Origin of the sequence: Rhodococcus sp. NPDC058521, assembly GCF_042719695.1 — a bacterium.
Taxonomy (GTDB): domain Bacteria; phylum Actinomycetota; class Actinomycetes; order Mycobacteriales; family Mycobacteriaceae; genus Rhodococcus_F.
In genome coordinates, this window is sequence record NZ_JBHXNL010000018.1 from 1 (window position 1) to 56,044 (window position 56,044).

General features: G+C 64.8%; 54 protein-coding genes and 3 pseudogenes (1 of these 57 cut by a window edge). 30 read left to right on the forward strand and 27 right to left on the reverse strand.

Annotation, left to right across the window (positions count from 1 at the left end; genetic code table 11):
- Positions 1-119: 119 nt before the first annotated feature.
- Genes ACFWO3_RS20445 through ACFWO3_RS20455 form a run of 3 tightly spaced genes read right to left on the reverse strand, consistent with a single transcriptional unit; the run spans position 120 to position 1,990 of the window.
- Positions 120-725, reverse strand: coding sequence for an energy-coupling factor transporter transmembrane component T family protein (locus ACFWO3_RS20445; protein WP_378581162.1), 606 nt, complete (start codon positions 723-725; stop codon positions 120-122).
- A 9-nt stretch (positions 726-734) separates the two neighbouring features.
- Positions 735-1,415 carry an energy-coupling factor ABC transporter ATP-binding protein gene (locus ACFWO3_RS20450; protein ID WP_378581163.1) on the reverse strand — a complete coding sequence of 227 codons (681 nt, stop codon included), beginning with the start codon at positions 1,413-1,415 and terminating at the stop codon, positions 735-737.
- Positions 1,412-1,990 carry a biotin transporter BioY gene (locus tag ACFWO3_RS20455; protein ID WP_378581165.1) on the reverse strand — a complete coding sequence of 193 codons (579 nt, stop codon included), beginning with the start codon at positions 1,988-1,990 and terminating at the stop codon, positions 1,412-1,414. Before ACFWO3_RS20455 ends, ACFWO3_RS20450 begins: the two co-directional genes overlap by 4 nt.
- 198 nt (positions 1,991-2,188) lie before the next feature.
- Here ACFWO3_RS20455 and ACFWO3_RS20460 point away from each other — a divergent pair, with 198 nt between their 5' ends.
- From ACFWO3_RS20460 to ACFWO3_RS20480, 5 genes are all read left to right on the forward strand, one after another.
- On the forward strand, positions 2,189-2,365 hold the full coding sequence (locus ACFWO3_RS20460; protein WP_378581166.1) for a hypothetical protein: 177 nt from the start codon (positions 2,189-2,191) through the stop codon (positions 2,363-2,365).
- A 17-nt stretch (positions 2,366-2,382) separates the two neighbouring features.
- Positions 2,383-3,090, forward strand: coding sequence for a PIG-L deacetylase family protein (locus tag ACFWO3_RS20465; protein WP_378581325.1), 708 nt, complete (start codon positions 2,383-2,385; stop codon positions 3,088-3,090).
- A gap of 63 nt (positions 3,091-3,153) precedes the next feature.
- Entirely contained in the window at positions 3,154-3,744 is a 591-nt protein-coding gene (locus tag ACFWO3_RS20470) for a TetR/AcrR family transcriptional regulator (protein ID WP_378581168.1), read from the forward strand.
- Positions 3,741-5,270, forward strand: coding sequence for a glycerol-3-phosphate dehydrogenase/oxidase (locus ACFWO3_RS20475; protein WP_378581170.1), 1,530 nt, complete (start codon positions 3,741-3,743; stop codon positions 5,268-5,270). Before ACFWO3_RS20470 ends, ACFWO3_RS20475 begins: the two co-directional genes overlap by 4 nt.
- A gap of 47 nt (positions 5,271-5,317) precedes the next feature.
- Complete coding sequence (locus ACFWO3_RS20480; protein ID WP_378581172.1) at positions 5,318-6,466, forward strand: glycosyltransferase; 1,149 nt, start codon at positions 5,318-5,320, stop codon at positions 6,464-6,466.
- A 20-nt stretch (positions 6,467-6,486) separates the two neighbouring features.
- Here the strand turns inward: ACFWO3_RS20480 and ACFWO3_RS20485 are convergent, their stop codons facing one another.
- The gene (locus ACFWO3_RS20485) at positions 6,487-6,774 is read right to left on the reverse strand and encodes a hypothetical protein (protein ID WP_378581174.1); all 288 of its coding nucleotides are present in this window, start codon (positions 6,772-6,774) and stop codon (positions 6,487-6,489) included.
- Positions 6,771-7,145, reverse strand: coding sequence for a hypothetical protein (locus ACFWO3_RS20490; RefSeq protein WP_378581176.1), 375 nt, complete (start codon positions 7,143-7,145; stop codon positions 6,771-6,773). Before ACFWO3_RS20490 ends, ACFWO3_RS20485 begins: the two co-directional genes overlap by 4 nt.
- A gap of 104 nt (positions 7,146-7,249) precedes the next feature.
- Between ACFWO3_RS20490 and ACFWO3_RS20495 the strand changes: the two genes are divergently transcribed.
- The 3 genes from ACFWO3_RS20495 to recX all read left to right on the forward strand — a co-directional run bounded on the left by ACFWO3_RS20495 (position 7,250) and on the right by recX (position 9,138).
- A complete protein-coding gene (locus tag ACFWO3_RS20495; protein WP_378581178.1) occupies positions 7,250-7,444 on the forward strand; it encodes a DUF3046 domain-containing protein in 195 nt (64 codons plus the stop codon).
- A gap of 142 nt (positions 7,445-7,586) precedes the next feature.
- Positions 7,587-8,630, forward strand: a complete 1,044-nt coding sequence (gene recA / locus ACFWO3_RS20500; protein WP_378581179.1) for a recombinase RecA — start codon at positions 7,587-7,589, stop codon at positions 8,628-8,630.
- A gap of 4 nt (positions 8,631-8,634) precedes the next feature.
- A complete protein-coding gene (gene recX / locus ACFWO3_RS20505) occupies positions 8,635-9,138 on the forward strand; it encodes a recombination regulator RecX (RefSeq protein WP_378581181.1) in 504 nt (167 codons plus the stop codon).
- 1 nt (position 9,139) lies between these two features.
- Here the strand turns inward: recX and ACFWO3_RS20510 are convergent, their stop codons facing one another.
- The 4 genes from ACFWO3_RS20510 to ACFWO3_RS20525 all read right to left on the reverse strand — a co-directional run bounded on the left by ACFWO3_RS20510 (position 9,140) and on the right by ACFWO3_RS20525 (position 12,411).
- Positions 9,140-10,009 carry an amino acid ABC transporter permease gene (locus ACFWO3_RS20510; RefSeq protein ID WP_378581183.1) on the reverse strand — a complete coding sequence of 290 codons (870 nt, stop codon included), beginning with the start codon at positions 10,007-10,009 and terminating at the stop codon, positions 9,140-9,142.
- Positions 10,006-10,686 carry an amino acid ABC transporter permease gene (locus ACFWO3_RS20515; RefSeq protein WP_378581184.1) on the reverse strand — a complete coding sequence of 227 codons (681 nt, stop codon included), beginning with the start codon at positions 10,684-10,686 and terminating at the stop codon, positions 10,006-10,008. Before ACFWO3_RS20515 ends, ACFWO3_RS20510 begins: the two co-directional genes overlap by 4 nt.
- Positions 10,687-10,773: 87 nt before the next feature.
- Positions 10,774-11,607, reverse strand: a complete 834-nt coding sequence (locus ACFWO3_RS20520; protein WP_378581186.1) for a glutamate ABC transporter substrate-binding protein — start codon at positions 11,605-11,607, stop codon at positions 10,774-10,776.
- Between the two features lie 75 nt (positions 11,608-11,682).
- The gene (locus tag ACFWO3_RS20525; RefSeq protein WP_378581327.1) at positions 11,683-12,411 is read right to left on the reverse strand and encodes an amino acid ABC transporter ATP-binding protein; all 729 of its coding nucleotides are present in this window, start codon (positions 12,409-12,411) and stop codon (positions 11,683-11,685) included.
- Positions 12,412-12,608: 197 nt separating this feature from the next.
- Between ACFWO3_RS20525 and miaB the strand changes: the two genes are divergently transcribed.
- Together miaB and ACFWO3_RS20535 are read left to right on the forward strand one after the other, a co-directional pair.
- Complete coding sequence (gene miaB, locus ACFWO3_RS20530; RefSeq protein WP_378581188.1) at positions 12,609-14,126, forward strand: tRNA (N6-isopentenyl adenosine(37)-C2)-methylthiotransferase MiaB; 1,518 nt, start codon at positions 12,609-12,611, stop codon at positions 14,124-14,126.
- A complete protein-coding gene (locus ACFWO3_RS20535) occupies positions 14,123-14,698 on the forward strand; it encodes a hypothetical protein (protein WP_378581189.1) in 576 nt (191 codons plus the stop codon). The genes miaB and ACFWO3_RS20535 overlap by 4 nt, the downstream gene beginning before the upstream one ends.
- Before the next feature lie 12 nt (positions 14,699-14,710).
- Here the strand turns inward: ACFWO3_RS20535 and ACFWO3_RS20540 are convergent, their stop codons facing one another.
- The gene (locus ACFWO3_RS20540; protein ID WP_378581190.1) at positions 14,711-16,069 is read right to left on the reverse strand and encodes a DUF349 domain-containing protein; all 1,359 of its coding nucleotides are present in this window, start codon (positions 16,067-16,069) and stop codon (positions 14,711-14,713) included.
- 138 nt (positions 16,070-16,207) lie between these two features.
- Between ACFWO3_RS20540 and ACFWO3_RS20545 the strand changes: the two genes are divergently transcribed.
- The 6 genes from ACFWO3_RS20545 to ACFWO3_RS20570 are packed head-to-tail and all read left to right on the forward strand — an operon-like array spanning position 16,208 to position 22,157.
- Complete coding sequence (locus tag ACFWO3_RS20545) at positions 16,208-16,927, forward strand: hypothetical protein (RefSeq protein ID WP_378581192.1); 720 nt, start codon at positions 16,208-16,210, stop codon at positions 16,925-16,927.
- Positions 16,924-17,877, forward strand: a complete 954-nt coding sequence (gene miaA / locus ACFWO3_RS20550; RefSeq protein WP_378581193.1) for a tRNA (adenosine(37)-N6)-dimethylallyltransferase MiaA — start codon at positions 16,924-16,926, stop codon at positions 17,875-17,877. Before ACFWO3_RS20545 ends, miaA begins: the two co-directional genes overlap by 4 nt.
- The gene (locus tag ACFWO3_RS20555) at positions 17,874-18,767 is read left to right on the forward strand and encodes a TrmH family RNA methyltransferase (protein ID WP_378581195.1); all 894 of its coding nucleotides are present in this window, start codon (positions 17,874-17,876) and stop codon (positions 18,765-18,767) included. Before miaA ends, ACFWO3_RS20555 begins: the two co-directional genes overlap by 4 nt.
- 14 nt (positions 18,768-18,781) lie before the next feature.
- A complete protein-coding gene (gene dapF, locus ACFWO3_RS20560; protein WP_378581197.1) occupies positions 18,782-19,648 on the forward strand; it encodes a diaminopimelate epimerase in 867 nt (288 codons plus the stop codon).
- 58 nt (positions 19,649-19,706) lie between these two features.
- Entirely contained in the window at positions 19,707-21,119 is a 1,413-nt protein-coding gene (gene hflX, locus ACFWO3_RS20565; protein WP_378581199.1) for a GTPase HflX, read from the forward strand.
- 15 nt (positions 21,120-21,134) lie between these two features.
- Positions 21,135-22,157 (forward strand): hypothetical protein, encoded by a 1,023-nt coding sequence (locus ACFWO3_RS20570; RefSeq protein ID WP_378581201.1) that lies wholly within the window; start codon positions 21,135-21,137, stop codon positions 22,155-22,157.
- Position 22,158: 1 nt separating this feature from the next.
- Here ACFWO3_RS20570 and ACFWO3_RS20575 read toward each other — a convergent pair whose 3' ends face one another.
- Genes ACFWO3_RS20575 through ACFWO3_RS20590 form a run of 4 tightly spaced genes read right to left on the reverse strand, consistent with a single transcriptional unit; the run spans position 22,159 to position 26,281 of the window.
- Positions 22,159-22,416 carry an HPr family phosphocarrier protein gene (locus tag ACFWO3_RS20575; RefSeq protein ID WP_378581203.1) on the reverse strand — a complete coding sequence of 86 codons (258 nt, stop codon included), beginning with the start codon at positions 22,414-22,416 and terminating at the stop codon, positions 22,159-22,161.
- 19 nt (positions 22,417-22,435) lie between these two features.
- Positions 22,436-24,499, reverse strand: a complete 2,064-nt coding sequence (locus ACFWO3_RS20580) for a fructose-specific PTS transporter subunit EIIC (protein WP_378581205.1) — start codon at positions 24,497-24,499, stop codon at positions 22,436-22,438.
- 28 nt (positions 24,500-24,527) lie between these two features.
- Positions 24,528-25,517, reverse strand: coding sequence for a 1-phosphofructokinase family hexose kinase (locus tag ACFWO3_RS20585; protein WP_378581225.1), 990 nt, complete (start codon positions 25,515-25,517; stop codon positions 24,528-24,530).
- Entirely contained in the window at positions 25,514-26,281 is a 768-nt protein-coding gene (locus tag ACFWO3_RS20590) for a DeoR/GlpR family DNA-binding transcription regulator (protein ID WP_378581227.1), read from the reverse strand. The genes ACFWO3_RS20585 and ACFWO3_RS20590 overlap by 4 nt, the downstream gene beginning before the upstream one ends.
- Before the next feature lie 181 nt (positions 26,282-26,462).
- On the opposite strand from ACFWO3_RS20590, the gene ptsP reads away from it, so the two are divergent.
- The 3 genes from ptsP (at position 26,463) to ACFWO3_RS20605 (ending at position 30,735) form a co-directional block, all read left to right on the forward strand.
- Entirely contained in the window at positions 26,463-28,133 is a 1,671-nt protein-coding gene (gene ptsP / locus ACFWO3_RS20595) for a phosphoenolpyruvate--protein phosphotransferase (protein ID WP_378581229.1), read from the forward strand.
- A 68-nt stretch (positions 28,134-28,201) separates the two neighbouring features.
- On the forward strand, positions 28,202-29,491 hold the full coding sequence (locus ACFWO3_RS20600; protein WP_378581329.1) for a uracil-xanthine permease family protein: 1,290 nt from the start codon (positions 28,202-28,204) through the stop codon (positions 29,489-29,491).
- Between the two features lie 101 nt (positions 29,492-29,592).
- Positions 29,593-30,735 (forward strand): acyl-CoA dehydrogenase family protein, encoded by a 1,143-nt coding sequence (locus tag ACFWO3_RS20605; RefSeq protein WP_378581231.1) that lies wholly within the window; start codon positions 29,593-29,595, stop codon positions 30,733-30,735.
- Positions 30,736-30,794: 59 nt separating this feature from the next.
- Here the strand turns inward: ACFWO3_RS20605 and lexA are convergent, their stop codons facing one another.
- Complete coding sequence (gene lexA, locus ACFWO3_RS20610; RefSeq protein WP_378581233.1) at positions 30,795-31,559, reverse strand: transcriptional repressor LexA; 765 nt, start codon at positions 31,557-31,559, stop codon at positions 30,795-30,797.
- Between the two features lie 242 nt (positions 31,560-31,801).
- Here lexA and ACFWO3_RS20615 point away from each other — a divergent pair, with 242 nt between their 5' ends.
- Together ACFWO3_RS20615 and nrdR are read left to right on the forward strand one after the other, a co-directional pair.
- Positions 31,802-32,296: a LysM peptidoglycan-binding domain-containing protein gene (locus ACFWO3_RS20615; RefSeq protein WP_378581235.1), complete on the forward strand. Its 495-nt coding sequence runs from the start codon at positions 31,802-31,804 to the stop codon at positions 32,294-32,296.
- Between the two features lie 147 nt (positions 32,297-32,443).
- On the forward strand, positions 32,444-32,929 hold the full coding sequence (gene nrdR, locus ACFWO3_RS20620) for a transcriptional regulator NrdR (protein ID WP_378581237.1): 486 nt from the start codon (positions 32,444-32,446) through the stop codon (positions 32,927-32,929).
- A 27-nt stretch (positions 32,930-32,956) separates the two neighbouring features.
- On the opposite strand, the gene hrpA is transcribed toward nrdR, so the two are convergent.
- A complete protein-coding gene (gene hrpA / locus ACFWO3_RS20625) occupies positions 32,957-36,880 on the reverse strand; it encodes an ATP-dependent RNA helicase HrpA (RefSeq protein WP_378581239.1) in 3,924 nt (1,307 codons plus the stop codon).
- Between the two features lie 118 nt (positions 36,881-36,998).
- On the opposite strand from hrpA, the gene ACFWO3_RS20630 reads away from it, so the two are divergent.
- Positions 36,999-38,243 (forward strand): aspartate aminotransferase family protein, encoded by a 1,245-nt coding sequence (locus ACFWO3_RS20630; RefSeq protein ID WP_378581241.1) that lies wholly within the window; start codon positions 36,999-37,001, stop codon positions 38,241-38,243.
- Positions 38,240-38,824: a DinB family protein gene (locus tag ACFWO3_RS20635; RefSeq protein ID WP_378581243.1), complete on the forward strand. Its 585-nt coding sequence runs from the start codon at positions 38,240-38,242 to the stop codon at positions 38,822-38,824. The genes ACFWO3_RS20630 and ACFWO3_RS20635 overlap by 4 nt, the downstream gene beginning before the upstream one ends.
- Positions 38,825-38,877: 53 nt before the next feature.
- Here ACFWO3_RS20635 and ACFWO3_RS20640 read toward each other — a convergent pair whose 3' ends face one another.
- A complete protein-coding gene (locus ACFWO3_RS20640; RefSeq protein ID WP_378581252.1) occupies positions 38,878-39,102 on the reverse strand; it encodes a hypothetical protein in 225 nt (74 codons plus the stop codon).
- A gap of 41 nt (positions 39,103-39,143) precedes the next feature.
- On the opposite strand from ACFWO3_RS20640, the gene ACFWO3_RS20645 reads away from it, so the two are divergent.
- Positions 39,144-39,803 (forward strand): hypothetical protein, encoded by a 660-nt coding sequence (locus ACFWO3_RS20645; RefSeq protein WP_378581253.1) that lies wholly within the window; start codon positions 39,144-39,146, stop codon positions 39,801-39,803.
- 41 nt (positions 39,804-39,844) lie between these two features.
- Here ACFWO3_RS20645 and ACFWO3_RS20650 read toward each other — a convergent pair whose 3' ends face one another.
- Positions 39,845-40,324 (reverse strand): hypothetical protein, encoded by a 480-nt coding sequence (locus ACFWO3_RS20650; protein WP_378581255.1) that lies wholly within the window; start codon positions 40,322-40,324, stop codon positions 39,845-39,847.
- A gap of 179 nt (positions 40,325-40,503) precedes the next feature.
- Here ACFWO3_RS20650 and ACFWO3_RS20655 point away from each other — a divergent pair, with 179 nt between their 5' ends.
- Positions 40,504-41,067 (forward strand): hypothetical protein, encoded by a 564-nt coding sequence (locus ACFWO3_RS20655; RefSeq protein WP_378581257.1) that lies wholly within the window; start codon positions 40,504-40,506, stop codon positions 41,065-41,067.
- 6 nt (positions 41,068-41,073) lie between these two features.
- On the opposite strand, the gene ACFWO3_RS20660 is transcribed toward ACFWO3_RS20655, so the two are convergent.
- From ACFWO3_RS20660 to panB, 4 genes are read right to left on the reverse strand one after another with little or no spacing between them, the layout of a single operon-like run.
- Complete coding sequence (locus tag ACFWO3_RS20660; RefSeq protein WP_378581259.1) at positions 41,074-41,754, reverse strand: PhzF family phenazine biosynthesis protein; 681 nt, start codon at positions 41,752-41,754, stop codon at positions 41,074-41,076.
- A 49-nt stretch (positions 41,755-41,803) separates the two neighbouring features.
- The gene (gene pip / locus ACFWO3_RS20665) at positions 41,804-42,760 is read right to left on the reverse strand and encodes a prolyl aminopeptidase (RefSeq protein WP_378581331.1); all 957 of its coding nucleotides are present in this window, start codon (positions 42,758-42,760) and stop codon (positions 41,804-41,806) included.
- Between the two features lie 23 nt (positions 42,761-42,783).
- Positions 42,784-43,239 carry a hypothetical protein gene (locus ACFWO3_RS20670; protein ID WP_378581261.1) on the reverse strand — a complete coding sequence of 152 codons (456 nt, stop codon included), beginning with the start codon at positions 43,237-43,239 and terminating at the stop codon, positions 42,784-42,786.
- A gap of 37 nt (positions 43,240-43,276) precedes the next feature.
- Positions 43,277-44,137, reverse strand: a complete 861-nt coding sequence (gene panB / locus ACFWO3_RS20675; RefSeq protein ID WP_378581263.1) for a 3-methyl-2-oxobutanoate hydroxymethyltransferase — start codon at positions 44,135-44,137, stop codon at positions 43,277-43,279.
- Between the two features lie 150 nt (positions 44,138-44,287).
- Here panB and ACFWO3_RS20680 point away from each other — a divergent pair, with 150 nt between their 5' ends.
- From ACFWO3_RS20680 to ACFWO3_RS20695, 4 genes are all read left to right on the forward strand, one after another.
- Positions 44,288-45,850: an alpha/beta hydrolase gene (locus ACFWO3_RS20680; protein WP_378581264.1), complete on the forward strand. Its 1,563-nt coding sequence runs from the start codon at positions 44,288-44,290 to the stop codon at positions 45,848-45,850.
- A 127-nt stretch (positions 45,851-45,977) separates the two neighbouring features.
- Complete coding sequence (glnA, locus tag ACFWO3_RS20685) at positions 45,978-47,318, forward strand: type I glutamate--ammonia ligase (protein WP_378581266.1); 1,341 nt, start codon at positions 45,978-45,980, stop codon at positions 47,316-47,318.
- On the forward strand, positions 47,315-50,341 hold the full coding sequence (locus ACFWO3_RS20690; RefSeq protein WP_378581268.1) for a bifunctional [glutamine synthetase] adenylyltransferase/[glutamine synthetase]-adenylyl-L-tyrosine phosphorylase: 3,027 nt from the start codon (positions 47,315-47,317) through the stop codon (positions 50,339-50,341). Before glnA (ACFWO3_RS20685) ends, ACFWO3_RS20690 begins: the two co-directional genes overlap by 4 nt.
- Positions 50,338-51,297 (forward strand): endonuclease/exonuclease/phosphatase family protein, encoded by a 960-nt coding sequence (locus tag ACFWO3_RS20695; RefSeq protein ID WP_378581270.1) that lies wholly within the window; start codon positions 50,338-50,340, stop codon positions 51,295-51,297. The genes ACFWO3_RS20690 and ACFWO3_RS20695 overlap by 4 nt, the downstream gene beginning before the upstream one ends.
- Before the next feature lie 5 nt (positions 51,298-51,302).
- Here ACFWO3_RS20695 and ACFWO3_RS20700 read toward each other — a convergent pair.
- From ACFWO3_RS20700 to glnA (ACFWO3_RS20720), 5 genes and pseudogenes are all read right to left on the reverse strand, one after another.
- Positions 51,303-52,215: pseudogene (locus ACFWO3_RS20700) on the reverse strand (glycine betaine ABC transporter substrate-binding protein).
- A 14-nt stretch (positions 52,216-52,229) separates the two neighbouring features.
- Positions 52,230-52,681: pseudogene (locus ACFWO3_RS20705) on the reverse strand (ABC transporter permease); the annotation flags it as partial.
- Positions 52,662-53,130 (reverse strand): annotated as a pseudogene (locus ACFWO3_RS20710) (ABC transporter permease subunit); the annotation flags it as partial. The pseudogenes ACFWO3_RS20710 and ACFWO3_RS20705, both read right to left, overlap by 20 nt.
- A gap of 25 nt (positions 53,131-53,155) precedes the next feature.
- Positions 53,156-54,004 (reverse strand): putative protein N(5)-glutamine methyltransferase, encoded by an 849-nt coding sequence (locus ACFWO3_RS20715; RefSeq protein WP_378581272.1) that lies wholly within the window; start codon positions 54,002-54,004, stop codon positions 53,156-53,158.
- Between the two features lie 301 nt (positions 54,005-54,305).
- Positions 54,306-55,742 (reverse strand): type I glutamate--ammonia ligase, encoded by a 1,437-nt coding sequence (gene glnA, locus ACFWO3_RS20720; RefSeq protein WP_378581274.1) that lies wholly within the window; start codon positions 55,740-55,742, stop codon positions 54,306-54,308.
- A gap of 224 nt (positions 55,743-55,966) precedes the next feature.
- Here glnA (ACFWO3_RS20720) and ACFWO3_RS20725 point away from each other — a divergent pair, with 224 nt between their 5' ends.
- Positions 55,967-56,044: the 5' end (the start) of an RDD family protein gene (locus tag ACFWO3_RS20725; RefSeq protein ID WP_378581276.1), read on the forward strand. Its footprint extends 402 nt past the window's final position; only the first 78 of its 480 coding nucleotides appear in the window; the start codon lies at positions 55,967-55,969; the stop codon falls past the right edge of the window.

The window sequence follows — 56,044 nt, forward strand, 5'->3', positions numbered from 1 at the left end:
GGTCTCAGGTGCCCACGCTCACCTCCACAGCAGCGTGTCGCACATCTGGGTAGACATCTCGTGTCTCACATGTCCCCAGACTGAACAGAGTCCAGGGACTCGTCAACCACTCACAGGGGTTAGTCGTCTGCGCCGCGCGCAGCGAGGGCTTCGCCCATTGCATCCGCGGTGAGGAGCGTGCTCACGACGACCGGTACTGCGAACGCGCGGAGGGAGTTGCCGAGTCCGCGAGCCTTTCTGGCCTCCGAGACCTGGCGAATGATGCCGGCCAACAGCGGGATGCACCTGACCGTCATCGCCAGCACGAGCGCGACCCGCTCGGGGTTCACCCCGACTCTCCGCAGCGGTGCCAGCCCACGTGTGACGGATACGAGCATGTCGGACACCCGGGTCGTCAGCGTCACCAGCGCTGCAAGCGCCACCGCGAGGAGAAGTGTTCCGCACACGACCACCGCGCGTTGCCAGCCGGTGAAGATCAGCTGGAACACGCCGATGACCAGCAGCATCCACAGCACGGTCCGCAGTTGCGCGAGTGCCGGCCGAATTCCGATGCGCGCGATCGCATATCCCCCGGTCACGATCAGTGTTGCAGGGATCAGGTGCCAGGGTTGCCTGACGAACACGGTCACCGCGACGATCGCCGCGACGAGGAGAAGCATTTTCGGTCCGGCGCCGAGCCTGTGCAGGGCGCTGGAACCGGGTTGATAGATGCCGAGCGGCGTCATCGTTCCCCCTCAGCCGACGAGCGATCTGTAATGGTCGATCGCGGTGGCGGGCTCGGAGTCCGCGACCACTCGACCTTCGTCGACGACGAGTACGCGGTCGAATCCGTCGAGTAGGTCCAGTTGGTGGGTCACCACCACGAGTTGCTGGGGGAGCGCGGCGAAGGTTTCGGCGATGATTTTGGTGTTTCGCAGGTCGAGGAGGGTGGTCGGTTCGTCGGCGACGAGGACGTCGGGATCGGTGACCATGATCGCGGCCAGCGCCAACAGTTGCTTCTGCCCACCGGACAGGAGGTGGGTGGGGTGATCGCGATGACCGGAGAGGTCGAACTGCTCGAGCACCTCGTCGACCCGCTGCGTCCGTTCCTCCTTGGACGAAGAACTCCGGCGTAGCGAGAACTCGATGTCCTCACCGACCGTGGGCATGATGATCTGATGGTTGGGGTCGGTGAACACGAACCCGACCTTCTTGCGAACGTCCCGCCCCTTCTTGCGGGTGTCGAGCCCGTCGACGGTGATCCGGCCGGCGGTCGGGACGACCAGGCCGTTGATCATCCGAGCGAGAGTGGACTTACCGCTGCCGTTCGCGCCGATCACGCCGATTCGGTGTTCGGAGAGTTCGAGGTCGACGTGTTCGAGCACCGCGCGCTCGCCGTACGAGTGTCGAACGTCCTCGAAGCGGATGACGCTCATCGTGCGGGCGCCGCCGAGCCCGAGAGTAGTGCCGGGTATGCGCGGTGAACCTGGGCGGCGACGACAGCCGTGACGATCGCCTTGATCAGGTCGCCGGGCAGGAAGGACGCATTGGCGACGAGGGCGCTCCAGGCAGTGAGGTCGGTGCGGAGCATCATTCCCGCGATTCCGAAGACGTAGAGCACCACGATGCCGCCGAGGGCGTTGATCGCGAACCCGGTGAGCACGCGATAGCGGGGCAGCATGCGATAGGTCAGCCAACCGATCACAGCAACGGCCGGTATCCACCCGATGAGGAATCCGGCGGTCGGCCCGGCGAGGGAAGTGAGGGTGGTCCGCCCACCGGCCAGAATCGGGAGCACCAGGCCGAGCGCGATGACCGTGAGGACCGCGAGGACGCCTTTTCGTGCGCCGAGCAGCGCCCCGGCGAGCATGACACCTAGGCTCTGGAGCGTTATGGGTACCCCCGATGTTCCGAGGTTGATGCTGCCGGGCAGTCCGAGCGCGGCGATGAGTGCCGCGAACACGGCCACCTGCGCCAGGTCACGGACGGTGAATCGGGGGGTCGACGACACGGCTCGCGTGCTCCTGTTCGTGCGGGAGTGAATCTGCAGATGCTACGTCAGCGGGACGGCGCTTCTGCGTGTGACCGTCGTCGCTACCGCATGGGGGTGATCCCTGACCTTTCCCTGATCTTCGTTCTGACCAGGTGCTTTCTCGGGCGCGGCGTGACAGTCTCTAGGTACAGGCAGAAGCGAGTGGAGGGCGAAATCATGTTGTGGAAGATCATTCTGGCCGTGGTGCTGGTGTGGATCGCGCTGGCAGTGATCGGTGCATTGATCAAGGGGCTCTTCTGGCTCGTGGTGGTCGGCGCGATCGTGGCCGGGATCTACATGTTGGTGAAAGCCGTGTCCGGACATGACGAGAAGTCAGGCATCACACGACCTTGAGTGACATGCTCGATCCCATGGAGACGATGCCCGAGGACTGGAACAGGGCCGTGGTGATCGTGGCGCACCCGGACGACATCGAGTACGGGTGCGCCGCGGCGGTCGCACGGTGGACAGCACAGGGCAAGGACGTTCGTTACGTCCTCGCCACCAGCGGTGAGGCCGGTATCGCGGGTCTTCCTCCCGCCGAGTCGGGTCCGCTGCGCGAGGACGAGGAGCGGCGCTCGGCTGCCGTTGTCGGGGTGGACGTCGTCGAATTCCTGGGATTGCCGGACGGACGACTGGAAGGCGGTGTCGAACTCCGTCGAACTCTGGCGGCTGCGATTCGCCGTCACCAGCCGGAATTGGTGGTGACCATGAACTTCGGGGGCACGTGGGGGCCGGGGTATCCGAACAGCGCCGACCATCGAGCACTCGGGCAGGGTGTGTTGGATGCGGCGCAGGATGCCTCGAACGAGTGGATCTTCCCGGAGCTGGCGGAAGCTCCGTGGGGTGGCGTGCGTTGGGTGGCGGTCAACACCTTGACGCCGTCGCACGCTGTGGATGTGTCGGAAACAGTGGAGCGCGCGGTTCAGTCGCTCGCCGAGCACGCTCGTTATCTCGAGGCGCTCAGTGACGAGCCGGTCGAGAAGCAGACGCGTGAACAGGTGGAGATGGTGACCGGGCCCAAGTCGGGTTTCGGGGCGGAGCGGGCGGTCGGCTTCGAGCTCTTCTACGTCGCCTGATTCGACAGGCGGTTCCCTGTGACTGTGCAGCGAACGCCTCCATGCGTTACGCTGTTACACATAATGTCTATTCGTAAAGATGAGGATGTCGCCACGAGCGTCGAGGACCTGATCCTCGACGCGGCTCGTTCGTGCATCCTGGACTTCGGTATCCGCAGAACGACGCTCGCCGAGATAGCCCGCCGTGCGGGTGTCAGCCGTCCTACCGTATATCGACGCTGGTCGGATACTCGAGCGGTAGTCGCAGACCTGATGACCAGGGAGATTGCGGCAGTAATGCCGGTACCTGACCCCACGGCCACGCGGCGGACGCAGTTGGCGGACTCGGCGGTGACCGTCGCAGAACGTATGTGTGCTCATCCGCTCTTCGACAAGATCCTGAAGTTCGACCAGGACATGTTCGGCACCTACGTGTTCGAACGGCTCGGGACCAGCCAGAAAGCGGCGATCGAACTCGTCTCCGCGGGTGTCCTCGCGGGCCAGGACGACGGTTCGATCCGCTCCGGTGACAGTCGGCACATGGCAACGATGTTGTTGCTGATGGTGCAGTCCGTCGTGCAGTCGATGAACATGGTGAGTTCCGAGATGCATATCGACGATGTGCTGACGGAGTTGCGCGCCGCGGTCGACTCCTACCTGGCTCCGGCCAGATGAGCGCACACGAAACTTCGTCGGCCCTCAACGCCGAGCGGCGTTCGCGTGAACTGGCCGAACTGGTCGACGGCTCACCCATCGATGTACTCGTCGTCGGTGGCGGCATCACGGGTGTCGGCATCGCTTTGGATGCAGCCACGCGCGGACTGAGCGTGGCGCTCGCGGAGAAACGTGATCTCGCCTTCGGTACCAGCCGGTGGAGCTCCAAATTGGCGCACGGAGGCCTGCGCTACCTGGCGTCGGGGAATGTCGGTATCGCGCGCGAGAGTGCTGTCGAACGCGGCATTCTGATGACTCGGACCGCGCCCCACCTGGTTCGGGCGATGCCGCAACTCGTACCGCTGCTCCCAGAGACGTCGTTCTTCGGCAAAGCTCTCGTGCGTGTCGGCTTTCTGGCCGGCGACATTCTTCGCGCCAGCGCGAAAACCGCAGCATCCGTTCTTCCTCGGTCACGGACCGTCGGTGCGGCGCGCGCCGCCGAACTCGCCCCCGCCGTCAAGCGGGACGGGCTGCGCGGTGGACTCATGGCATTCGACGGCCAACTGATCGACGACGCGCGTCTTGTCGTGTCGATTGCCCGAACCGCCGCACAGCACGGCGCGAAGATCCTCACGCGCACAGGCGCTTACGACGTGACCGGTTCTTCGGCCACGCTTCGCGACGAACTGACCGGCCAGGAATTCACGGTTCGGCCGCGTATCGTGATCAGCGCTGCTGGTGTGTGGGCCGGCGAGGTCGATCCCGAGATCGGACTGCGGCCCAGCCGGGGTACACACCTGGTGTTGTCCGCCGAGAAGCTGGGTTACCCGACCGCGGCGCTCACCGTCCCGATTCCGGGTGAGACCAATCGATTCGTGTTCGCGCTTCCCGCGCAACTCGGGCGGGTTTATCTGGGATTGACCGACGAGGCGGCCCCGGGGCCGGTGCCCGATGTTCCGATCGCATCCGACGAGGAAATCGACTTCCTTCTGGACACGTTCAACACGGTGTTGGAACGTCCGTTGACCCGTGACGACATCGTCGGCACCTACGCGGGACTGCGTCCACTGCTGGATACGGGAGACGGTTCGACGGCCGATCTGTCCCGCAATCACGCTGTGCTGCACTCGAAGAACGGCGTCATCAGTGTTGTCGGCGGCAAGCTGACCACGTACCGCAAGATGGCGGAGGACGCTGTCGACGAGGCCATTGCGACGGCAAATTTGACCGCCGGGGCGTGCCGTACCCGCAACCTGCCACTGGTGGGCGCAGGTACCGAGGAAGCGTTGGGCGGTGTCGACGCGACCCCCGCTCTCGTGGAGCGATACGGCATGGAGGCTCCCCTCGTCGCCGGATCGAGTTCCGCGGCGAACACTCCGGTTGCGGACGGGATCGACGTGACCCGCGGTGAGTTCGAGTTCGCGGTCACCCACGAGGGTGCGCTCGACGTGGACGACATTCTCGACCGTCGCACGCGACTGGGACTCGTCCCTGCAGACCGTGAGCGGGCGCTCACCGCTGCCCGGGAAGCACTGTCGGCACGCTGACGGGGAGTGTCGGTTGGCTGTCAGGTGGCTTGTGACACTCTGATGTCGTGCGAGTCGCCGTCGTCGCCGGGCCGGACCCCGGGCATGCCTTTCCTGCCATTGCGCTGTGCCTGCGTTTCCTGGACGCCGGCGACGAGCCGATTTTGTTCACGGGCACTCGGTGGTTGGAGCCGGCACGGAATGCGGGACTTCGTGCCGAGCGATTGAAGGGCCTCGCTCCGCGACCGGTCGATGACGATCTGGATGCCGGCGCCCGTATCCACGGGCGTGCTGCACATATCTCCACCGAGTTGCTTCCGGACCTGGAGGGCATCGCGCCGGATCTGGTGGTGTCGGACATTCTCACGGCCGGCGGTGGACTGGCTGCCGAGCGGATGGGTATCCCGTGGGTGGAGTTGTCGCCGCATCCGCTGTATTCGGCGTCGAAAGGCCTGCCGCCCATCGGTAGTGGGCTTGCGCCCGGGGTAGGAATTCGCGGCCGTCTGCGGGACACGATGATGCGCGCGGCCACCGGACGTTCCATTCGCCAGGGATTGCGGCAGAGATCGGATGCTCGCGAAAGCATCGGATTGCCCAGGCGTGATCCGGGTCCCAGGGCGCGATTGATCGCGACTTTGCCGGCGTTGGAGGTCTCGCGCCCGGACTGGCCGGCAGAGGCGCATGTCGTCGGGCCGCTGCTGTGGGAACCGACCGATGCGGTCCTCGATCCGCCGCTGGGAGAAGGTCCGATCGTGATGGTTGCACCGTCCACGGCGGTGACCGGTGCGGAGGGAATGTTCGAGGCGGCGGTCGACGGACTCGACGGCGCGGGCGCTCGGATGATGGCATCGATTCTCGACGGCCGGCCCGACACGGATCTGCCGGACTGGGTGACTGCCGGGCTCGGGCGTCAGGACGACATGCTCAGCCGCGCTTCCGTGATCGTGTGCGGCGGCGGTCACGGGATGCTGGCCAAGGCACTGCTGGCCGGAGTTCCCGCGGTCCTCGTTCCTGGCGGAGGTGACCAATGGGAACTGGCGAATCGGGCGGAGCGGCAGGGGAGTGCGACGATAGTCCGGCCGGCGAGCGCGGACGCGCTGCGAGAGGCGGTCCTGCGCGTCCTCGGTGACGACACCTTCGCGCGGGCGGCTCGGGAGGCATCTCGGACCGGTGTGAATCTCGCAGATCCTGTCACGGTGTGCCGCACTGTTGTGTAGTCCGTTTCCGCCGATGTAACTCAGTCTTCGAGGTAGCCGGTCTCCGGGTCGATCTGGCTCAGGAAGTCGCGGATGGCCTCCCGGTGTTCACTTATCGTGCTCGGTGGGAGGGGAGCGGTCGGGGTATCAGCGCGTTCCCGAATGCTGAAATAGGCAACGTGTTTCGAGCTCGAGAACCCGTAGCCAGGGTTCGGCCCGGATATCCAGTCGTAATCGCAGGTGTCCGGATCTTCCGGCCTTACCGTCACCGTGAAGGTTTCACCGTCGACGAGGAGGGTGCATCGGGATCCATTGTCCGAGCTGCTCATGTGTTCTGCTCTACCCATCCAGGGCGAACGGTCCAGACGATCTCGTCGTCGGCGAGGGTATCGGACGGGTAGCCGGGGCTCGCCAGGTCATCCAGGTAGAGGGTTGCAGCGCGGACGGGGTCTTCGTCTGGTGGCACCTTCCTCAATTCCTCGAAGGCGAGTTCGTACCCGAGACGAGTGTGTGGGTGATCACCGTTTCCGTAGTGTTCGACGACTACCCGGACCACCCCATGTGCGTCGTCCATTTCGATCGACCGAACCCGCATCGAACCGCGAGCTTGCTCGCCGATCAGCCCTCGCAGTAAGGCCGCCGTGAACTGCATCGACCAGGACTCGAATACGGTCGCGTACTCCGGCTCGTATGCGTCCACTGCACCTCCTGGTACACACCGACTGAACACGTCAGCGTGGAACGTATCTCATCGGTACCGGACCACGCACCGGTACCGATGGAAGGGCCGGTACCGTATCGAGTGTGCGTCTGACCGAATTTCACGAACTTGTCCGAGAAGAGTTCGGGCAGGTGCGTGGCGACTCCATGCTGGTCGATCACGTCCTGCTCTCGCTCGGCGGGAAGACTGCGGCGGAGGCCATCGAGGCTGGTCAGGAACCCCGCGAAGTGTGGCGCGAGTTGTGTGCGGAGTTCGACGTTCCCCCGTCGCGGAGATGACGCGCGGCGTGTCGCATCGACGTTCGAGGTGATCGAACACATGTTCGTTTACGCTCGACGTGTCCGGTGATCACGAAAGTTGTCGGTACCGGCTTCTAACCTGACCACAGATCACCGATGAGACTCGAGAATGGGGACGACGATGGCACCACAGGCACACGATCGAGACAAGGCGCTCGACCTGGCGCTGGCGCAGATCGACAAGAACTTCGGCAAGGGTTCGGTGATGCGTCTCGGTGAGGGCGTTCGCCAGCCGATCGCAGTGATTCCGACCGGCTCGATCTCGCTGGATGTCGCGCTCGGCATCGGTGGTCTTCCTCGTGGTCGTGTCGTCGAGATCTACGGTCCGGAATCCTCCGGTAAGACCACGGTTGCACTCCACGCGGTTGCCAACGCGCAGGCCAACGGCGGCATCGCCGCCTTCATCGACGCGGAGCACGCGCTCGATCCCGACTACGCACAGAAGCTCGGTGTCGACACCGACGCGCTTCTCGTGTCCCAACCCGACACCGGTGAGCAGGCCCTCGAGATCGCGGACATGCTGATCCGCTCGGGAGCACTGGACATCCTCGTGGTCGACTCGGTCGCAGCACTCGTACCGCGCGCCGAGATCGAGGGCGAAATGGGTGACAGCCACGTTGGCTTGCAGGCTCGATTGATGAGCCAGGCCCTTCGTAAGATGACGGGCGCACTCAGCAGTTCCGGGACCACCGCGATCTTCATCAACCAGCTGCGCGAGAAGATCGGTGTCATGTTCGGTTCACCCGAAACCACCACCGGCGGTAAGGCACTCAAGTTCTACTCGTCCGTCCGCCTCGACGTCCGTCGCATCGAGACCCTCAAGGATGGCACCGATGCAGTCGGCAACCGCACCCGCGTGAAGGTTGTCAAGAACAAGGTGGCGCCGCCGTTCAAGCAGGCCGAGTTCGACATCCTCTACGGTCAGGGCATCAGCAAGGAAGGCTCCCTCATCGACATGGGTGTCGAGCACGGGTTCATCCGTAAGTCCGGATCTTGGTACACGTACGAGGGCGACCAGCTCGGTCAGGGCAAGGAGAACGCCCGCAAGTTCCTTCTCGAGAACACCGATATTCGCGACGAGATCGAGAAGAAGATCAAAGAGAAGCTCAGTATCGGAGCCGACGTGACGGCAGACGTCGAGGAAGCAGCACCGGTCGAGTTCTGATCCGATGAACAAGTCCACTGGTGAAGGTGGCGGAACAGAGGCGCAGGCAAAGGACGTTTGCCTGCGCCTCTTGACCGACCGGGCCCGCAGCCGAGCCGAACTTGCCGAACGCCTCGAAAAGAAGGGCTTCACCGAAGACGTCGCGCACCGCGTACTCGATCGACTCACCGAAGTGGGCCTGGTCGACGACGCAGACTTCGCCGAGCAATGGGTGCACTCACGACACACCTATTCAGGCCGGGGAAAACGTGCGCTCGCACTCGAGTTGCGCAAGAAGGGTGTCGACCAAGAAGACGCAGCCCGTGCCCTCGACCAGATCAGTGTCGAAGACGAGCGTGAAAAGGCCACCGAACTCGTAGCCCGCAAAATGCGAAGCGTCCCACTCGACGACCGCGAACGCGCCATGCGCAGGCTGGTTGGAATGCTTGCCCGGCGGGGATTTCCGCCGGGCCTCGCATTCGAAGTGGTCAAGGAACAGCTCGCACGAGCGGGCGCCGAAGACTTCTGAACTACCGAGCCGCTGCGTCCACCGTCGCCTGCGCATCAACCGGCCCCTTGCCTTTTCGGCCCGAACGTAACCGCTTCTCGACGCGAGTCGCGAGAAGTGTCAGAGCCGAGTTCAGGATGATCATGATGACGGCGACAACGATCAGGGCCGGCAGGTAGTTGCTGTAGTACGCACCCAACTGCTGACCGGAGCGAACCAACTCGGTGTAGCCGAGCAAATAGCCGAGAGCCGAGTCCTTCAGTGCGACAACCATCTGCGAGATGATTGCGGGCAGCATGGCCGTAATCGCCTGCGGCAGCAGGATCGTGCGCATGACCTGCCCCTTGCGCATACCCACTGCCAGTGCGGCCTCGGACTGCCCCTTGGGCAACGAATTGATGCCCGAGCGGATGATCTCCGCGATCACCGAACCGTTGTACAAAGTGAGTCCGACGATCACAGCGGCGAGGGCCAGATACTTGGACTTGAACACCTCGTACTCCGCAAAGACCTGATACATGAAGATCATCAGGATCAGCACCGGAACCGCTCGGAAGAACTCCACGAACACGCCCGCGACGATGCGGATCGGGCGATGGTCCGACAGGCGGCCGATACCGAGTACGGCGCCGAGAATCAACGCCAGCACGATCGACGCTGCAGCAGCAACGAGAGTGCCTTGGATGCCCGGCAACAGGTAGGTGGTCCAGGACGTCTTCTCGACGAACGGATCCCACTTGTCCGAGGTCAACTGCCCCTTCTCGTCGAGGGCGACGTAGATCAGGTAGCCGATGCCGATGAGGACGGCGACCACCACGACGGAGAAGAAGTTGTAGAGACGGCGAGCTTTCGGGCCCGGTGCGTCGTAGAGAACTGTTGCGCCGGAACTCATCGTGCAATCTCCAAACGCTTGCTGAGGTAGCCGAACAGAAGTCCCATCGGCAGGGTGAGGATCACGAAACCGAGCGCGAAGATGCCACCGACGACGAAGATCGCGGCCTCGTTCTCGATCATCTCCTTCATCAGGAGGGCAGCCTCTGCAACACCGATCACCGCGGCGATGGTGGTGTTCTTCGTCAACGCGATCAGCACGCTGCCGAGCGGAGCGATCACGGTTCGGAATGCCTGCGGCAACACGATCAATCGCAGATTCTGGAAGAACGTGAGCCCCAGCGAGCGGCCGGCCTCAGCCTGCCCGACATGAACCGTGTTGATACCCGACCGCAGTGACTCACAGACGAAGGACGCCGTGTAGACGCTCAGACCGAGCACGGCGAGCCGGAAGTTGTTGTCCACGAGGAACGTCGGTGAACTCGACTGCGCCAACTGGACTCCCATGGTCTGGTACAGACCGAAGGAGCAGAAGACGATGATGAGAGTCAGGGGAGTGTTGCGGAAGATCGTGACGTACGTGGCCGCGAATGCCCGCGCCACCGGAACCGGTGACACCCGCATTCCCGCCAGTATCGTGCCGAGGATCAACGCTCCGACCGCGGACAGCACGGTGAGTTGCACCGTCGTCCAGAATGCGGAGATCAATTGATCGCCGTACTTGCTCAGTAGATCCACGTGCCGTCTCCGTTGTGCTGGCAGTAGGGCTCGTGCCGTGGCGGTCCTTCGATGACCGGAGAACCGCCACGGCCTGACTGGAAAGGATCAGTAGCGGTCGACGGTGGGCGGAGTCGGCATCGGGTAACCGGAAGCGCCGACCGTCTCGTTGAACGCCTTCTCCCACGACCCGTCGGCGATCATTTCCTCGATGGCGTCGTTGATCTTGTCGCGGCTCTCGTCGTCGCCCTTGGCGAGACCGATGCCGTACTTCTCCTCGGTGAACGGTTCGCCGACGACCTTGAACTCACCGGGCGACTGAGCTGCGTAACCGGCGAGAATGATGTCGTCGGTGGTCAAGGCGTCGACTGCACCGTTGCGCAGCGCCTCGACGCACGCCGAGTACGTGTCGTACTCCTGGAGCTGCACATCCTGGGCGTACTCGTCCTTCACCTTCTGTGCGGGAGTCGATCCCGCGACCGAGCACAGCTTCTTACCGCCGTTGAGCGAATCCGGTCCGGTGATGTCCTGGTTGTCGGCACGCACCAGAAGCGACTGCCCGGCAATGAAGTACGGGCCGGCGAAGTCGACCTTGTTCTTACGCTCGTCTGTGATCGAGTACGTTGCGGCGATGTAGTCGACCTCACCGTTCTGAATGACGGTCTCGCGCTGCGCCGACGGCGTTTCCTTGAACTCGATGTTCTGTTCGTTCACGCCGAGCTTGTCCGCGACGTACTTGGCGACCTCGACATCGAAGCCGCTGAACGTGCCGTCCGGGTTGCGCTGGCCGAGGCCCGGCTGGTCGAACTTGATACCCACGACGAGTGAGCCGTTCTCGGCGCTCTGGGTGACGTTACGTTCCTCACCGCCGCCACAGGCTGTCGCGGCAACGGCGAGTGCCATGACGCCGAGGCCCAGGCGCGCAGATCGAGTGATGTTCATCGAGATCCTCCAAAGGACAGTGGGTTGTGGCTGCGGCGGATGAGGCGCAGACCGGTTGTTCGAGCGGGGTGAAGCTCAGTGACTCAGAATCTTTCCGAGGAAGTCCTTGGCACGTTCGGACTTGGGGTTGGAGAAGAAGGTGTTCGGATCGGTGTCTTCCATGATCTGGCCGTCGGCCATGAAGAGGACACGGTCTCCGGCCTTGCGGGCGAAGCCCATCTCGTGGGTGACCACGAGCATCGTCATGCCCTCTTTTGCGAGCGAAGTCATGACGTCGAGGACCTCACCGACCATCTCGGGGTCGAGAGCAGACGTCGGCTCGTCGAACAGCATGACCTTGGGATCCATTGCGAGGGCCCGGGCGATCGCGACGCGCTGCTGCTGTCCGCCCGACAACTGGGCCGGGTACTTGTCCGCCTGATTGGCGATACCGACGCGATCGAGGAGAGCCAACGCACGCTCACGCGCCTCGTCCTTCTTCTTCTTGCGCACCTTCATCGGTGCCAGCATCACGTTCTCGAGGATCGTCTTGTGTGCGAAGAGGTTGAAGGACTGGAAGACCATTCCCACGTCGGCACGCAGCGCCGCGAGCGCCCGTCCCTCTGCCGGCAGTGTCTTTCCGTCCACGTGGATCTCACCGGAGTCGATCGGTTCGAGACGGTTGATGGTCCGGCAGAGCGTCGACTTTCCCGAACCGGAAGGCCCGACCACGATGACGACCTGACCGGCCGGCACCTCCAGGTCGATGTCCTGTAGCACGTGCAGCGAACCGAAGTTCTTGTTCACCGCGCGCATCGAGATCATGGACGAGCTACTGCTCCTCGCGGGCGGTGGTGTCACCGCGTCGGCTTGCGTCATAGTCGGAGACCCTATGTGTTGAGTCCGGACAGATACACCATTTGGTAGCGGTTTCGTCTCGATGTCACGGAAACTTTACGGCGGGCAGCCGGCAGGGGAACGGGGCTGGAAGTGCGGTGGGGGCCGGGCCGTACCCTGGAGGGGTGGACACGATCGACCGAAATACCCGCCGAAGCTACGAGGTGCGCACCCACGGCTGCCAGATGAACGTGCACGATTCGGAACGTTTGTCGGGTCTGCTCGAGGACGCCGGATACACGAAGGCCACCCAGGGGGAGGCTCCAGATCTCGTCGTCTTCAATACGTGCGCCGTCCGTGAGAACGCGGACAACAAGCTCTACGGCAACCTCAGCCAGCTGGTTCCCGCGAAGGAACGCAACCCCGAGATGCAGATCGCTGTGGGCGGATGCCTTGCGCAGAAGGACCGCGATGTCGTCGTGAAGAAGGCGCCGTACGTGGACGTGGTGTTCGGAACCCACAACATCGGTTCGCTGCCCGCACTGCTCGAACGCGCGCGTCACAACCAGCGGGCGGAGGTGGAGATCCTCGAGTCGCTCGAGGCGTTCCCGTCGACTCTTCCCGCGAAACGTGAGTCGGCCTACGCCGGTTGGGTGTCGATCTCGGTCGGATGCAACAACACGTGCACGTTCTGCATCGTGCCTGCTCTGCGCGGCAAGGAAGTGGACCGCCGACCAGGCGACATCCTCGCCGAGGTACAGGCACTCGTGAACGAGGGTGTTCTCGAAGTCACCCTGCTCGGCCAGAACGTCAACGCATACGGGGTGTCGTTCGCGGACCCCGAGCAGCCGCGCGACCGGGGTGCGTTCTCCGCACTTCTTCGGGCTTGCGGCGAGGTCGAGGGACTCGAGCGGGTGCGGTTCACATCGCCCCACCCGGCGGAGTTCACCGACGACGTCATCGAGGCGATGGCCGAGACCCCGAACGTGTGTCCACAACTGCACATGCCGTTGCAGTCGGGTTCCGACCGCGTGCTCAAGGCGATGCGCCGCTCGTACCGCAAATCCCGGTTCCTCGGAATCATCGAGAAGGTGCGCGCCGCCATGCCGGATGCCGCAATCACCACCGACATCATCGTCGGCTTCCCGGGCGAAACCGAAGAGGACTTCCAGGAGACCCTCGACGTGGTGCGGAAAGCCCGTTTCACCAGTGCGTTCACGTTCCAGTACTCGAAGCGGCCCGGCACACCCGCCGCCGACATGGACGAGCAGTTGCCCAAGGCCGTGGTGCAGGAGCGCTACGACCGTCTGCTGGCGCTGCAGGAAGAGATCGCCCTCGACGAGAATCGGAAGCTCGTCGGCAAGGAGGTCGAACTCCTGGTGGCCGCCGGAGAGGGGCGGAAGAACGCCGCCACCGCACGAATGAGCGGACGTGCTCGCGACGGCCGGCTCGTCCACTTCCGCCAGGAAGGCGCCATCGACCGTTCTCTGCGACCCGGTGATCTCGTCACCACCACGGTCACCGCTGCGGCCCCGCACCACCTGGTCGCCGACGGAGAGATCCGAACGCACCGGCGCACCCGCGCAGGTGACTCGTTCGAGAAGGGCATCACACCCAAGACCCCGCCGATCGGGGTCGGCCTCGGACTTCCACAGGTCGGCGCGCCCGACCCACTACCCGCACAGATGGGATGCAGCGCATGAGCGACCAGCGCGGAGACCACGACGCCGATCCCATCGAGGGGTACCGGAAGGATTTCGACGCCGCCGAGCGCAAGGTGGCCGGTGAGATCGATCCAGGTGCGCGTGCAGTCGTGGTCGCGGTGCTCGTGCTGATCCTGCTCGCCTCGCTCAGCCTTCCGCACGCGGGCGGTGCGAACGGATGGGAAGTTCTCGTCGACGGCGACGCCGCCCGCGACGAACTGGTGAAAGTCCCGTCACGCATCTTCGTCGGGTTGGTCGTGGTGTTCGGAGTGATCGCCTCGATGCTCGCGCTCGTCACCCGCAGGTGGGTGCTCGCGTGGGCGGCGCTCGCAGGGTCTGCAGTGTCGGTGGTTCTCGGAATGCTCTCGATCTGGGCCCGGCAGACAGTCCCCACCGATGCAGGACTGTCCGGTCCGGGAATCGGTCTCGTACTCGGGTGGATCGCGGCCATCGTGCTCACGTTCCACTGGCTCAAGGTGGTGTGGAGTCGAACCGCGCTCCAGTTGGCAGCCGAAGAACAGCGCCGCGTCGCTGCCGCCGAAGCGGAGCAACGCGGCGACTGGACCGTCTAGCCGTTCTGCGTTCTAGTCGTTGACGGCGCTCTCGGCGGCCTCTGCCCACTCGCGCCACTGCGCCGCCTGAGCAAGGGCCTTTTCGGCGTCCTTCTGCTTGCCTGCGGCGGTGGCCTTGGCGGCTTGCTCCTCGAACTGCGTGACGCGCTCTCGGAACTGGGCGGCCCTGGCCAGAGCCTCGGGGTCCGTGCGGCGCCACTCGGCGTCGGCGGCTTCGCGCACTCGCTTCTCGATGGCGCGTAACTTCCCTTCGAGATCGTGCATCCGCTCACGCGGGACCTTGCCGATCGCATCCCACTTTTCCTGTAGTTCGCGAAGTGCCGCACGGGCCGCATCGACGTCCTTGGCGGGATCGATGTCGCCCGATTCCTTCAGCAGGGCTTCCTTGGCGATCGCGTTCTGTTCGAACTCGGCGTCACGCTCCGAGGCGACCGCGTTGCGGGCACCGAAGAACACGTCCTGAGCGCCCTTGAACCGTTTCCACAGCGCATCGTCCGCATCGCGAGGGGCGCGGCCCGCAGCTTTCCACTCGGCCATGAGTTCGCGGAACGCCGCCGCAGTGCCACCCCAATCGGTGGAATCGGACATCGACTCGGCTCGCGCGACCAGTTCTTCCTTCTTCTCCCGTGCACTGGCACGTTCACGGTCGAGCTCGGCGAAGTGGGCACCGCGGCGTCGATTGAACGCTTCCCGAGCCTTCGAGTACCGCTTCCAGAGCACGTCGTCCACCTTGCGGTCCACGCCCCGGATGGTCTTCCACTCGTCGAGGATCTCGCGCAGTCGGTCGCCGGCAGCCTTCCACTGTGTGGATTCGGCACCGATCTGTTCGGCCTCGGCGGCGAGCGCCTCCTTGCGAGCAGTGTGTTCCTGCCGCGACTGTTCCTTCTCCTGTTTCGCGTGCTCTGCCGCCACTTCCGACTCGGCGATCACGGTGTCCAACCGTGCGGTGAGCGCTGGAATGTCGCCGATCACCGCGGCAGTGGGGAGCGACTCTGCCAGGGCCACGGCAGCAGCCCTTGTCTTCTTCGCGTCGCCGGCGCCCGAGGTCAGCCGCGCTTCGAGCAGACCTATCTCGGTGGCGAGGTCGTCGAATCGACGACCGAAATGAGCGAGCCCCTCGGCGGCGTCCCCAGCCTGCCAGGAGCCGATCTGCCGTTCCCCCTCGGGTGTCTTGACCCATGCGGTGCCGTCGTCGTCGACGCGGCCGAACTTGCTGGGATCGCTCGTGGCAACGGCGGGGACAGGAGTGGGCGCAATGTGGGCTGCGGCGCCGGGCTTGGGAGCTCCGGGTTTCGGACCGCCGGGCTTGGGTGCTCCGGGCTTGGGCGCGCCAGGCTTGGGGGTGGGAGTGACGTGTGCGTTGTCGGTCATCGGTTCCTCATCTCTGCCGCGCGACACGGCCGCCTGATCGCGTTCCCGCTCCATTCAACCCGGAATGGGTCTTGATCACTATTGAATCAGAGGAGACGGGCAGGGTCCGACCGATCACGGTCCGCTAGCGTTGCCATCGTGTTCGTCGCCGCTGCCCTCGTACCGTCTCCGCCGCTTCTCGTCCCCGAGCTGGCCGGTCGGGGCGTGGGCGAAACAGCGGGGCTGCGGGCCGCTGCGGGCCGTGTCGTGAGTGCACTCGCAGCCGAGTCGACCACGTGGACGGCCATCGGTGTGGGGGCACGAACGGAAGCGTTCAGTTCGCCGGCCAGGGGAACTTTTCGTGGCTACGGCGCGGACGTCGAGGTGTCGTTCGGTGGCGGCTCCGATTCCGAAGTCGACCCGGAACTGCCGTTGGCCGCACTCGTCGCGGGGTGGTTGCGCGGTGCGTACGCCACGAGCGTCGACATGGAGGTGCGACTGTTCACCGAGGCGATGATGCCCGCGGACTGCGTTGCCGAAGGGGAGAGGTTGCGCGGCGCCCTGGACCGGGACGAGCGCCCACGTGGCCTCCTGGTGATCGGAGACGGGGCCAACACGCTCACCCCGAAGGCGCCCGGTGCATTCGACCCGGCCTCCGAACCCGTCCAGGCAAGGATCGATCAGGCACTGGCGGGTGGGCGGTCGGCCCTGCTCGAAGGGCTGGAACCCGACACCGCCCGGAGGTTCGGGATCGGGGGCCGCGTCGCCTGGCAGATCCTGGCAGGGGTGTTCGCAGACGCGGAACCGACCCGAACATCGACCGAGTACACGGGGGCACCGTACGGAGTCGGCTACCACGTGGGGATGTGGTGGCGGTGACGAACGCGGATGCTCGTCCGAGCAACCCGGTCGCGATCGTCGGTCCCACCGCGACGGGAAAGTCGGACCTCGCCCTCGACCTCGCCGAGCATTGGGGCGGCGAGATCGTCAACATCGATGCAATGCAGCTCTACCGCGGAATGGACATCGGAACGGCGAAGCTGCCGCCGAGCGAGCGCCGCGGCATAGCCCATCATCAACTCGACGTCCTGAACGTGACCGAGACGGCCACCGTGGCGACGTATCAAGAGAGCGCGGCCCGTGACGTCGAAGCGATCACGGCGCGCGGTGCGGTGCCCATCATCGTCGGGGGTTCGATGATGTACGTGCAGGCTCTCCTGGACGAATGGGCTTTTCCGGCAACCGATCCCGAGGTTCGCGCCAAGTGGGAGGCGGTCCTGGTCGAAGGTGGTGTGGCCGCGGTACACCGAAAGCTGGCCGAGGTGGATCCCGCTGCCGCCGCATCGATTCTGCCGACCGATGGGCGCCGCATCGTTCGCGCACTCGAAGTGGTGGAGATCACGGGGCAGCCTTTCGCCGCGTCAGCGCCGAAGATCGGCGATCCGCGATGGGGTACCCACATCATCGGCGTCGATCGCGACACCGAGACGCTGGACGAACGTATCCGGCTGCGTACCGAGCTCATGTTCGAGCGGGGTCTCGTCGCGGAGGTACACGAGCTGATCGACGCAGGTCTCCGCGAAGGAGTCACCGCCCAGCGTGCCATCGGATATGCCCAGGTGCTGGCCTACCTGGATGGGGAATACGACCTGCACGAGGCGCGGGAGCGAACCTTCATCGGTACGAGAAGATACGTACGCAGGCAGCGATCCTGGTTTGGTCGTGATCCACGCATCGAATGGGTCGACGGTGACGATCCGCAGCTTCTGACGGCTGCGTTGCAGGCCGACGCGGCCCTGACCCGAAACGCCGTCGAAGGAGACGAATGAGCCGCAGGCAACCAGCTCGACGACCGGCAACGAAGTCCCGGAGCGGTGCAGGAGCGGGGAAGCTTCTCGTCACCACCCGCAATGCCAGGTTCCAGCAGTGGGAGTCGTTCCTGGGCAACCGGACGAAGCGCTCGCGCGCAGGCCGATTCCTCATCCAGGGGGTACGGCCGATCAACGTGGCACTCGAACACGACTGGCCGATCGAGGCACTCCTTCACCGCGTCGGCGGACCGCAGCTGTCGGAGTGGGCGCGAGAACGGACCGAACTCGGCGGCGTCGAACACGTCGGGGTTAGCGCGGGCCTCATGGCGGAACTCGGTGAGAAAGACGGGACCCCGCCGGAGTTGATCGCAGTGGCGAAGACGAGGCATCCCCGACTCCGTGATCTGCGCCCGGGCGAAGACCCCCTCGTGGTTGTGTTCGACCGGCCGAGTTCACCAGGCAACCTGGGAACGCTGATCAGGACGGCGAACGCGTTCGGAGCCGACGCCGTCGTGGTCGTCGGACACGGCGCGGATCCTTACGATCCGCAATCGGTGCGGGCTTCCACCGGGTCCTTGTTCGCGCTTCCGGTGATCACGGTGTCCTCCGTGGAGGAGGTACTGGCCATGCGGGACTCTCTCGGGGAGAACGGCACCGAACTGACCGTCGTCGGGACCGACGAGGACGGTTCGGTTGTGATCGACGATCACGACTTCACCTCTGGCACGCTGCTGGTCGTGGGCAACGAGACGCGCGGAATGAGCGCGGCGTGGAGGCAGGCCTGCGACGTCGTCGTGAACATCCCGATGGGCGGTGCGGCAAGTTCGCTGGGGGCGCCTTCGGCGGGTGCCGTCGGCTTGTACGAAATAGCCAGGCAGCGGCGGCGCGGCGCGGTTCGCGCCACGTAGTTAGGCTGACTGTCATGGATTTCAGCAAGGGGCACGGGACGGAGAACGACTTCGTCGTACTTCCGGACCTCGACGTGCGGATCGATCTGACACCGGAGCGGGTCGCCGCCCTGTGCGATCGCCAGCGTGGGCTCGGTGCGGACGGTGTGCTGCGGGTAGCGCGTGTCGGGGCACTGACGGACGCCGGGGTGCTGCCCGACGTGCCCGACGGTTTGTCGGGCGACGATTGGTTCATGGACTACCGCAACAGCGATGGTTCGATCGCGGAGATGTGCGGCAACGGGGTTCGGGTGTTCGCGCATTACCTCCGTGCAGGCGGTTTCGAGCAGCGAGACGAGTTCGTGGTGGGGTCCCGTGCGGGTGCGCGGCCGGTCACGGTCCACGAGTTCGACAGCTGGGCGGGGGACGTCACCGTCGACATGGGTGTGGTGCACGAGCTCGGCACCAGCACTGCGACAGTCGACGGTCGAGTGTTCACAGGGCTGGGTATCGATGTCGGCAATCCGCATCTGGCGTGCGTCGAGGCGTTGACCGAGACGGCGCTCGGCGCCCTCGACCTCACCGTGTCTCCCGGATTCGATCCGGGGTTCTTTCCCCAAGGCGTGAACATCGAGATTCTCACCCCGTTGGTGGACGGCGCCGTCAGGATGCGCGTCCACGAGCGCGGTGTGGGTGAAACGCGGTCCTGCGGGACCGGTACGGTCGCCGCCGCTGTCGCTGCGTTGCGTCATGAGGGTGCGGGCTCGGGAGACGTGCGCGTGCGAGTGCCGGGTGGTGAAGTGACGGTCGGCTACACGGGCGAGAGAGCCACCTTGCGTGGCCCGTCGCGCCTCGTCGCGACCGGAGTGCTCGACGAGCGCTGGTGGGCACAGCTCGCCTGAGTTCGCCGCAGGTAAAGAAGGTGCACACTGCCGATGATCCGTGGGATCATGGTGGTGTATGACGAACACAGACGAATTCGAACAGTCACCTTCGGTCGGTGAAATGCAACTCGACGACCGCAGTGCGCTGCGGCGCGTTGCCGGACTCTCCACCGAACTCACCGACATCACCGAGGTCGAGTACCGCCAGCTGAGGCTCGAGCGTGTCGTCCTCGTGGGTGTCTGGACCCAGGGATCCGCGGAGCAGGCGGAGTCGAGCATGGCCGAGTTGGCCGCGCTCGCCGAAACCGCGGGATCCGAGGTCCTCGAAGGACTGGTGCAGCGCCGCGACAAACCGGACGCCGCCACCTACATCGGTTCGGGCAAGGCCGAGCAGCTGCGCGAGGTAGTGCTCTCCACCGGTGCCGACACGGTCATCTGCGACGGTGAGCTGACACCCGCACAGCTCACCGCGCTCGAGAAGATCGTGAAGGTCAAGGTCATCGACCGGACCGCGCTGATTCTCGACATCTTCGCCCAGCACGCCACCTCACGCGAAGGTAAGGCGCAGGTGGCGTTGGCGCAGATGGAATACATGCTCCCGCGCCTGCGTGGTTGGGGTGAATCCATGTCGAGGCAGGCCGGCGGTCGTGCCGGCAGCAACGGCGGCGTGGGTCTGCGTGGTCCCGGTGAGACGAAGATCGAAACGGACCGGCGTCGCATCCGCGAACGCATGGCGAAACTGCGCCGCGAGATCAAGGGAATGAAGGCGGCCCGCGACACGAAGCGGACGAGGCGCGTGCGTAGCGAAATCCCGTCCGTGGCCATCGTCGGATACACCAACGCAGGCAAGTCGAGCTTGCTCAACTCGCTGACCGGGTCGGGTGTTCTCGTTCAGAACGCACTGTTCGCAACACTCGACCCCACGTCCCGCCGGGCAGCGCTCGACGACGGCCGCGAGTACATCCTCACCGACACCGTCGGATTCGTGCGGCACCTTCCGACGCAGCTCGTCGAGGCGTTCCGTTCCACGCTCGAGGAGGTCACGGACGCGGATCTGCTGCTGCACGTGGTGGACGGATCCGATCCGCTGCCCACGGATCAGATCAAGGCTGTTCGCGAAGTCGTCACCGATGTCGTTCGTGAGACCGACGCCCCGGCGCCGCCCGAACTGATCGTCGTGAACAAGATCGACTCCGCCGACCCCGTCGCGCTCACCCAGTTGCGTGGACTTCTGCCGGGTGCCGCATTCGTGTCGGCGCGAACAGGTGAGGGCGTCTCCGAGCTTCGGGAGTTGCTGAGCGAGGTTCTGGTGCGGCCGGAGGTAGAGGTCAGCGTCTTGCTGCCGTACACCCGCGGAGACCTCATGGCCCGAATCCATTCCGATGGGCAGATTCTCACCTCGACACACGACGAGGAAGGAACGCGGGTCCGTGCCCGCGTTCCGGAAGCTCTCGCCTCCGCTCTCGTCGAGTACGCACACAGCGCATAGGAGCGCAGCCCGAACATGCACAAGACCGTGCCGCTCCTGTCGGCGTCCCTGGTGTTGCTCGGTGCGGCACCTGCCGCCGCACAATCGACCGACCCGACCGCGCCGGCCTTCGAAACGTTGTGTACACCGGCCGATCCGCGATTGGGCGAGCTCTCCGGCCTGGTCGCGTCGGGCGATCGGCTGTTCGCAATCGGCGACAGTGGCTCGGACGACGCGGTCGCGGTGATGGACACCTCGTGTGCGGTATCGGAATGGATTCCAGTGCCAGTGGATCCGTACGACGTCGAGGACCTGAGTGCGAGAGACGGCGCTCTCTGGTTGAGTGATACCGGCGACAACAACCGTCGTCGTGAGACCGTCGCGCTGACGAGGATGGATCAGGAGTCGGGCGCGGGGGAACTCCATCGGCTGACCTACCCGGACGGCCCACACGACGCCGAGACCTTGCTCCTGCAGCCCGACGGCGTTCCGTTGATCGTGACCAAGGACATTTTGGGCGCCAGCGGGGTCTATCGACCGGTCGGCGGTGCGAGCGTGGACGATCTGGCCACTCCGGGGCCGACACCTCTCGAGAAGATCGGCGACCTCGACGTGTCTGCGACCCAGGAGCCGGGCGCCATCGGCTCGATCATGTTCACCGGCGGCGCCGTGTCGGCCGACGGGAAAGTTGCTGCGGTGCGGAGCTACTCGGACGTCTATCTGTTTCCGGTGTCGGACGGCGAGGTGGGGGAGGCTCTCACCACAGTCGAGCCGGTGCGGGTCCCGTTGCCCACCGAGCCGCAGGGCGAAGCCGTGGCCTTCACCGAGGACGGCGATCTGTTGATCGCCTCGGAAGCCAATGGCGGACCACTGCCGCCGGTCCAAATACTGCGCGGAGCGGTCGATTTCGTGGCCGGACCGGACTCCGGCGACACCGATCCGGACGCCTCTGCCGTTACCGAATCGGCGACAGCGTGGGCTGCGGGTGGAGTTGTCGTAGTCGCCGGCGTACTCGGATGGATTCTCGTGCGCCGACGGCAACGGTCGCGCTGGACCTGAATCAGGCGTCGAGGTTGGCCGCCACGAGCGCGGCGACCTTGTCGAGAGTCTCTGCGTCCTCGGTCTCCACGATGACCTCGGTGCCCTGCGTTGCGCCGAGAGTCATGATCAACAGGGCCGATCCGGCGTCCACCGGTTCACCGTCGGCGACTGCGAGAGTGACGGGTACACCGGATTCGGCGACTGCGTCGGCGATCACGGCGGCGGGGCGTGCATGCAAGCCGATCGACGAACCGACGGCAACGGTCTTGTTGGGCATGGTGTTCTCCTTCTTCGGTCTAGCTCGGTTGGGCGACGACGACGTCCTTGTGGACATCGGTTTCGATCTCGGTGTTTGCCGGGCGCTTCTTGCGAACGAATTGTTTTGCCAGGACGACGAGTACGGCGCCGATCACTGCTCCCACGGCGATGGCCAGAACGAACCACAGGAAGTTCGTGATCGCGAAGAAGACCAGGAAGCCGCCGTGTGGTGCGCTGAGAGTCACGTCGAACGTCATCACCAGAGCACCGGTGACCGCTCCGCCCGCCATCATCGAGGGAATGACACGGAACGGATCGGCCGCGGCGAAGGGGATTGCACCTTCGGAAATGAACGCGGAACCGAGAAGCCAGGCGGCCTTGCCGTTCTCGCGCTCCGCCTCGCTGAACAGGCGGGGCCGTAGGACGGTCGAGGCGAGGGCCATGGCAAGCGGTGGCACCATGCCGGCGGCCATGACCGCGGCCATGATGCGCAGCGTCGCGACATCGTTGACATTGAGTCCTGCCACCGCGAACGCGTAGGCAGCCTTGTTCACCGGTCCACCGAGGTCGAAGCACATCATCAGACCGAGGATGACGCCGAGGACGACGACCGAACTACCGGACAATCCGCCGAGCCAGTTCGTGAGCCCGCTGGTGATTGCGGCCAGAGGACGGCCCAGTACGAGGAACATCAGCGCACCCACGACGAGGGTGGCGAAGAGGGGGATGATCACGACAGGCATGAGGCCGCGCAACCAGTGCGGAACCTTGATTCGTCCGATCCAGAGCGCAACGACACCGGCGATCAGGCCGCCGACGAGACCACCGATGAATCCGGCGCCTACGAACACGGCGACGGCACCGGCCGTGAAACCAGGTGCGAGGCCAGGGCGGTCGGCGATCGCGTATGCGATGTAACCGGCGAGCGCGGGAACCAAGAAGCTGAATGCGAGGCTGCCTAGTTGGTAGAGCACCGCGCCGAGGTAGATGCGAAGTCCGCCGTCGGGGAGGTTTCCGAGCGAGTTGTCGAGGACGATCCCTTCTGCCGGATCGGAGATCTCGTATCCGCCGAGGAGGAACCCGAGAGCGATGAGCAGTCCACCGGCCGCGACGAACGGGATCATGTAGCTGACGCCCGTGAGCAATACCTGCCGGAGGTGGGTGCCGAAGCCGACCGAACCGGTGTCTTCGTCTTCTCCGGCAGCCGATGCGGCGTTGTCGACCGTTGCCGCAGAAGGGGTCCGACTTGCGTGGACGGCCTCGGCGATCATCGTGTCGGGCTCGTTGATCGCTCGCTTGACACCGGAGGCCACGACGGGCTTGCCTGCGAAGCGTTCTTTGCCCTTCACACCGACGTCCGTTGCGAAGATGACCGCAGACGCGTCGGAGATCACCTGGGTGGAGAGTGGCGTGCTCCCGCTCGAACCCTGTGTCTCGACCTCGATCTCGACGTCGGCTCGTTCACCGGCGGCTTTCAGAGCGTCGGCGGCCATGTACGTGTGGGCGATGCCGGTCGGGCAGGCAGTGACCGCGACGATGCGACGACGGGCTTCCTTCGCCGGTGTCTCGCTCGCGGGTACGGCCGGAGCGGCCTGTTCTGCGGTCTTCGCCGGTGTTTTCGGCTGTGACGGTGCGAGTACGCCGTTGACGAGTTCCACCACATCGGCGTTGGAGGATGCCTCGCGGAGCGAGCCGACGAAGTCGGGGCGCACCAGTGCACGGGCCAGCGAAGACAGCAGCTTCATGTGCTCGGCACCGCCGCCTTCCGGGGCGGCGATGAGGAACACCAGGTCCGCAGGACCGTCCGGTGCTCCGAAGTCGACCTTCGGATCGAGCCGGGCGAAGGCCAGGGAGGCGCTCGTCACGGCAGCCGATCGGCAGTGTGGGATGGCGATGCCGCCGGGGAGGCCGGTGGCGGACTGTGCTTCTCGGGCGAGGGCTGCCTCTTCGAGTTCGGCGGCGTCGGTCGCTCGGCCCTTCTCGGCGAGGCGGGCGGAGAGTGCCTTGACGACCTCGTCCTTCGAGGATCCGAGGTCCGTGTCGAGAGAGATCAGCTCATCGGTGATGACAGCCGGATCGTGGTCGGAGACCGTAGGGGACATGATGATTCCTTCGCGCTCGGGCAGGAGGTCAGGCGAGGTCGGTTGCGGGTGCGAGTTCGGTGACGACGACGGAGTCGACATCGACCTGTTCGGGGCTCGGTGCCGAGGTCCCCGGTAGCGAGGCCGCGGCGCTGCCGTAGGCAACGGCGGTGCACAGGCACGTAGCGGGGTCTGCGCCGTCGAGTTGCGCCGCGAGATAGCCGGCGAGAGAGGAATCCCCAGCGCCCACCGTGCTGCGCGCGACGATCCGTGGCGCGGTCGCCCGCCATGCTCCCGCAGGGGTGACGAGCACCGCGCCGGCAGCTCCCAGAGTTGCGAGGACGGCGCCCACTCCGTCGGCCAGAAGCTGACGGGCGGCGTCGACGGTGGCAGTCGTGTCACCTGCCAGTGCATCGGATTCGAGGAGGTGCGGTGCGATTCCGGCGATGTGGGCGAGCTCTTCACCGTTCGGTTTGATCAGGTCCGGCGCCGACTCGGGGAAACGTCCTGCGAGGGCGGCGAGCGGTGCGTCGGACGTGTCGACGGCAACCTTGCACTGCGTGCCGGTGAGTGCGGATCGCAAAGTGACGACAACGTCGGCATACCAGCTTGCCGGCACGAGCGGCGGCAGCGATCCGGAGAGGACGACCCACTGTGCGTTCTGTGCGAGAGCGACGATGTCCGCCTCCATGGCACGCAGGGTGGACTCCGGAGTCGCCGGACCGGGCTCGTTGATCTTGGTCGTGGTTCCATCCGGCTCGGTGACTGTGATGTTGGTTCGTGCACGGCCGGAGGTGGGCACAGCGCGGTACGTGATTCCCGCAGTTGTCATGGCAGTCAGCAGCGGGTCGTCGGGATTACCAGGAAGGAGTGCGATCGTGTCGCGATTCGCCGCGGCGAGCGCGCGCGAGACGTTCACACCTTTGCCGCCGGGATCGTTCGAGGACCCTGCGGCGCGCAGGACCGTTCCGCGCTGCAAACGGTCGTCGAGAGTGACCGTCCGATCGATGCTGGGGTTCGCCGTCACCGTGACGATCACGCGATCACCACCTCGATTCCCTGTCGTTCCAGTTCGGTTCTGTCTGCGCGTTCGATGTCCGAGTCGGTCACCAGAACATCGACTGCGCCGATGGGCGCGAAGCTGATCAGATGTTCGCGGCCGATCTTCGACGAATCCGCGGTGACCACAACGGTTCTGGCCGCCTCGACCATGGCTCGCTTCACTGCTGCCTCGTCGGGGTCCGGGGTGGAGAGCCCGTGCGCCACGGTGAGTGCGTTGGTCCCCACGAACGCAACGTCCACCCGCACGGTGCCGAGCACGCGCAACGGCTCGGCGCCGACGGCTGCCTGCGTCACGCCACGGACCCGTCCACCCAGGAGTTGGAGGTCGATCGTGCTCGATGCGGCAAGTCGGGCGGCTATCGGAACGGAGTTGGTCACGGCGGTGAGATTCGGTGATGCCGGAAGTTCGGTGATCATGCGCGAGGTGGTGGTGCCGGCATCGAACAGCACGCTCCCTCCGGGCGGGGGGAGGAAAGCGACGGCCGCCCGTGCGATTCGATCCTTCTGTTCGGCGCGCGTGCCGTCTCGCTCGGTGAGGCCGGGTTCGCCGACGGTCACCGAGCCGGTGGGCACCGCGCCACCGTGAACCCGTCGTATGTGGCCGAGTCGCTCGAGTACCGCCAGGTCGCGTCGCACGGTTTCCGTGGTGACGCCGAAGCGGTCCGCCAAATCCATGACGGAGACGCGACCACGCTGGGTGATGAGCGTGGCCACCGACTGTTGGCGTTCTTCTTGGTACACGGTTCTCCGGCTTCGTTTTCGCAGCGAGCGGGGGCTGTGTGCCCGATCACAGAAAATGTTGGCTTATGTTGTTTTACGCCCGAATGTGTTGACATGTCAATACGGATGCGTAATCTACATCACAGTCGTTCGATTCGGACACCGCAGTCCGTAGTAGCGAAAAGCCAGTTCAGGAGGACCCATGACCCGAGTCGTTGCCGTGGACGGCACACCAGCGGTGCCCGGCGTCGCCTACGCCCCTGCGATATGGGCATCGCCGCGACCGGAAGTGGACGGGCGCGGGCCGAGGATCGCGGAGACGGAGCGCGATGCCGAGAAATCTCGGTTCCGAGAAGCGGCTGCCGTGGTGGCAGCGCGATTGAAGGAACGAGGCGCCGTTGCCGGCGGTGTAGCCGCGGAGGTGCTGAGCGCCAACGCAGCACTCGCCGAGGACCGGGGTTGGCTCGGCGCGGTGGACAAGTTGATCGGAGCCGGGGCGCCTGCGATCGAGGCAGCTGTCGGCGCAACCGAACAGTTCACCACCTTGTTCACACAGATGGGGGGCTTGATGGCCGAACGCGTGACCGATCTGCGTGACGTGCGAGACCGTGTCGTGGCCGAGTTCGCCGGTCTGTCCGAGCCCGGTGTTCCGGCTCCGTCACATCCCTCCGTGCTGTGCGCCGAGGACCTCGCACCTGCGGACACCGCCGGTCTGGATCCCACCCGCATCGTCGGAATCGTCACCGTCCTCGGCGGGCCGACGAGTCACACCGCGATCATCGCGAGACAGTTGGGGATTCCCTGCGTGGTCGCTGCGCGTGACCTGGACCAGGTTCGGTCCGACCAACTCGTACTGCTCGACGGGGCCGCCGGAACGCTGGTCGTCGACCCGGACCCCGACGAGGCACGCAGCGCAGTGCAGGCAGCCACCGATGAGGCGGCGCGAGTGGCGGCGTGGGCAGGCCCCGGGCGTACGAGCGATGGTGCCCCGATCTCGGTACTGGCCAACGTTCAGGACGGCGCCGGTGCGCGTGCCGCCGCCGAAACCGCAGCCGAAGGAATCGGACTCTTCCGTACCGAGTTGTGCTTTCTCGACCGAGACACCGAACCGACCGTCGAGGAGCAAGCTGAGATCTACGGCGAGGTGCTCGAGGCATTCGCGCGCCACAAGGTCGTGATTCGCACACTCGACGCGGGATCGGACAAACCATTGCGATTCGTCGACCACCGGTCGGAAGCGAACCCAGCTCTCGGTGTGCGCGGCATCCGCATTGCCGCGCAGGAACCGGGCATCCTCGAGCGTCAACTCGATGCGATCGCGCTTGCTGCCGACCGGACAGGCAACCGCCCCTCCGTGATGGCGCCGATGGTGGCCACGGTCGCGGAGGCTGCCTCGTTCGCAGACCTGGTCCGGGCGCGTGATCTGGTGCCGGGCGCGATGATCGAGGTACCGGCCGCAGCGTTGCATGCCGACCGACTGTTGCGTCACGTCGATTTTCTCTCGATCGGAACAAACGATCTCACCCAGTACACGATGGCCGTGGACCGCATGTCCTCGGAATTGGCAGCACTGACCGATCCCTGGCAGCCCGCAGTGCTCACCCTCGTCGCAACGGCCGCGGATGCGGGTGAACGGTCCAGCAAGCCCGTCGGCGTGTGCGGTGAAGCGGCCGCAGACCCGTTGCTGGCGTGCGTTCTCGCCGGAATGGGGGTCACCTCGCTGTCGTGTGCGGCCGCGGCCGTCTCACGTGTGGGTGCGAAACTCTCCGCCACGACCAAGGCTGCGTGCGAGCGGGCCGCCGAGGCCGCACTTTCCGCAGACGGACCCGATGGCGCTCGATCGGCGGCACTCGAGGCCCTGAGCGGAACGTAATTCTGCAGGACGCGCTTACTATTTCGGCTGTGGCAGAACCAGAGACCCCGGCAGTCCAACAAACAGAGATGTCTACGGCCGGTCCGTTCACGTGGCGAGTTCACGGTGACGGGAAGCGCATCACCGCAGGTGAGGTGGTGGCCCCGGACGAGCGGCTGAGTTGGCCCCGAACTGTCGGGATCGGGATGCAGCACGTCATTGCGATGTTCGGGGCGACATTGCTGGTGCCGACCATCACCGGCTTCCCGGTGACGACCACGCTGCTGTTCTCGGGCATCGGAACCGCGCTGTTCCTGGTGATCACCAGAGGGCGGATTCCGAGCTATCTGGGTTCGTCGTTCGCGTTCATCGCTCCGCTTTCGGCGGCTCAAGGCTCGGGTCCCGCCGCGCAACTCGGCGGCGTGATGGCGGCGGGCGTCCTTCTCGCCCTCGTGGGCGTGATCGTGAAGGTCGTCGGACCGAAACTCATCGACATCGTCATGCCGCCCGTTGTCACGGGCGCCGTCGTCATGCTCATCGGTCTGAATCTCGCACCCACGGCAGTCGACTCGTTCGAGACTCAACCGCTGATCGCCGCAGTGACTCTCCTCGCGATCCTCGTGGTGACGGTCGTCGGGCCGGGTCTGCTCGGCCGGTTGGGAATTCTGGTGGGCGTGGTCATCGGATGGGTGTTCGCCGCGCTTGTCGGTGGAGTCGCGGAAGAGCGATCGAGTGCATTGCGCGCGGCCGCGTGGGTTGGGTTGCCCGACTTCAGGGCGCCGACGTTCGAGTGGTCGGTGATGGCGTTGACACTGCCGGTGGTGATCGTCCTGGTCGCGGAGAACGTCGGACACGTCAAGGCAGTATCCGCAATGACGGGACGCAACCTCGACGACGTGGCCGGCGACGCGCTGCTGGCGGACGGCCTCGCAACCACTTTTGCCGGGCTCGGTGGCGGTTCGGGCACCACGACCTACGCGGAGAACATCGGGGTCATGGCGGCTACCCGGGTGTATTCGACGGCGGCCTACTGGGTTGCGGCCGCCACCGCCGCAGTCCTCGCGTTCTCGCCGAAGTTCGGCGCACTCGTATTCACCGTGCCGGACGGGGTGATCGGTGGCGCGACTCTGGTTCTGTATGGACTCATCGGCGTCCTCGGTGTGCGCATCTGGGTGGAGGCGAAGGTCGATTTCACCGACCCGGTGAACCTGTCGGTGGTCGCAGCCGCGTTGGTTGCCGGAATCGGAGATCTGTCTCTGAAGATCGGATCGGTCGAACTGGGTGGCATCGCTTGGGGCTCGGTGGGGATTCTGGTGGCGTACCCCGTCATGCGAAGACTGGCCGCGGTCGGGCGCTCGTCCACCGGTCACGATTCGTGATCACCTCGGTCCTCCCCACCGAAGTGTGACCGGGCATACGGTCGAGGTGAGTGCTGCGTGGCTGCGGCATTGCACGACAACCAACCCAACGAGGAGCCGACGTGGATCGCACCCTGTTCGAGCCGGAGCACGAACTTTTCCGCGAGTCGTACCGGAAGTTCTTGACCCAACATGTCGAGCCCTTCCATGCGCAGTGGGAAGAACAGAACATCGTCGACCGCAGTGTGTGGATCGAAGCGGGAAAGCAGGGCTACCTCGGAACCGCCGTGCCGGAGGCATACGGCGGCGGGGGAGTCCGGGACTTCCGGTACAACGCGATCGTCACCGAGGAGACCACGCGGGGCGGGTTCAGTGGAATCGGATTCACTCTCCACAACGACGTCGTTGCCCCGTATCTGCTCGATCTCGCCAACGAGGAACAGAAGCAGCGCTGGTTGCCCGGTTTCGCATCGGGTGAGTTGATCAGTGCGATCGCCATGACGGAGCCCGGCACGGGTAGTGACCTGCAGGGCATCAAGACGCGGGCGGTGCGCGATGGCGAGGACTGGATCCTCAACGGGTCCAAGACGTTCATCACCAACGGCATCAACGCGGACATCGTGATCGTGGTCGCCTGCACCGACCCCGACAAGGGTGCACAAGGGTTCAGCCTCTTCGTCCTCGAGCGTGGGATGGAGGGATTCGAGCGCGGTCGCAATCTCGACAAGATCGGCATGAAGGCGCAGGACACTGCCGAACTCTCCTTCACCGATGTGCGGGTTCCCGGTGCAAACCTCCTCGGCGAAGAAGGTATGGGCTTCCTCTACCTGATGAAGAACTTGCCGCAGGAGCGGTTGTCGATCGCTGTCGTTGCCGTCGCGGCCATGGAGGCGTCCCTGGACATGACGATCCAGTACTGCCGCGATCGAAAGGCGTTCGGCAAATCGATCGGAAGCTTCCAGAACACCCGCTTCGTCCTGGCCGAACTCGCCACCGAGACGACCGCAGCCCGGGTTCTGGTGGACAAGTTCATCGAACAGCTCAACGCCGAGAAGCTCACCGTCCAGGAAGCTGCGATGGCGAAGTGGTGGACCACCGAGGCGCAGGTGCGGCTGATCGACCGATGCCTACAGCTGCACGGCGGGTACGGCTACATGAAGGAGTACCCAATCGCGAAGGCATACATGGACTCCCGCGTGCAGACGATCTACGGCGGCACGACGGAGATCATGAAGGAGATCATCGGCCGTGGGCTGAATCTCTGATCTGCGGACCGGAAATTGTGAAGGGCCGTCCGATCGGACGGCCCTTCACGATGTGTGATTCAGACCTTGCGTACGACGGTGACCACCTTGCCGAGGATCACTGCGTCGTTACCGGGAATCGGGTCGAACAACTTGTTGTGCGGCATCAGCCACACTTGGTCGTTCTTTCGCTTGAAAGTCTTCACCGTCGCTTCACCGTCGATCATCGCGGCGACGATGTCGCCGTTGTCCGCGACGTTCTGCTGACGAACGGCGACGTAGTCGCCGTCGCAGATCGCGGCGTCCACCATCGATTCGCCGACGACCTTCAGTAGGAACAACGAACCCTGACCGACCAATTCGCGCGGAAGTGGGAACACGTCCTCCACGGCCTCCTCCGCGAGGATCGGTCCGCCGGCAGCGATCCGGCCCAGTACCGGAACGAACGTGGGCTCGGGCAGTACTTCTGCGTCGACACCCTCGGGTGTTGCCTGCGCGACGAGGGTGGGGCGAGGTGGCTGAGCACCGGCTGCCACGTCCGCTGCGACCTCGTCGAGCCCGCGGACATCGACCGCTCGGGGACGATTGGGATCACGCCGCAAGAACCCCTTGCGTTCGAGCGTGCGCATCTGGTGTGCGACCGACGACGTGGAGGTGAGTCCGACTGCGTCGCCGATCTCGCGGATGCTCGGGGGATACCCGCGTTCGGTGACAGACGCGCGAATGACCTCGAGAACACGGCGCTGACGGTCGGTGAGCTCGGCGGGATTCGGGGCCGGCTCCGCGCTCGACCCTGCGGCCGAACCTGCGGCGTTCGAGTCTTCGGGCGAGCTGTCGTCCTTCATGCTGCGTGCCTCCGTGGGTGCGGGGTCGTGGGTGCTGGGTGGTGGGTGGTGGGTGGTGGGCGTCGAGCGGCGCATGCTGTGCGTTCTGCCACGAATCTAGCGACTTCTCCAGCCGTTATCAAACATTTGTTCGATTCGTGTCGCTCGAAATGGCGACATTGTCGGACCGCCGTGGTAGAAATCGAACATACGTTCTTTCGAACGTCTGATCGAACAGGGTGATCGACTACCGGAGGTACCAGATGAGCAGCGCAGTTCTCAGCAGGCGCGCGGTGGATTACGCAGAGACCGACTTGGGGCGCGCTGCGCACGGTCGCGGACCGGATGTGGTTCGTGAGCCACGGATCGCGGATCGCCGGCGGGGCCAGCGCAGGCCGGACTCGGGCGCGGTGCGATACATGGCGGACCACGTGCGGGTCTCGCAGGCAGATCATCGTGCGGTCGATATCGACGTTGGTTGGCGCACGATGCTCGCGACTGTGCTCGTCACGGCCGGGATTTTACTCGGCTTCGGTGCCGTCGCGTACGTGGTCACCGCCACCGGTGATGCTGCACTCGCCGAAGCGACCGAGGTCGTCCAGGTGGGAGCGGGGGAGTCTCTCACCGAGGTTGCCGAGCGAATCGCACCCGAGGTGCCGGCCCAGCAGATCGTGGACCGGATCATGGATCTGAATGCACTCACCAATTCCTCGGTTCATGCGGGGCAGAGTCTCGTGGTCCCTGCGTTGCGGGGCTGACGGCCCGTTCGGTGCTGCATGCGTGAGGTCGTGAGTCGAACGAGTATTCTCGAATGCTGTCAGTCACACCACCTTGCGTGGTCGCGTCGGCATCGTGCATTCGTTGCGGAAAGTCGCGGTCGCGTCGGCTACGACGAAGGAACCGCCATGCATTGCCCTTTCTGCCGGCACCCTGATTCACGTGTGGTCGATTCGCGTGAGGCAGACGAAGGCCAGGCGATTCGTAGGCGTCGTTCGTGCCCGGAATGTGGCCGTAGGTTCACGACCGTCGAGACGGCCATTCTGTCCGTGGTCAAGCGCAGTGGGGTTACCGAGCCGTTCAGTCGCGAGAAGGTGGTGCGCGGAGTTCGCCGTGCCTGCCAGGGCCGTCAGGTCGACAACGATGCCCTGAATCTGCTTGCGCAACAGGTGGAGGACGCGGTCCGTGCGTCTGGTTCCGCCGAGATTCCCAGTAACGAGGTCGGGCTCGCCATCCTCGGTCCACTGCGCGACCTCGACGAGGTGGCGTACCTGCGCTTTGCCTCGGTGTATCGATCATTCAGTTCGGCAGACGACTTCGCACGCGAGATCAAGGAACTCCGCGAACATCAGGCAGCCAAGGCCGAAGCCGAGGGCACGAGCCGAAATTCTTGAGCGTCGTTCTCCGGAATTGCCAGTGCCTCACCGGGCGCGCACAACGGCATCCATCATCTTGAGGATCCGTTTCTCCGACACTGCCACAGGCGTGCCCAACGATTGGGCGAACAGACTCACTCGAAGTTCTTCGATCATCCAGTGCACGGCGTTGACGTCTGCACCGTGATGGCGCTCCGGCGGGATCGACGCGAGCATTCTTTCGTAAGCGGCATAGACCCGATCGAGGACGTCCATTCCCTTGCGGTCGCGGTCGGCGCTCGCCGGCAAGGATTCGAGTCGGAGCGTTGCGGCCGCCAGGTAGCGCGGAAGTTCACGCACGCCGGCAACGCCGAGTTCGGTCACGAAGCCGGGGAACAGAAGCGTGTCGAGCTGTTCCCGAACATCCTCGGCTGCTTCACCGCGGGAGCGGGCGAGGACTGTCTCGAGTCGGTGCGCGTTGTCGAGGGCCGGGATGGTGAGTCGTAGCAGGATCGAGGCGTTGCGCGGCAGGGTGTCGCGGGCTGTCTTGACCAGTGCGTCGAATTCTTCGGGGCTTCTGACCGGTTCCTTCCACGAATCGATCAGTGCGTTGGCAGCTGCGTTTCGGCAATCCGCCACGAGAGCGTCGAGACTCCCGTCGGGGTTCTGTCCGAGGGTGAGACGCTGAGCGTTGCTCACGGCCGCCACGACCGTTTTCGTTCGAGTGGGAACCGTGCCGAGCAACAGTTCTCGAAGGCCCGCCCGGTTGGCCGCCTTCTGCTCCGTTGCAGTACTCAGAACTCGCACCGCCACTCCGTCGTTCTCTCGAACGAGCGCGGGATAGCCGACTACCTTCTGCCCGGCGACTTCGCGAGTAACCGTGGCAGGCAGTGTGCCGAGGGTTGCGGGTGTCCAGGCCAGTGCCGGTGGGCGTTCGGAACTTGTTGCCGTCTTGGCGACCTCGTCCCGCACGCGGGGAGCGAGGGAGTTCCGTAACCCGGTGAGGCTCTTGCTGCGTTCCAGGACCCGGCCGTCCTCGTCGACCGCGGCGAAGGTCATTCGGAGGTGATCGGGGAGCGCACTGGGGTCGAAGTCCTCGGGTGTGATGCGGCACGAACCGAGACGAGACAGTTCCCTGGCAATTGCGATGGTGAGAGGTTCCGAGCGCGGCTTCACGGCGGACAGCGCGGCGACTGCGTAATCGGGTGCGGGAACCACCTGGCGTCGAAGCGTTTTCGGGAGGGTTTTGATGAGTGCCGTGACAAGGTCTTCACGCATTCCGGGGACGAGCCAGTCGAATCCGGCAGGACGGATGCCCGCAAGCAGGGCAACCGGAATGCGCGCGGTCACGCCGTCCTCTTCGGTGCCCGGCTCGAACTGGTAGATCAGGGGGAACTGAATCTCGCCTTGTCGCCACGCGTCCGGGTACTGGCCGTCGAGGACAGTCGCCGCGTCGGCGTTGACCACGGTGTCGGGCGTGAAGTCGAGCAGGTCCGGTGTGGTTCGACGGGTCTTCTTCCACCACGAGTCGAAGTGCCTCGCGGATACCGCTTCCGGCCCGATTCGGCTGTCGTAGAAGTCGAAGAGTGTGTCGTCGTCGACCAGGATGTCTCGTCTTCGCGCGCGGTTCTCGAGTTCCTCCACATCGTCGAGGAGTGCGCGGTTGGCGTGGAAGAACTTGTGGTTCGTCTGCCATTCGCCCTGTACGAGGGCGTGCCGGATGAAGAGGTCCCGGGAGACCTCCGGGTCGATGCTGGAGTAGGTGACCGGGCGTTTGGCGACGAGTGGCAGGCCGTAGAGGGTGACCCTCTCGTACGCGACGGCTGCCGCCCTCTTCGTCGACCAGTGCGGTTCGGAGTACGTGCGTTTGACCAGTCCCGGGGCCAACTTTTCGGCCCATTCGGGTTCGATGCGTGCGGTCATGCGGGCCCACAACCGCGATGTCTCGACAAGTTCGGCCGCCATGACCCAGCGTGGAGGCTTCTTGAAGAGCGTGGAACCGGGGAAGATCGCGAAGTGTGTACCGCGGGCTCCCAGGAACTCGCGCTTCTCGCCTTCGCGGAGTCCGATGTGTGACAGCAGTCCGGCCAGCAGTGACTGGTGAATCGCTGCTTCGGTGGCGGGGGTGTCACCCACCTCCCAGCCTAGTCCACGGGTGATCTGGCGAAGCTGTCCATGCAGGTCCTGCCACTCGCGGATGCGGAGCCAGTGCAGGAACTCGTTGTGGCACATCTTGCGGAACTGGCTGGAGGAGAGTTCCCTACGCTGCTCGTGGAGGTACTCCCACAGCTTGGTGAATGCGAGAAAGTCGGAGTTCTCCACCGCGAATCGGGCATGCTTCTCGTCCGCGGCCTGTTGATGGTCTGCCGGTCGTTCGCGGACGTCCTGAATCGACAGCGCGGACACGATGACGAGAAGTTCGGCGAGACAACCGTTTCGGTGGCCTTCTACGAGCATTCGCGCCATGCGTGGGTCTACGGGAAGCTGGGCGAGTTCTCGGCCGGTCGCGGTGAGAACCGGGCCCTCGGCCGTCGCACCCCGTTCTATGGCACCTAGTTCCTCGAGTAGGCCGACGCCGTCCCGCACCGCTCTGGGATCGGGCGACTCCACGAATGGAAACGCAGCCACGTCGCCCAGTCCGAGCGCCGCCATCTGCAGAATCACCGAAGCCAGGTTCGTGCGCAGAATCTCGGGTTCGGTGAATGCCGGACGGGCCTCGAAATCCTCCTCCGAGTACAGGCGGATACAGATGCCTTCGGCCACGCGCCCACACCGACCCGACCGCTGACGTGCGGAGGCCTGCGAAATGGGCTCGATGGGCAATCGCTGAACCTTGGTGCGTACCGAGTACCGGGAGATTCGTGCGGTGCCCGGATCGACCACGTAGCGGATACCGGGAACGGTCAGGGAAGTTTCGGCGACGTTGGTGGACAAGACCACGCGGCGTCCGGAATGTGGAGTGAAGACCTTGTGTTGCTCGGCCGCCGACAACCGGGCGTAGAGCGGGACGATCTCGGTACTTCGAAGCCTGCGATCGCGGAGCGCATCCGCAGTATCGCGAATCTCGCGTTCACCGGAGAGGAACACGAGGATGTCGCCGTCTCCTTCCGCGCAGAGTTCGTCGACCGCCTCGCACACTGCGTCGACCGGGTCCAGGTCCACGACCTGGTCGCCGACCTCGATCGACAGCGGGCGGTAACGCATCTCGACTGGGAAGGTGCGTCCCGAGACCTCGACGATCGGTGCGGGAACTCCATCAGTGGAGAAGTGTTGCGCGAAGCGTTCGGGATCGATCGTCGCCGAGGTGATGATCACCTTGAGGTCGGGTCGGCGGGGCAGAAGCTGTTTCAGGTATCCGAGAATGAAGTCGATGTTGAGGCTGCGTTCGTGGGCCTCGTCGATGATGAGCGTGTCGTAACGGCGCAGCATCTTGTCGCGCTGAATCTCGGCGAGCAGGATGCCGTCCGTCATCAATTTGATCAGCGTGCCATCCGACACCTGGTCGTTGAATCGAACCGTGTAGCCGACCGTGTCGCCGAGGTCGGTGCCGACTTCCTCTGCGATGCGTTCGGCCACCGTGCGAGCGGCGAGGCGCCGCGGCTGAGTGTGGCCGATGAGGCCGCGGAGACCACGTCCGAGTTCGAGACAGATCTTGGGGATCTGTGTGGTCTTCCCCGAGCCGGTCTCGCCCGCGACGATGACCACTTGGTGCTCTGCGATCGCCTTCGCGATGTCGTCCTTGCGGGCGGCCACAGGGAGGGCCGACGGGTAGGTGACCTGCGGAACCTTCTCGGCACGTGAACTCAGCCGTGCGCGGGCCTTGTCGATCTCGGCTGCTATCGAGTCGAAGGCGTCCGGAGTCTTGGCCCGGTCGATGCGTCGCCGAAGTCGATTCTCGTCCCGAAGGGATACCCCGGACAGGCGGTTCTTCAGGTCTCGACGGGACGGCGCGTGCGGTGCTCGTTCGGCGGACGGTGGTGGCTCAGACATGCTGGTGACAGTCTAGGCGGCTGCGCAAACGAATACCGGATTGCCTCTTGCCGCCGAAACGCACGCGAGGCGTTAGTGGCATAGTCGCTCGTGGAACGTACGTGAGGAAGGAACTGGCATGGCAGCGGGCACTGGCACCGGATCGGCACTGTGGCACGGATTCGCAGACATGGGAGCGGTCGAGCGCGGTGGCGCTTTCGTCGTCTCGAAGGGTGAGGGTGCGTACATTTGGGACGACGCAGGCAACCGCTATCTCGACGCAACGGCCGGTCTCTGGTTCACCAATGTCGGTCACGGTCGCCGCGAGATCGCAGACGCAGTGGCGCAGCAGTTGTCCACCATTGCCCACTTCTCCAACTTCGGTGACTTCGCCCCCGAAACGACGGTGAAGCTCGCCGAACGTCTCGCGGCCATTGCGCCGGTCGCGGGCAGCAAGATTTTCTTCACCTCGGGTGGATCGGACTCGGTCGACACCGCAGCCAAGCTGGCGCGACGCTACTGGCACGAGATGGGCAAGCCGGACAAGAACATGGTCGTCGGTCGCCAGAAGGCCTACCACGGCATGCACGTCGCCGGGACCGCGCTTGCCGGCATTCCCGTCAACCGCGAGGGCTACGGCGAGCTGATGCCGGACACTGCAACTGTCGAATGGGATGACGCGAAGACTCTTCTCGCGCTGATCGAAGAGGTTGGCGCCGAGCGCATTGCGGCGTTCTTCTGTGAGCCGATCATCGGTGCCGGGGGAATCTACCTGCCGCCGGAGGGCTACCTGGCCGAGGTTCGAGACATCTGCCGCGAGCACGACATCCTGTTCGTCGTCGACGAGGTGGTCACCGGATTCGGTCGGATCGGCGGGGACTGGTTCGCATCCACGCGTTTCGATCTGCAGCCCGACATGATGACCACCGCCAAGGGGTTGACCTCCGGATATGTGCCGATGGGTGCAGTGTTCGTGGCGCCGCGAGTGTCTGAGCCGTTCTTCTCCGGCGGAGTGTGGTGGCGCCACGGGTACACCTACGGTGGCCATGCCGGCGCTGCGGCGGCAGCGCTCGCGAACCTCGACATCGTCGAACGGGAGAATCTGCTCGCCGAATCGAAGCGGCTCGAAGGATCACTTCACGAGCACCTCTCGCCGCTCGCCGACCATCCTCGGGTGCAGGAAGTGCGAAGCGGTCTGGGTGCCGTGGCTGCCGTCCAATTGGTAGACCCTGCGGAGGCACTGCCGTTCGTCCAGACCCTTCGTGAACACGGCATCTCCGGTCGCGCGGCAGGGCAGGGCGCGATGCAGATCTCGCCGTCGTTCGTGATGACCGACGAGCAGGTCGCGGACATGGCAGCGGGAATTCGCGCAGCGCTCGGATGACTGCCCGCGGCGGGGAGAAAGCCGAACTGATCGGCCGATTGCAGGAGCTGCGTGAATCGGTCCTCTGGAAGTTGGAGGGCTTGTCGGAGTACGACCTGCGGCGGCCGATGACACCCACGGGGACAAACCTGCTCGGGTTGGTCAAGCACCTTGCGGGATGCGAGTTCGGCTACTTCGGCGAGGTGTTCGGCAGGCCGGCTCCAGTTGATCTTCCTTGGACTGCACCGGGTTCGGTCGAGAATGCCGACATGTGGGCGACACCGGAGGAATCGGTGGAATACATCGTGGACGGACTGTATCGGCGGGCGTGGCAGCACGCCGCGGAGACTTTCGAGACCGTCGAATTGGACGACACCCGGATCGTGCCTGGGTGGCCCGCGGAACCTGTCACTCTGCATCGAATCCTCGTGCACATGAACATCGAGACGGCTCGGCACGCAGGGCACATGGACATCGTTCGCGAGTTGATCGACGGCGCGGCGGGAATGACGAAAGGCAACGAGAACCTTCCGTACGGTGACGCCGAGCGATGGCAGGCGCACCACGACGACGTTGCGCGTGCCGCGGAACCCTTTGCGTGAGCGAGGCTCAGTGGGCTGCGTGAGCGAGGCTCAGTGGGCTGCGTGAGCGAGGCTCAGTGGGCGCTGCCGGAGTCGTTCGGATGCGTCGTGTCGGTGCGCGCGTACGCCTGGGTGTATCGCTCGTGCAGTCGTGAACGAACCTGGTCCGGTGTGTAGGACTTTCGCTGCCGATCGGCGCGGACGGCCAGTGCGCCGGTTGCGGCTACACCCATGACGCCGGCCAGGCCGGCGATCTTCCACCATCCCTTCGCGGTGGGTCGAGTGATTCGTACACGCATGCACTCGAGCTTAGGTGGTGTGCTCGCATAGTGTGATTGTCATGCCCCGCAGAACCGGACGCTCCGTGGTCGATCTCGACACCGCAGTCGACCAGAGCCGAACGGGGGACATCTGGATCTTCCGTGGGGAGTCGGCGGCCGACAGGGCAATTCAGACGCTCACCAACAGTCCGGTCAATCACGTCGGTATGGCGGTCGTTCTCGACGATCTTCCGCCGCTCATGTGGCATGCCGAGCTGGGACATTCCTTGCCGGACATGTGGTCCGGTCGCCACCAGCGCGGCGTGCAATTGCACGATCTGAAGTCCGCGGTGCGTGTGTGGGGATCGAAATACGGGCAGCGGGCCTGGTTGCGGCAGTTGATCAAGCCGATCGACGAGACGCAGGAGGATGCGCTGTTGCGCACCATCGCCCGATTGGACGGAACACCGTTCCCGTCGACGGCGAAGCTGTTCTCGAGGTGGTTCGTGGGTCGCGCACCGAAGCTGCGTGGACGAGATACGGACGCGGCTGGACTCGAGAGCGCCTACTGCGCGGAAGTCGTCGCGCAGACCTACGAGGCGATGGGCCTCGTGACCGGGCGCCGTCGCACCAACTGGTACGACCCGGGCAAGTTCTGGAGCGGTGATCGGCTGCCGCTGGCGCCCGGAGTGCGACTGGGCGACGAAGTGGCCGTAGTCCTGGACGCGAGCGACGTCTGAGTCCTGCGGTAAAGGTGGACGTCGAGACTTCAGTCAGCTCGTTAGATCGGGCAGAGAGAGCCGATTTCGGAAATTGTCCGATCCGAGCCGGTAGAAACCCAAACGGGGCGTCCGTCTCGGGACGTCGGCGTCAGCAGTCGTCGGCCTTCGATGGGCCATTGCACGAAGGGAAAGCCGCCGGCCAACTGATCTTGCACTTCACCGGCAATCAACACGGTGAAATCCTGGATCGACTGTTCGATGTGTGGGCCTCCGAACCCGAAGCCTCTCAGTGTGGTGGTTCCTGCGCTCTTGTGGCGAGGTCTTGTACCGGCTTCGAGTGCGATGTTGCAGTAGCCGGTGTCCAACGCCGATACGGTCCACATGCAGTTCTGCATGTACGTGTCCGGCCCGTGCCAGCGGCACTGTAGGTCTCGACCGACGGCCTGACACGCATCGACAATGTTCTCGGGGGCATTGTCAGGTGAATCCGGTCCGGTGATCGAAAACTTCCACACGTCGACGTAGTTCGCTCCGGGCATGAACACGCAACCAGCTTCGCACGGAGCCGACCGGAGGGTGGGAGCTTCGCGTGCTGGCGCACTGTGATCTCAGGGGTGACGCGGTAGTCACTCGGTGACGACCGGCAGCGGCAACTGTCATATCCCGATACATCACAGCACCATCGACGTTCGCCGTCACCGGCGGATGTGAGGACTCGATGACCCAGACAGAACCTGAACGCACCGCGTTCGACACGCTGATCTCCGGAACGATTGTGATCGAACGATCCGAGAACAGGATCAGGACATTTCTCGATCGTGAGGAAAGCGATTTCGTCACGATCGAGAGGCTCGGTCCGCGAACAGACAAATGCCCTCTCGGTAGCCGTGATTCCGCCGCGATATCAGCCTTTGTGAACTGCCGCGAGCTGACGCTGACACTCGGCCGCGGAAGGTTGCTCAAACGCAGTTATCTCGTGACTGCCGAGTTCGATGGCCGAAGTGTGAGCCTGCGTCCCAAAGACCTCGAGTCCACCACCTACTTGAACGGACGACCGCACGAGATCGAGAAGGAGTTCGGCGAGTTCACCGCTGGCGCCGACGGCACCATCGAAGTGGTCTGGGCCCTGCCGAAGAAGGTGCTGCACACGAATGTGGAGGCCCCGGTTCCGACGGTGGAGGAATTGCTCGTCGGTTACGCCTTGGCGGCTGCCTTCGGTACGGGTGCTCTTTCCTTGACGACCATCCTCATGGGCGTCGTGGCTTCGGTCGTGCCTGGATGAGCACACCTACAAGGTCAGTGATTCTTCGGCCCGGACCAGGCCACCCACCTCGATCCATCCGTCGGGGTCGTAGGTGGTCCGCAGTTGGGACCCGCGCCCCTGGGTGATGAGGAGGGAAAGTCGGAGGTTCTCGGTGAGGCGCACCGCCGCCGCGCCTGTGGCTTCGTCTTCGGCAATCCCCATGTCCGGTGCAAACATCCGGGTGCGCACCGCGTGCTCGAGTTTGTCCTCCCAGGCCCACACGTAGTGGTGTCCCTCACCGAACTGTTTCGGGTCGGAAGCCTGGACGTCCTCGACAGTGTCCAGGGGGTAGAGCGAGAATTCGGGTGCCCAGTCGGCGCGTGCACGCACCCACCAGACATCACCCGATTTGCGAGTGGCGATGTCACCGGCGGATGCCTCGAGAGTGCTGACGGGTGTGCCGCGCTGTTCGAGCCACCATGCCGTCCCGACGGTGGGGTGGCCGGCGAACGGGAGTTCCGTTACCGGAGTGTAGATCTGCAGGCGTGCCCGATCGATCCCAGCATCGGGTAGCTCCACGAACACCGTTTCGCTGTAGCCCAGTTCCTTGGCCACGGCCTGCCGTTCGTCCACCGGCACCAGTGCGGCATCGACGATTCCGAGGGGATTGCCGTGCCGGCCTTCCAAGTCGGTGAAGACCCGGACCACATCTACGTTGACAGCCATTCCAGCACCATATCGAAATCGGTGGACCGTTCACCGCAGGGATTCGCCGTCAGGACCGAAACCGATCGGTTGCGGTCACCAGGTGATGAACGATGCCTGGTTCGAGGGCGGCGTGCCCGGCATCGTCGACGATGTGCAACTCCGAGCCGGGCCAGGCTTTGTGCAGTTCCCATGCGCTGGTGGCCGGGCACACCACGTCGTACCGGCCCTGCACGATCACGCCGGGGATGTCTGCCAGCAACCGCGCGTCCCGCAGCAACTGTGCTTCCCCGACGAAGCCGCGGTTGCGGAAATAGTGGTTCTCGATGCGTGCGAAGGCGAGAGCGAAGCGGGGTTCCGCATTCTCCGCAACGCGGTCCGGGTGGGGGAACAGGGAGCTTGTCGCACCTTCCCAGGTAGACCACGCGACGGCGGCACGGGTGGCGACGTCCAGGTCGTCGTCGTGGAGAAGCCGGTCGTAGACCTCGACGAGGTCGTTACGCCGCTCCGACTCCGGAACCGGCTCCAGAAACTTCTCCCACTGCTCGGGGAAGATGTGGCCGGCGCCGCCATTGTAATACCAGTCGATCTCACTGCGGCGCAGGAGGAAGATTCCGCGAAGGACCATTTCGGTGACCCGATCGGGGTGGCGCTGTGCGTAGGTCAGAGCGAGGGTCGAGCCCCACGAACCGCCGAACACCTGCCAGCGGTCGATATCGAGGTGTGCGCGCAACGCCTCGATATCGGACACCAGGTGATCGGTTGTGTTGACCGCGAGATCGGCGCCGTCTGCGACGTGCGGGGTGGAGCGGCCGCACCCGCGCTGATCGAACAACACGATGCGATAAGCCTGCGGGTCGAAGAAGCGGCGCTGGTCCGGACCGGTGCCGCCGCCGGGGCCACCGTGCAGGAAGACGACCGCTCGACCTTCGGGATTGCCGCTCTGTTCCCAATGGATCTGTTGGCCGTCACCGACGTCGAGGAACCCCGATTCGTAGGTATCGAGCGGTGGGTACAGCGTGCGCAGCTCGTTGCTGCCGGTAGGTGTACTCACAGGCCGATCAATCCGGACGCCAGATCGGGGATGTCGAGTGCCGAGATGGCGCCGTCGCGAACTTCCGGGCACGCCGACGACGTGATCGTGTCGATCCGAGCTTTGTCCCGAACGAAGGCGATGGGGTCGAGACCGTTCTGTGCGATCCACGATCCGACCAGAGTGTTCAATCCGGCCTTTCCGATCGTCGGGGTGTACGTCCGCCAGCTCTGCAGTTGCTTCTCCATGTCGGTGCACAACTGCTGTGCCTGAGCCTCGGTGACTCCACCGGGCACTTCGCCACCGTCCGTGGTCGCCGTCGTGGCAGGCGCCTGCGACTCGGAGGGGGCAGGGGGTGGGGGTGTCTCGCTGCCTCCCGCACAACCTGCGGCGAACAGAACAAGGGCGAAGCCGCCGGCTGCAAAGGCAGCACGGCGGCGCCCGAGCGGTTCGATCTGACGGTGTTCGGTCATGAACACCCCTCTCGGCTCGTGAAGCTGGTGAGCAGCGTCAGAAGCTGTGTTCCTCGGCGGGGAAGGTGCCCGCACGAACCTCGGCGGCGTATGCCGCGGCGGCGCTGCGCAATTCGCCACCGACATTACCGAAGCTCTTGACGAACTTGGCGGTTCGACCCGAGGTGTAGGACGCCATGTCCTGCCACACCAGTACCTGGGCGTCGCACTCCGCGCCTGCGCCGATACCGATCGTGGGAATGGTGAGCTTGCGGGTGACCTGCCCGGCGATATCGGCCGGCACCATTTCCATCACTACCGAGAAGGCTCCGGCCTCCTGTACTGCGATGGCATCGGCGATCAACTGCTCGGCTGCGTCGCCGCGGCCCTGGACCCGGAAGCCGCCCAAGGTGTTGACGCTCTGCGGGGTGAAACCCACATGGGCCATGACGGGAATTCCGGCAGCGGTGAGCGCGGCAATCTGGGGAGCGATCCGCTCGCCGCCCTCGAGCTTGATCGCGTGCGCGAGGCCTTCCTTCATGAATCGCGTTGCGCTCGCCAGTGCCTGTTCCGGGGAAGCCTCGTAGCTTCCGAACGGCAGGTCGGCGACGACGAGTGCGTTCGGGGCACCGCGAACGACACCACGTACGAGCGGTATGAGTTCGTCGGCGGAGACCGGGACGGTGGTGTCGTAGCCGTAGACCACGTTCGCGGCGGAATCGCCCACGAGCAACACCGGGATGCCGGCTTCCTCGAAAATACGGGCTGTGGAGTAGTCGTAGGCGGTGAGCATCGACCAGCGCTCACCTTCGGCCTTCATGGTCTGAAGGTGATGGATGCGGGTCTTGCGCTTCGGTGCGGCGTTCCCGTACAGCGCGGTTTCGGGCTGGGATGCGGACTGCGCATTCTGATGGGACATCGATCGATACCTTTCGTGCCTCGAGGCCCTTGGCGGGTCCCCGGGTGGAGGTGATGACCGCTTCAGTCTGCCACCGACGGAAGGGGCTGCGAAGTGGGTGTCCGGGTGCGATGGGTCACATCGGGTGGCTGCCTGGCACGATCGGTTGTCATGCGGAAGTCGGTCGTGCGGAAGTGTCTGTCGGGGATCGTGCCCCTGGGTATCGTGATGACGCTGGTGGCGTCGTGCGCGGGGAGCAATTCGGGTCACGCCGAACCGGCCGGCGCCGAGCGCTCAGGCCCTGCCGGCACCGTGCCGGCGGGCCTCGAAGAGTTCTACTCGCAGGAGCTGACCTGGGGTTCGTGCGAGGGTTTCAGCACCGACGGGTCGGACCTCTCTGGGCTCGAGTGCGCCAAGGTGATCGTGCCGGTCGACTACTCGGACCCCCGCGGACCCACCGCCGACATCGCGATCTCGCGGGCGAGTGCGACAGGTGAGGCGAAGGGGTCGGTGCTGATCAACCCGGGCGGACCCGGCGCGTCCGGACTCGGTGCGGCTGCCGTCACGGACGGGACGCCCGTGGGCGAACAGTTCGACACCATCGGTTTCGACCCGCGCGGAATCGGCGCGTCCACACCGGCGGTTCGGTGTCTCACCGATCAGGAGGCCGACGCGCAGCGCCAGGACCTCGACATCGACATGACGCCGGAAGGAATCGCGGAGACCGAGGCGGAGAACCGTGATTATGCGCAGAAGTGTGCCGAACGGTCCGGCGTGGAACTGCTCGCGCACGTGGGTACCTACGAAGTGATCCGGGACATGGACGTCATCAGGTCCGTGCTCGGCGACGAGAAGCTCAACTACCTCGGCTACTCGTACGGCACCCGGCTCGGGTCCAGCTACGCGGAGGTGTTCCCGGACCGGGTGCGGGCGATGGTGCTCGACGGTGCGCTCGATCCGGAACAGGACCCGGTCGAGGAGGTGATTCTGCAGGCCGCAGGGTTTCAGGCAGCGTTCGGTGCTTTCGTCGCCGATTGTGTGAAATCGCAGGACTGCCCGCTCGGCACCGACCCGGCCGCCGCAGACGCGCGATTCCGGGCGCTCGTGGACCCGCTGGTCGACACGCCCGCATCGACGACGGATCCGCGGGGCCTGAGCTACACGGATGCGATCACGGGCGTTCAGCAGGCCCTGTACTCGCCCAGCCTCTGGGGATTGCTCCGGGGCGGGCTGAGCAGCCTCGCAGACGGCACGGGCGACTCGTTGCTGCGGCTGGCCGACATGTACGAAGGCCGCGCCGACGACGGCAGCTACTCCAACCTCAACGACGCCTTCAATGCGATCCGGTGTGCCGACGATCCGCCGGAGACCGATCGGGCGGTGACCGGTGAGGCCGATACGCGGTACCGGGAGGCAGCACCCTTCCTGGACGACGGGCGTGGCACGGGCAATGCACCGCTCGACGTCTGCGCGTTCTGGCCCACTCCGAACACGAGCGAGCCGCACACCATCGACGCACCGGGCGTGCCGCCGGTCGTTGTCGTGTCGACCACCGAGGACCCTGCCACCCCGTACCAAGCGGGCGTCGATCTGGCCGCCCAACTAGGCGGCTCGCTCGTCACCTACCGGGGCACACAGCACACCGTCGTTTTCGACGGGGAAGCCTGCGTCGACGACGCGGTCAGTAACTATTTCGTCGACCTCACGGTTCCGGCTGCCGACCCCCAGTGTTGAGCCGTCGTGTGATTTCTCCGTAGCTCACGGGCTACACGCAGGCACTATGCGATCCGGATGTGTCGGGTGTGGTGGAGGATTGCGCGAAGTAACACAGATTTAACGAACTTTGCTTAGTCTCGCGGACATGGATCGCCAAAAGGAGTTCGTGCTTCGCACCCTCGAAGAGCGCGATATTCGGTTCGTCCGGTTGTGGTTCACGGACGTGCTCGGATACCTCAAGTCCGTGGCGATTGCGCCCGCGGAACTCGAAGGAGCGTTCGAGGAAGGAATCGGTTTCGACGGCTCCGCCATCGAGGGATTTTCGCGCGTTTCCGAGGCGGACACCGTCGCCAAACCCGACGCTTCCACGTTCCAGGTCCTGCCCTGGAGTTCGAGCAAGGGGCACCAGCATTCCGCGCGCATGTTCTGTGACATTGCAATGCCGGACGGATCGCCGTCCTGGGCCGATTCCCGGCATGTGCTGCGGCGTCAGCTGAACAAGGCGAGTGACCTCGGATTCAGCTGCTACGTGCACCCCGAGATCGAGTTCTTTCTGCTCGAGAACGGCCCGATGGACGGCACTCCGCCCATTCCCGCGGACTCCGGCGGCTACTTCGATCAGGCTGTCCACGATTCGGCCCCTAATTTCCGTCGCCACGCGATCGACGCATTGGAGTCGATGGGGATCTCGGTGGAGTTCAGCCACCACGAGGCGGCACCGGGGCAGCAGGAGATCGACCTGCGATACGCGGACGCCCTGTCGATGGCCGACAACGTGATGACGTTCCGGTACGTCGTCAAGGAGGTCGCAATCTCGGAGGGTGTGCGCGCAACGTTCATGCCGAAGCCGTTCAGCAACGAGGCCGGCTCCGCGATGCACACTCACATGAGTCTTTTCGAAGGCGACACGAACGCCTTCCACAACCCGGACGATCCGATGCAGCTGTCGGACACCGGTAAGGCGTTCATCGCCGGCATCCTCGAGCACGCGAACGAGATCAGTGCCGTCACCAATCAGTGGGTCAACTCGTACAAGCGTCTGATTCACGGGGGAGAGGCGCCGACCGCCGCGTCCTGGGGCCCGTCGAACCGCTCTGCACTGGTGCGTGTCCCGATGTACACCCCCAACAAGGCTTCCTCGCGTCGCGTCGAGATCCGTAGCCCAGACTCGGCTTGCAACCCCTATCTGACGTTCGCCGTGTTGCTGGCGGCCGGCCTGCGGGGTGTGGAGCAGGGCTACGAGCTACCCCCGGAAGCGGAGGACGACGTCTGGTCGTTGACCTCGGCCGAGCGTCGCGCCATGGGGTACAAGGAGCTTCCCGGCAACCTGGACACCGCGCTGCGCGAGATGGAGAAATCCGAGCTCGTCGCGGAAGCCTTGGGGGAGCACGTGTTCGACTTCTTCCTGCGCAACAAGCGTCGTGAGTGGGAGGACTACCGCGCAAGAGTGACGCCGTTCGAACTCGAGACGTACCTCGGATTGTGAGTGGACGCGCGGTGAAGCCCCCTGCAGCGCGGTCTGCCATCCCCGGCCCCGGTCGTCTCGGTCTCGTAGAGCCGACTGCACCTGACGAGTTGCGCGAACTCGGCTGGGTCGAGGTGACGAAGGTCGAGGTGCTGTGGTCGCTGTCGCGCGCGGCGAACGCGGATCTGGCGCTGCGCACCCTGGTTCGGTTGAAGGATGGACTCGGAGACGAGTGGTCGGAACTCGACCGCGCACTCGACACCGACAAGGGTCTGCGTGGGCGGTTGTTCGGTCTGCTCGGCGCATCGAGTGCATTCGGTGATCACCTGGTAGCCGAACCGTCCTCGTGGCGGATGCTGGCAGGCGACGTCGAGTTGCCCTCGAAACAGGAGGCGACCGATCGTCTCCTCGAATCGGTGGAGGCGACACCGGAGCCGGGTGCTGGGCCTGATCTGTTGATGTACCGGGCAGCGATCACGGGACCGGACGCGGTTGCGGCACTGCGCAAATACTACCGGGACCAGCTCATGTTGCTGGCGGCTGCCGACCTTGCAGCCACCGTGGAGAACGAGCCGGTCCTTCCGTATCAGGCAGTGGGACACCAACTGTCCGACCTCGCCGACGCAGCGCTCACCGCTGCGCTCGCCGTGGCAGTCGCCACCGTGTGCCCCGACGAACCGTGCCCTGTGCGACTCGCGGTCATCGCGATGGGCAAGTGCGGTGCCCGCGAACTGAACTACGTCAGTGACGTCGACGTCGTCTTCGTCGCGGAACCCGCCGATACCGTCGCCAGCCGCCTCGCAGGCGAGATGATGCGGGTCGGCTCCTCCGCATTCTTCGATGTCGATGCGGCGTTGCGACCGGAGGGCAAGCGGGGCGAGCTCGTCCGGACCCTCGAATCGCACATCGCGTACTACAAGCGTTGGGCCAAGACCTGGGAGTTCCAGGCGCTGCTCAAGGCGCGCCCCATGACCGGCGATCTGGAACTGGGCAAGCAGTACACGGATGCGCTGAGTCCGATGGTGTGGATCGCGTCCGAGCGAGAGAACTTCGTTCCCGAGGTTCAGGCAATGCGTCGTCGTGTCGAGGAAATGGTTCCGGCGGAACTGCGCGAACGCGAACTCAAGCTCGGCAGGGGAAGCCTGCGCGACGTGGAGTTCGCTGTGCAGCTGCTGCAACTCGTACACGGCCGTGCCGACGATTCCCTGCACGTGCAGAGCACGGTGGATGCGCTGACGGCACTTGCCGCGGCGGGCTACGTCGGTCGGGACGACGCCGCGAACCTCACCGCGTCGTACGAATTCCTGCGGCTGCTCGAACATCGCCTGCAGTTGCAGAAGCTCAAGCGCACTCACACCCTCCCGCCCGCCGATGACGAAGAAGCGTTGCGGTGGTTGGCCCGCGCCGCACACATGCGTCCGGACGGAACGAAGGACGCTCTGGGGGTTCTGAACGCCGAGATCCGCCGCAATTCGCATCGGGTTCGTCGTCTGCACGCCAAACTCTTCTACCGTCCGCTACTGGAATCGGTGGCGCGTACCGACAAGGACGCGCTCCGTTTGTCGCCGGACGGTGCCACGCGCCAGCTCGCCGCCCTCGGCTACACCGCGCCGGAGAATGCGCTCGGGCACCTGACCGCGCTGACCGGGGGCGCGTCACGAAAAGGGCGCATTCAGGCACTCCTGCTCCCAACGCTTCTGGAGTGCCTCGCGGACACACCGGATCCCGACGCAGGTCTCCTCGCGTACCGGCGCCTGTCGGATGCCATGGTCGATCAGACCTGGTTCCTGCGCCTGCTCCGAGACGAGGCATCTGTCGCGGAACGTCTGATGACGGTCCTGGGGTCCTCGGCGTACGTTCCCGACCTGTTGGTCAAGGCACCAGATGTCGTGCGACTCTTCGCGGATTCACCGAGTGGCCCACGTCTGTTGGAACCGAAGCCGGAAGACGTGTCGCGCGGGATCCTCACCGCGTCCTCGCGGTACGACGATCCGACTCGCGCGATCAATGCGGCGCGGTCGCTTCGGCGATACGAACTGGCCCGTGTGGCGTCGGCGGACATTCTGGGAATGTTGGACGTGCCCGAGGTCTGCAAGGCGCTGTCGTCGGTGTGGGCTGCGGTGCTCAATGCCTCATTGTCGGCTGTGATCAAGGCGAGTGTGTCCAAACGCGGCACGCCGGCGCCCGCCGTCCTCACCGTGATCGGCATGGGCCGGCTCGGCGGCGGAGAACTCGGATACGGCTCCGATGCGGACGTGCTGTTCGTGTGCGAGCCGATCGAGGGTGTCGACGAGACCGAGGCCGTCAAGTGGGCCAATGGAGTCGCCGACCAGGTCCGCACCCTGCTCGGGGCGCCCAGCACCGATCCACCGCTCGAGGTCGACACCGGGTTGCGCCCGGAAGGCCGCAACGGTCCGGTCGTCCGGACGATCGCGTCCTACGCCGCGTACTACGACCAGTGGGCGCAGTCGTGGGAAGTGCAGGCCCTGCTCCGTGCCCACCACGTAGCCGGTGACCCCGATCTGGGACTGCGATTCCTGCACATGATCGACAAGACCCGCTACCCAGAAGGCGGAGTGTCCGATCAAGCCGTCCGAGAGATTCGGCGTATCAAGGCACGCGTGGATTCCGAACGCCTGCCTCGCGGAGCCGATCCGGCCACCCACACCAAACTCGGTCGAGGCGGACTGGCGGACATCGAGTGGACCGTGCAATTGCTGCAGCTGCGCTACGCCCACGAGGTGATGGCCCTCCACAACACGTCGACCCTGGAAACCCTGGACGCGATCGGAGCCGCCGAGCTTCTCGGTGAAGCAGACGTGGAGCTGCTGCGCGACGCCTGGATCACGGCGACGAAGGCACGCAATTCGTTGGTTCTGGTACGCGGGAAGCCGACCGATCAGCTGCCCGGCCCGGGTCGGGTTCTGTCGGCCGTCGCCCAGGTCGCCGGGTGGGGCAACGACGACGCTGGCGAGTTCCTGGACAACTACCTTCGCGTCACGAGACGAGCGAAAGCAGTCGTGGAGAGGGTGTTCGGCGAGTGACCGCCGGATGGCCCCGGCGCGTGATCATCGGCGCCGGGTGGCTCGCCGTGCTGGTCGGTGCGTTCGGTGTCGTTCTGCGGTCACTGGATCTGCACGATCAGCGCCTGGTGATGATGGTGTCGTCCGCGCCGTATCTGATGGCGGTGGGAGCTCTGGGTGTCGTCCTGTTGGGTCTCACTCGGCATTGGATCGGATTCGCGGTATCCCTCACGATTTCTGCAGTGGCGGTGTGGGGACAGGCGCCGTTGTACGTACCGAACGGAGTGCCCGGCGACGGCCCGGAGTTGACCGTGATGCAGGCGAACATCTGGCTCGGAAACGCCGACGCGGATGCCCTCGTCGACCAGATCGCTTCGGAGAAAGTCGATGTCGTCAGTGTCGACGAGCTCACGTCGGAAGCGGTCGAACGTCTCGTCGCGGCCGGGATCGAGGACGAACTTCCGTACTCCTTCACCCGGCCCTTCGGCGGGGGAGCGGGGACCGGGATCTGGAGTCGCTACCCGCTGACGGATCAGGTGCACCACGAGGAGTTCCTGCTGTCCGGTCTGTCGGCTCGAATCGCGATGCCGGACAAGACGAGTGCGGCCATTTTCGCGTTCCATCCGGTACCGCCGTGGCCGACTCCCGCCTCGACATGGGCGTCCGAGATGGACCGTATCGCGGCGATTCTGAACGAAGTGCCTGCCGACTCCGGACCGGTAGTGGTTGCCGGTGACTTCAACGCGACCCGCGATCACGTGAAGTACCGAAACCTGGTGTCGGGTCGTTTCCGTGACGTCGCGGATCAGGTCGGCGCAGGTGTGCAGAACACGTATCCCGCGGACAGAGCGCCGATTCCGCCCATGATCGCCATCGACCACATCGCGACCAGTGGGGCTGTGGCGCGGTCGGTGGATGTCGTCACCATCGAGGGCTCCGACCATCGCGGACTGATCGCGCGAATGGTCCTCGACTGACCTCTTCAGGGGAGGGTGACGAAGCCTTCGGCGACCATCCAGTCGCGGCGGCATCCGCCGGTTCCTTGCCGTCCACGTCGACCTGACGGTTCAGTTCGGTGATCGTTTCGTCGGTCAGCGCGGCCGAAACCGGAGCCATGATGTCCACGACCTCCGGATGCGCCTCGGCGAAGTCCTTGTGCATCGTGATGGCCGCGTTGCACTTGGGGAAGAACGTCCGATCGTCTTCGGGGAGAACGAGGTCGAGCGCGGGGATGCGACCGTCCGTTGTGTAGACGTCGTCGAACTTGCAGGGTGAACCGTTCGCGGTGGCCTGATAGATGATGCCGGTCTGCAGGATGGGCCGCGGGACGGCGTTCGGGTCGAACCCGTAGCGTTCGGCCATACCTGGAAAGCCGTCCTGACGAACGTTGAACTCGGTCTCCACACAGGTGGCGGCGGCCGGGTCGGTCTTCACGAGATCCGCGTCCTGCGACAGAGTAGTGGTTCCCGTTTCCTGGGTGGTCTGTTTGTGTCTCGAACGGCCTCGAACTGCGCGGTCGGGTCCGGTATCGGCTCCTGGGCTCCGAGATAGTTGATCCAACCGTTGCCGGTGTACTCGTAGGTGATGTCAATCTGGCCGTCGAGTTGCGCGTCGCGCGTACTGCTCGACCCCTGAATGTTGGTGAGATCTCGCACATCGGCGCCCGCAGCGCTGAGAGCGAACTCGATGATGTATCCGAGAATGACCTGTTCGGTGAACTCCTTGGAACCGACCGTGACCATCACGTCGTCGAGCGACGAGACCGGCTCGATGCCTCCCGGCTCCACCGACAGGGGAATGGCACTGCCAGATTCCAGCCCGCAACTTGCTGTGGCGAGCATGGTGACCGCGGCCGTCGCAGCAACGGCGATTCGGGTTCGGAACGTTCTCTTCATGCCGTGCCCCGCCTTCATCGCAACCCTTTGGGGCCGAGGAATTCTTCTGCAAGTGCGCCCAACCAGTCCTCGAGCAGCTCAAGGACGACAGCAAGGACGGCACTCACGACGAGAGTCACGTTGTCACGCAACTTATAACCGGTGTCGATCAAGATGCCGAGCCCGCCGGCGCTGACGAGGAAGCTCAGGGTGGCGGTACCCACCGCGAGTACTAGGGACGTGCGCAATCCGGCGAGGATGTAGGGAATGGAAAGTGGCAGTTCCACGGTCGCGCAGCATGAGACGCGCGGACTTTGCCCTGGCCGCGTCCTGCGTCGATGAGGGTCGGGTTCACTTCCTGCAGGCCCAGCATCGTGTTTCGCATGACGGGGAGAAGTGAGTAGAACGCAATCGGAAGGACACCGATCCAGAAGCCGGTGCGATTCGTCGCGAGGAACAGGAGAACCAGCAGACCGATCGCCGGCGCGGGACAGTCCTGAGAAGATGAGATTTCCCAGACCCGGACCTTGGCATAGGCGGCGATCGCGAGAATTCCCACCAGCATCTGGGTACTCACCCGCATCCCCGCGAGGATGGACGGCCAGGCCATCGGAATTGCGATTCTGCTCAGAACGAGGACTCTTCCCATTCCGATTCCACGGGCCGCGTCGGTGATCGCGGGATCGACCGAAGCGAGACCGAGAATGGGAATGAGCAGCCCGAGCAGTGCGAACGACAGGACGGTGAGGATCGTGCTGGCCAGAGCAGTGGCGATGGACGACCCCATCGGGCTGCGATACACCAGATTCCGATTGCCACTGCCACGACGGTCGCAATGATCACCGATTGAACGACTGCGCCGACATGAAGAAAGGAATCGGTGAGAAGTTGTTGTCGCCGTGCGGAGGCGAACTCCCAAGGGGCGCTGAATATCAGAGGTTCACCTCGTGCGGTTCATGAATCATGTACGCCGATGTTGCGTTTCACAGTGCGGGGCGCAATTGCAAGAGTTGAAATCAGCAGGCGTGGCATCATGATTCGCCCGTGCGACGACGACGCTGGTTCCGAACTCGCTCGTGTGTGTGGGCTCGGTCTCCATACCGCTTTTGCGACACAGCGTTTCCGTCGCCGTACTCTGCTTTTCGCTGGTTTCGATGAAGAGATGCCCGCCCGGTGTGAGCCAGTTCGGCGCCTCGGCGATCAATCGGCGTTGGATTTCGAGCCCGTCGGAGCCACCGTCGAGCGCTGCCCGGGGCTCGTGCAGGCGTGCCTCAGTAGGCATCAGGTCTATCTCGTCGGTGGGTACGTACGGCGCATTGGCGACGACGAGATCGACCAGACCGCACATGCTTCGGGGGAGCGGATCGAACAGGTCGCCCTGGTGAACGGTGCCGCCCACAGCGTCCACCGTCGTCTTGGCGCAACGCACGCACACCGGGTCGATATCCACGGCGTGAAGGTGAATCGACTGTGATCGTGCTGCCAGGGCGACGCCCACCGCTCCGGACCCGCAACACATGTCGACGATCGTGGCGTCCTTGAACAATTGCGCCGCTGCGACCCGAACGAGGAACTCGGTCCGGCGACGCGGCACGAACACGCCCTCGCTCACCGGTATTCGCAACCCGCAGAACTCGGTCCAACCGAGAATGTATTCGAGCGGTGTGCCGGAGATTCGCCTCCGCACGAGTCCGTTCAGCACTTCGGGTGACTCGGCAGCCTCGACCAGGAGTGCGGCCTCGTCCTCGGCGAAGACGCAGCCGGCGCGCCGAAGTTCGGCAACGAGTTCGAGTGGAGGACCAGCGGGCACCTGAGAACCTTTCGGACGCTCGGCGCGGGCACATGCGACGGATGCGTCGGAACGTCGGTCGACGAATTCCGTCACGGTACCGCGACCGACGTCGGGCGACCACCGGTACTTCCAGGGGTAGGTCACGCAGAAAAGCGGTCCGCCCGCTGCCACCAGTGGTGACAGCGGGCGGACCGGGTTCGAGTGGCGGTGCCGGCTCACACGTCGCGTCGGCGGTGCCGGCTCACACGTCGCGTCGGCGGTGCCGGCTCACACGTCGCGTCGGCGGTGCCGGCTCACACGTCGCGTCGGCGGTGCCGGCTCACACGTCGTAGTAGAGCTCGAACTCGTAGGGGTGCGGACGCAGGTTGACCGGGGCGATTTCCTGCTCGCGCTTGAGCGAGATCCAGGTCTCGATGAGGTCGGACGTGAAGACGCCGCCCTCGGTGAGGTAATCGTGGTCCTGCTCGAGGCGATCGATGACGGTCGACAGCTGGGTGGGGGCCTGCGGGATGTTGCGGGCCTCCTCCGGCGGGAGCTCGTAGAGGTCCTTGTCGACCGGTGCCTGCGGCTCGATCTTGTTCTTGATGCCGTCGAGACCGGCCATCATCTGCGCCGCGAAGTTCAGGTAGGGGTTACCCGAGGAGTCGGGGGCGCGGAACTCGAGGCGCTTGGCCTTCGGGTTGTTGCCGGTGATCGGGATGCGCACGGCCGCGGAGCGGTTGCGCTGGCTGTACACCAGGTTGATGGGGGCTTCGTAGCCCGGCACCAGGCGGTGGTACGAGTTGATCGTCGGGTTCGTGAAGGCCAGCAGCGACGGCGCGTGGTGCAGGATGCCGCCGATGTAGTGGCGTGCCATGTCCGAAAGGCCTGCGTAGCCTGCCTCGTCGTGGAACAGCGGCTTGCCGTCCTTCCACAGCGACTGGTGGACGTGCATGCCCGAGCCGTTGTCGCCGAAGAGGGGCTTCGGCATGAAGGTCGCGGACTTGCCGTGCTTCCAGCAGGTGTTCTTGACGATGTACTTGAACAGCTGCAGGTCGTCGGCTGCGGCGAGCAGGGTGTTGAACTTGTAGTTGATCTCCTGCTGACCACCGGTGCCGACCTCGTGGTGGCCGCGCTCGAGCTCGAAGCCCGCGTTGGTCAGGTTGGTGGAGATCTCGTCACGCAGGTCGACGTAGTGGTCGTAGGGGGCGACGGGGAAGTATCCACCCTTGGGGCGAACCTTGTAACCGAGGTTGGGGGTGCCGTCGGTGTTGCGCTCGTTGCCGGTGTTCCAGGCGCCCGACACTGCGTCGAGCTTGTAGAACGCACCGTTCATGCTCGAGTCGTAGGACACGGAGTCGAAGATGTAGAACTCGGCTTCGGCACCGAAGAATGCGGTGTCGGCGATGCCGGTCGACTTCAGGAACTCTTCGGCCTTGCGTGCGACGTTGCGGGGGTCGCGGCTGTAGGACTCGCGGGTGAAGGGGTCGTGGACGAAGAAGTTGATGTTGAGTGTCTTCGCTGCACGGAACGGGTCGATCTGAGCGGTGGTGACGTCGGGGAGCAACATCATGTCCGACTCGTGGATCGACTGGAACCCGCGGACGGACGAACCGTCGAACGCGAGTCCGTCCTCGAAAACGTCCTGGTTGAAGGCGGAGGCCGGGATCGAGAAGTGCTGCTGGACGCCGGGCAGATCGCTGAACCGGATGTCGACGTACTCGACGTTTTCGTCCTTGATGAACTTGATGACCTCTTCGGCCGTGGTGAAAGCCACGCTTGTGCTCCTTAAGTCGCTTCAGCCAAGTGGGTATTGGCGAATTCGTCGAGCCAGACGCTATGGACCTGGTGTTGCCCGCTGGTCAACCTTTTGTTTCGCCCGTGTTACACGTGGCAACATTCTGGGCATATCGCGCGGTCTGTGACCGCTCACACATACTAATCGGCCGTCGTGAGATCCCGTGGGCGGGATCGGCCACTTCGGCGCCTATCCTGTAGTACATGGCACGGATTACGGGTTCTTGGCTCTCCGGACCGTCTGCGGCGCTCCCGGAGGGCGTCGACGGCCGGACCCCGCAG

Excerpts from the sequence above, each read along its gene's own strand:
- panB (WP_378581263.1), bottom strand. The coding sequence starts at position 44,137 with ATGTCCCATCAGAATGCGCAGTCCGCATCCCAGCCCGAAACCGCGCTG.
- nrdR (WP_378581237.1), top strand. The coding sequence starts at position 32,444 with ATGCATTGCCCTTTCTGCCGGCACCCTGATTCACGTGTGGTCGATTCG.
- ACFWO3_RS20635 (WP_378581243.1), top strand. The coding sequence starts at position 38,240 with ATGACTGCCCGCGGCGGGGAGAAAGCCGAACTGATCGGCCGATTGCAG.
- ACFWO3_RS20535 (WP_378581189.1), top strand. The coding sequence starts at position 14,123 with ATGAGCGACCAGCGCGGAGACCACGACGCCGATCCCATCGAGGGGTAC.
- ACFWO3_RS20575 (WP_378581203.1), bottom strand. The coding sequence starts at position 22,416 with ATGCCCAACAAGACCGTTGCCGTCGGTTCGTCGATCGGCTTGCATGCA.
- dapF (WP_378581197.1), top strand. The coding sequence starts at position 18,782 with ATGGATTTCAGCAAGGGGCACGGGACGGAGAACGACTTCGTCGTACTT.
- ACFWO3_RS20475 (WP_378581170.1), top strand. The coding sequence starts at position 3,741 with ATGAGCGCACACGAAACTTCGTCGGCCCTCAACGCCGAGCGGCGTTCG.
- ACFWO3_RS20600 (WP_378581329.1), top strand. The coding sequence starts at position 28,202 with ATGTCTACGGCCGGTCCGTTCACGTGGCGAGTTCACGGTGACGGGAAG.
- ACFWO3_RS20525 (WP_378581327.1), bottom strand. The coding sequence starts at position 12,411 with ATGATCTCGATGCGCGCGGTGAACAAGAACTTCGGTTCGCTGCACGTG.
- ACFWO3_RS20450 (WP_378581163.1), bottom strand. The coding sequence starts at position 1,415 with ATGAGCGTCATCCGCTTCGAGGACGTTCGACACTCGTACGGCGAGCGC.
- ACFWO3_RS20645 (WP_378581253.1), top strand. The coding sequence starts at position 39,144 with ATGCCCCGCAGAACCGGACGCTCCGTGGTCGATCTCGACACCGCAGTC.
- ACFWO3_RS20655 (WP_378581257.1), top strand. The coding sequence starts at position 40,504 with ATGACCCAGACAGAACCTGAACGCACCGCGTTCGACACGCTGATCTCC.
- ACFWO3_RS20445 (WP_378581162.1), bottom strand. The coding sequence starts at position 725 with ATGACGCCGCTCGGCATCTATCAACCCGGTTCCAGCGCCCTGCACAGG.
- ACFWO3_RS20580 (WP_378581205.1), bottom strand. The coding sequence starts at position 24,499 with ATGTCCCCTACGGTCTCCGACCACGATCCGGCTGTCATCACCGATGAG.
- ACFWO3_RS20485 (WP_378581174.1), bottom strand. The coding sequence starts at position 6,774 with ATGAGCAGCTCGGACAATGGATCCCGATGCACCCTCCTCGTCGACGGT.
- ACFWO3_RS20660 (WP_378581259.1), bottom strand. The coding sequence starts at position 41,754 with ATGGCTGTCAACGTAGATGTGGTCCGGGTCTTCACCGACTTGGAAGGC.
- recA (WP_378581179.1), top strand. The coding sequence starts at position 7,587 with ATGGCACCACAGGCACACGATCGAGACAAGGCGCTCGACCTGGCGCTG.
- ACFWO3_RS20670 (WP_378581261.1), bottom strand. The coding sequence starts at position 43,239 with ATGACCGAACACCGTCAGATCGAACCGCTCGGGCGCCGCCGTGCTGCC.
- hflX (WP_378581199.1), top strand. The coding sequence starts at position 19,707 with ATGACGAACACAGACGAATTCGAACAGTCACCTTCGGTCGGTGAAATG.
- hrpA (WP_378581239.1), bottom strand. The coding sequence starts at position 36,880 with ATGTCTGAGCCACCACCGTCCGCCGAACGAGCACCGCACGCGCCGTCC.
- ACFWO3_RS20540 (WP_378581190.1), bottom strand. The coding sequence starts at position 16,069 with ATGACCGACAACGCACACGTCACTCCCACCCCCAAGCCTGGCGCGCCC.
- ACFWO3_RS20615 (WP_378581235.1), top strand. The coding sequence starts at position 31,802 with ATGAGCAGCGCAGTTCTCAGCAGGCGCGCGGTGGATTACGCAGAGACC.
- ACFWO3_RS20680 (WP_378581264.1), top strand. The coding sequence starts at position 44,288 with ATGCGGAAGTCGGTCGTGCGGAAGTGTCTGTCGGGGATCGTGCCCCTG.
- recX (WP_378581181.1), top strand. The coding sequence starts at position 8,635 with ATGAACAAGTCCACTGGTGAAGGTGGCGGAACAGAGGCGCAGGCAAAG.
- ACFWO3_RS20570 (WP_378581201.1), top strand. The coding sequence starts at position 21,135 with ATGCACAAGACCGTGCCGCTCCTGTCGGCGTCCCTGGTGTTGCTCGGT.
- ACFWO3_RS20640 (WP_378581252.1), bottom strand. The coding sequence starts at position 39,102 with ATGCGTGTACGAATCACTCGACCCACCGCGAAGGGATGGTGGAAGATC.
- lexA (WP_378581233.1), bottom strand. The coding sequence starts at position 31,559 with ATGAAGGACGACAGCTCGCCCGAAGACTCGAACGCCGCAGGTTCGGCC.
- ACFWO3_RS20465 (WP_378581325.1), top strand. The coding sequence starts at position 2,383 with ATGGAGACGATGCCCGAGGACTGGAACAGGGCCGTGGTGATCGTGGCG.
- ACFWO3_RS20510 (WP_378581183.1), bottom strand. The coding sequence starts at position 10,009 with ATGAGTTCCGGCGCAACAGTTCTCTACGACGCACCGGGCCCGAAAGCT.
- ACFWO3_RS20460 (WP_378581166.1), top strand. The coding sequence starts at position 2,189 with ATGTTGTGGAAGATCATTCTGGCCGTGGTGCTGGTGTGGATCGCGCTG.
- ACFWO3_RS20630 (WP_378581241.1), top strand. The coding sequence starts at position 36,999 with ATGGCAGCGGGCACTGGCACCGGATCGGCACTGTGGCACGGATTCGCA.
- ACFWO3_RS20520 (WP_378581186.1), bottom strand. The coding sequence starts at position 11,607 with ATGAACATCACTCGATCTGCGCGCCTGGGCCTCGGCGTCATGGCACTC.
- glnA (WP_378581266.1), top strand. The coding sequence starts at position 45,978 with ATGGATCGCCAAAAGGAGTTCGTGCTTCGCACCCTCGAAGAGCGCGAT.
- ACFWO3_RS20470 (WP_378581168.1), top strand. The coding sequence starts at position 3,154 with ATGTCTATTCGTAAAGATGAGGATGTCGCCACGAGCGTCGAGGACCTG.
- ACFWO3_RS20555 (WP_378581195.1), top strand. The coding sequence starts at position 17,874 with ATGAGCCGCAGGCAACCAGCTCGACGACCGGCAACGAAGTCCCGGAGC.
- ptsP (WP_378581229.1), top strand. The coding sequence starts at position 26,463 with ATGACCCGAGTCGTTGCCGTGGACGGCACACCAGCGGTGCCCGGCGTC.
- ACFWO3_RS20650 (WP_378581255.1), bottom strand. The coding sequence starts at position 40,324 with ATGCCCGGAGCGAACTACGTCGACGTGTGGAAGTTTTCGATCACCGGA.